Raw genomic sequence first — 49,553 nt, 5'->3', positions numbered from 1 at the left:
TCCACCACCAGATGACGGGCCAACAACGCACCCAAACCACCCGTACCACCCGTGATCAACACCGTGCCACCGCCGTCCAGCGGCCTCGGCATCGTCAGTGCCACCTTGCCGGTGTGGCGTGCCTGGCTGAGGAAGCGGAAGGCGTCGGGTGCCCTGCGGACGTCCCAGGTGCGCACCGGCAGCGGACGCAGCACCCCCTTCTCGAACAGCGCGATCAGGTCGTTCCACATCTCGTTGATGCGGTCGGGCCCCGCCTCGATCAGGTCGAACGCCCGGTAGGAGACTCCGGTGTACTCGGCGGCCACCTCTTCCGGAATCCGGATGTCGGTCTTGCCCATCTCCAGGAACCGGCCGCCGTTCGGCAGCAGCCGCAGGCCCGCGTCCACGAACTCCCGCGCCAGCGAGTCGAGCACCACGTCCATGCCGCGCCCGCCGGTCTCTTCGAGGAAGCGCTTCTCGAAGTCCAGCGTCCGGGACGACGCGATGTGCGCGTCGTCCAGACCCAGGGAGCGCAGGGTGTCCCACTTGCCCTCGCTCGCGGTACCGAAGACCTCGGCCCCGAGGTGCCGTGCCAGTTGGAGCGTGGCCATGCCCACGCCACCTGCGGCGGAGTGCACCAGCACCGACTGGCCCGTCTTCAGGCCGGCCAGGTCCACCATGGCGTAGTAGGCCGTCAGGAACACGATCGGGGTGGAGGCCGCCTGCTCGAACGTCCAGCTCTCCGGGACCCGGGCGACGACGCGCCGGTCGGTGATGGCGAACGGGCCGAACGACCCGCTGAAGATGCCCATCACCTGGTCACCGGGGACGAGGTCCGTCACCGCGGAGCCGACCTCGGTCACCACACCGGCACCCTCGCCACCGAGCGGCCCGGCCTCCCCTGGGTACATCCCCAGGGCGTTGAGCACGTCGCGGAAGTTCAGGCCCGCGGCGCGCAGCGCCACCCTGATCTCGGTCGCGCCGAGTTCCTCCGTGGCGTCGGGGCTGGGCAGCAGCGCCAGGTTCTCCAGGGTCCCCTTGGCGTGCATGTCCAGTCGCCAGTCCCGCACCCCGGCGGGCGGCAGCAGCGCGGTGCCCGCGGAGACCCGGGCCATGCGCTGGCCGAGCACCGTGCCCTCGCGGACCACGGCCTGCGGCTCGTCGGTGGCGAGCACCGCGGGCAGGACCGTCTTGGACGCCTCGTCCTCGTCGAGGTCGACCAGGACGAAGCAGTTCGGGTTCTCCGACTGCGCGGACCGCACCATGCCCCACAGCGGGGCGTGGATCAGGTCCGGGGTCTCGTCGCGGTCCTCGGGTGCCATGGCGCCCGAGGTCACGAAGACCAGCCGGGAGGAGTCGAACCTGCGGTCGCCGAGCCAGCCCTGGATCATGCCGAGCGTGTGGTGCGTCACCGCGTGGATGGCGTCCACGGGCTCCAAGCCCCGCTTGGCCTTGGACTTGGTCTTGCCCTTTGCCTTGCTCTTGGCCTTGCTCTTGGGCTTGCCCTGCGCCGCCTCGTCGTCGAGGCCGGGTGCGTAGGAGACCAGCACGGCCTCCGGGGCGGCGGCGCCGTCGTCGATCGCGGCCCCCAGGGCGTCGAGATCGGCGTAGGCGGTCACCTGGGCTCCGGCGATCGCACCGGCAGCCAGTCCGTAGGGGTCGGTGCCGACCACGGCCCAGGTGGCCGTGGCCGCGTCCGCCGGGGCGACAGCCGGCACGGGGGTCCAGTCCAGCGTGAACAGCGAGTCGCGGAACGCCGATGTCCTGGCCGTGTCGATGTGGTCCACGGATACCGGGCGCAGTACGAGGGACTCGATCGATGCCACGGGGCGGCCGGTTCCGTCGGCCACCGCGAGGGAGATGGAGTCCGGCCCCAACTGGGTGAGGCGCACCCGCAGCGTGGAAGCGCCACCTGCGTGGAGCGACACCCCGCTCCAGGAGAACGGGAGCCGGGAGAGCCCGACGTCCTCCAGGGCGACGAAGGTCACCGCCTGCACGGCGGCGTCCAGCAGCGCCGGGTGGAGGCCGAAGTCGGCCGCCAGTGACGCGTGCTCCTCGCCGAGGCTGACCTCGACGTAGACGTCGTCGCCGGCGCGCCAGGCGGCCCGCAGGCCCTGGAACACCGGGCCGTAGGCGAAGCCGGAAGCGGCGAAGCGCTCGTAGAAGTCGCTGATGTCCAGCGCTTCCGCGTCCGCCGGGGGCCATACGCCCAGGTCGAACGTCGGCTCAGGGCCGGCAGGGGCCAGCGCACCGGCCGCGTGCTGCGTCCACGGCTCGCCCGAGGAGGCGTCGGCCGGGCGGGAGTAGAGGCCGATCGAGCGGTGGCCCGTCTCGTCCGCGTCATCCACCCACAGCTGCACCTGGACCTGTTCGTTCTCGGGCAGGACCATCGGGGTGGCCAGGGTGACTTCCTCGACCCGACCGCAACCGACCTGGTCGGCTGCGCGGATGGCCAGTTCGAGGAATCCGGTCCCCGGGAACAGGGCCGCGCCCGCGATCGCGTGGTCGGCGAGCCAGGGCTGGCTCTGCACCGACAGCCTGCTGGTGAACAGGAAGCCGTCGCTGCCCGCGAGTTCGACTCCGGCGCCCAGCAGCGGATGGTTGGGCGAGCTGAGTCCGACGGAGGCGACGTCCCCGGTCATGGGGCCGCCGGCCTTCGGCCAGTAGCGCTGCCGCTGGAAGGCGTAGGTGGGCAGCTCGACCCGCCGTACGTCGTGTCCGGCGAACGCCGTCGACCAGTTCACGGTGGTGCCGTGGACGTGGAGTTCGGCCAGCGCCGTGGTCAGCGACTGGGTCTCGGGGCGGTTCTTGCGCAGTGCGGGGACGAGGGTGCGTGCGGCTGCGGACTCGTCGGCCGTCAGGCAGTCCTGCGCCATGGCGGTGAGCACACCGTCGGGGCCCACCTCCAGGAACGAGGTCACCCCGAGCTTCTCCAGGGCCCGCACCCCGTCGGCGAACCGTACGGCCGCGCGGACGTGGCGCACCCAGTACTCCGGCGAGCACACCTGCTCGGCGCCCGCCGGCGCACCCGTGAGGTTGGAGACCAGGGAGATGGCCGGCGCCTGGAGGGTGAGCCCTTCGACGACCTTGCGGAAGTCGCCGAGCATCGCGTCCATACGGGGCGAGTGGAAGGCGTGGCTGACCCGCAGGCGACGGGTCTTGCGGCCCTGTTCGGCCCAGTCCTCGGCGATCTCCGCTGCGGCGGCCTCGTCACCGGCGATGACCACGGCGGTCGGGCCGTTGGCGGCGGCGAGGCTCACCTCGGCCTCCCGACCGATCAGTGACGGAGCGATCTCCTCCTCGGACGCCTGGATGGCGATCATCGCGCCACCCTCGGGCAGGGCCTGCATCAGTCGGCCGCGCGCCGCGATCAACGTGCACGCGTCCTCCAGCGAGAACACCCCGGCCACATGGGCCGCGGCGACCTCGCCCACCGAGTGACCGATCAGCACATCCGGGGTGACACCCCAGTGCTCCAACAACCGGAACAACGCCACCTCAACCGCGAACAACGCAGGCTGCGTAAACGCCGTCCGGTCCAGCAGTTCGGCGTCGGCGCTGTTCTCGTCGGCGAACATCACGTCCCGCAGCGGACGGTCGAGCAGCACGTCGAGATACGCGCACACCTCGTCCAGCGCCCGGGCGAACACCGGGAACGTCTCGTACAACTCCCGTCCCATGCCCAGGCGTTGCGCGCCCTGACCCGAGAACAGGAAGGCCGTCTTGCCGGCCGTGCCCACCGATCCCTGGACGACTGAGGGGGTCGTGGTGCCCGAGGCGATGGCGTCGAGGCCGCTGAGCAGCGCGTCCCGGTCGCCGTTCAGGAGGACGGCGCGGTGGTCGAAGACCGACCGGGAGGCCGCGAGCGAGTAGCCCACGTCGTTCAGGTCGAGCGCGGGGTGGTCCACCAGATGGTCACGCAGGTTGCGTGCCTGGGCGCGCAGCGCCTCGGCGCCCTTGCCGGTGACCGTCCAGGGGAGCGTCCGCGCACCGGCCGTGAGGTCGTCCGTGACGACCCGCGCCGCCTCCGGCTCCTCGGGCTCCGGGGCCTGCTCGATGATGGTGTGGGCGTTGGTACCGCTGATGCCGAACGAGGAGATGCCCGCCCGGCGCGGTTCGCCGTCCTCCGGCCACGCGGTCGCCTCGTTCAGCAGCGACACCGCGCCGCTGGTCCAGTCGATGTGCGGCGATGGCACCTCCGCGTGCAGCGTCTTCGGCAGCACGCCCTCGCGCATGGCCATCACCATCTTGATGATTCCCGCGACACCGGCCGCGGCCTGCGTGTGCCCGATGTTCGACTTGATCGAGCCCAGCCACAGCGGCTGGCCCTCGGGCCGTCCCTGGCCGTACGTGGCCAGCAGTGCCTGCGCCTCGATCGGGTCACCCAGCCGGGTGCCGGTGCCGTGTGCCTCGACCGCGTGCACCTGGTGGGCGGCGAGGTCGGCGCTGGCCCGCGCCTGCCGGATCACCCGCTGCTGCGACGGCCCGTTCGGCGCCGTCAGGCCATTGCTTGCGCCGTCCTGGTTGACGGCGGAGCCGCGCACGATCGCCATGACCGGGTGGCCGTTCTTCCGCGCGTCCGACAGCCGCTCAAGGAGCAGCACGCCGACGCCCTCGCCCCAGCCCGTACCGTCGGCCGATGCCGCGAACGCCTTGCAGCGCCCGTCCGACGACAGCCCCTTCTGGCGGCTGAAGTCCACGAACGAGCCCGGGGTGGACATGATCGTGACACCGCCGGCCAGCGCCATGGAGCACTCACCCTGGCGCAGCGACTGCACGGCCATGTGCAGTGCCACCAGGGACGAGGAGCATGCCGTGTCCACCGTGACGGCCGGTCCTTCGAGGCCGAAGGTGTAGGAGACGCGGCCCGATACGACACTGCCCGCGTTACCGGTTCCGAGGTAGCCGTCGGGGCCGCCCGGGGCGGTCAGCAGCAGGCCGATGTAGTCCTGGCCGTTGCTTCCCGCGAAGACACCGGTCCGGCTCCCCTTGAGCGACACGGGGTCGATGCCCGCCCGCTCGATCGCCTCCCAGGAGGTCTCAAGGAGCAGCCGCTGCTGCGGGTCGATGGTCAGCGCCTCGCGGGGGGCGATCCCGAAGAACGCCGGGTCGAATTCATCGGCGTCGTAGACGAAGGCGCCGCCGCTGGCGTCGCTGGCGCCGCCCGTACCCTCCAGGTCCGAGCCGTACAGGTCGTCCAGGTCCCAGCCACGGTTGGTCGGGTAGGCGCTGATCACGTCGCTGCCCTCGGAGACCAGTCGCCACAGGTCCTCCGGAGTGCGCACCCCGCCGGGGAAGCGGCAGCTCATCGACACGATCGCGATCGGGTCGTCGTCCACGACCGTGCCCGTCACCACCGGCGTCTCATCGGCCGGCGCGGGCGCGGTGCCCCGCCCCTCGCCCAGGCTGAACCGGGCGAGCACCGTGGGCGTCGGGTAGTCGAAGGCCATGGTGACCGGAAGGTTCACACCGGCCGCCGCGCCGAGCACGTTGCGCAGTTCCACGGCGGTCAGCGAGTCGAACCCGATGTCCCTGAAGGCCCGCTCCGGCTCCACCGCGTCGGCGCTCGGGTAACCGATCACCTCGGCGGCGTGGGTCCTGACGAGGTCGAGGACCTCCGCCTCGCGTTCGACGGCCGACAGCCCTTCGAGGCGTACGGCCAGCCCGGTGAGGGCCGCGCCCAGCTCGGCCTCCGCCTCCTCCAGGGCCCGCTGGACCTCCGGCAGTTCGTTGAGCAGCGGACGCGGCCGGGCCGAGGCGAACCCGGGGGCGTAACGCTCCCAGTCCACATCGGCGACGGTGATGTCCACCTCGTCGTGGTCGAGCGCCTGCTGAAGGGCCTCGACGGCCAGTTCGGGCACCAGCGGCGGCATGCCGCGCCGCTTCAACTGGGCCGCGGTGGCGTCGTCGACCAGACCGCCGCCGCCCCAGGCGCCCCACGCCACCGAGGTCGCGGCAAGGCCCTGGGCCCGGCGCTGCTGCGCCAGGGCGTCGAGGAAGGCGTTCGCGGCGGCGTAGCTGCCCTGACCGGCACCACCGACGGTTCCGGCGTAGGAGGAGAAGAGGATGAACGCGGACAGGTCCAGGTCCCGGGTCAGCTCGTGGAGGTTCACCACGGCGTCGACCTTGGGCCGGAAGACCCCCTGCGTCCTGGGGACGGTGAGGGTGTCGACGAGGCCGTCGTCCAGCACACCGGCCGCGTGTACCACGCCGGTCAGCGGGTACTCCGCGGGCAGCCCGTCGAGGAGCTCCCGCAGCGCGTCGCGGTCGGCGGCGTCGCAGGCGGCGACGGTGACCCGCGCGCCCAGGGCGGTCAGTTCGTCCCGCAGTTCGGCCGCGCCGGGGGCGTCCGGGCCACGGCGGCTGGTGAGCACCAGGTGCTCGGCGCCGCCACGGGCCAGCCAGCGGGCGAGACGGCCACCGAGGGCACCCGTACCACCGGTGATCAGAACGCTGCCGCGAGGCTGCCAGGTGCGGGCCGGCCGGGCGTCGCCCAAGGGCGCCCGGACCAGCCTCCGTGCGAAGACTCCGGAGGCGCGCACCGCCACCTGGTCCTCGTCGCCGGCCCGCCCGATGAGGCCGACCAGACGGTTCAGGGCCCGCTCGTCGAGCGCGTTCGGCGACTCGGGGAGGTCGACGAGACCGCCCCCGCGCTGTGCGTACTCCAGGCCGACCACTCGGCCAAGACCCCACACCAGGGACTGCTTGACGCTGCCGACCCGGTCGGAGCGGCCCACGGACACGGCACCGGTGGTGGCGAGCCACAGCGGCACGTCGATGTCGATGTCGGCGAGCGCCTGGACCAGGGCCACCGTGCCGGCGAAGCCGCGCGGAACGCCCGGGTGTTCGGCGAGCGCCTCCTCGTCGAGCGCGAGCAGGGAGAGCACTCCGTCGATCGCGAGCGTCGTGTCCTGCTCGGAGCCGTCCGTGGCGGACGGGGCGGGGGCCGCGGCCCGCAGGAGTTCGGTCAGCGAGGACCGCTGCGGCTCCGTCGCGTCCAGGTCGACCCGCACGATGCGGGCGCCGTGGCGCTCCACGTCCCGTGCGATGCGCTCCGCCAGTTCACGGGCGGCGTCGACCGGCGGGACGACGACCATCCAGGTACCGGCGATCGGGGCGCCCTGCTCCTGCCCGGAGCCGGACGACGGCTGGTCGATGAGGGGCTTCCAGTTGATCCGGTAGCGCCAGTTGTCGACCGTGGACCGGTCACGCCTGCCGCGCCGGTACGACGACAGGGCGGGCAGCACCGCGCTCAGCGGGGCCTCCCCGTCAAGCTCCAGCGTCTGCGCGAGCCCTTCGAGGTCCTCGCGCTCGACGGCCTCCCAGAACCGGGCGTCCACCGAGTCGGCCTCGGAGGCGGGGCCGTTGCCGAACCCACCGTCCTCGCCCGGCTGCGGCCAGAACCGCTGCCGCTGGAAGGCGTACGTCGGCAGGTCGACCTGTCGGCCACCGTGTCCGGCGAACACCTTCCGCCAGTCGACATCGGCGCCGTTGACATGCAGCTCGGCGATCGAGGTCAGGAACCGCTCGGCCCCGCCCTCGTCGCGCCGCAGCGTGCCGACGACCACGGCCTGCGCCTCGGCGGCCTCCACCGTCTGCTGGACGGGAAGCGTCAGCACCGGGTGCGGGCTCACCTCGATGAACACACCGTGCCCGGTGTCGAGCAGGGTGCGGGTGGTGGCCTCAAGCTCGACCGTCTGGCGCAGGTTCCGGTACCAGTACTCCGCGTCCAGACCAGCCGTGTCCACCAGCTCACCGAACACCGTTGAGTAGAACGGCACTTCAGCGGTACGCGGCTTCAGGTCCGCCAGGACCTTCAGCAGCTCCTCGCGGATCTCCTCCACGTGGGCGGAGTGCGAGGCGTAGTCCACGGGCACTCGGCGGACCCGGATCTCCTCACCCTCCAGTTGGGTGACCATCTCATCCAACGCACCGGGATCACCGGCCACCACGACCGAACCGGGGCCATTGACCGCAGCAACGGATATCGCACCGTCCCAGGCGGCGATGCGCTCCTTGACCTGGTCGACCGGCAGCCCGACCGACACCATCCCGCCACGACCCGCGAGACCAGCGGCGATGGCCTGCGACCGCAGCGCCACCACCTTCGCGGCATCCTCCAGCGACAACGCACCCGCCACACAAGCAGCCGCAATCTCACCCTGGCTGTGACCCATCACCGCATCCGGCTCCACACCCACCGAACGCCACAACTTCGCCAACGACACCATCACCGCAAACAACACCGGCTGCACCACATCCACCCGGTCAAAACCGGGAGCACCCTCAGCACCACGCAACACATCCGTCAGCGACCAGTCCACATGCGCCGACAGAGCCGACTCACACTCACCCACCGCCTCAGCGAACACCGGCGAGGAATCCAACAACCCCACCGCCATACCCACCCACTGCGCACCCTGACCCGGGAACACAAACACCGAACGGCCCGGTGCTTCGATGGCGTTCGCGCGGACCGCACCCGGCGCCTTCGCGCCCTCGGCCATCGCCGCCAGTCGTTCGAGGAGTTCCTCTCGGCCGGCCCCGGTCACCGCGCCCCGGTACTGGAACGCGGACCTGGTCGTCGCCAGGGAGAGCGCCACATCGGCGGCGCTCAGCTCGGGGCGCTCGGCCACGAACTCCCGCAGCCTGTCGGCCTGGTCGCGCAGCGCGTCGCCGCTCTTGCCGGACACGACCCACGCCACCGGACCCTCGACGGCCCCGGTCCCGGCACCGGCGGGCTCGGCAACCTCGGCCTGCGGAGCCTCCTCCGCCTCGGGAGCCTGCTCCAGGATGGTGTGCACATTGGTGCCGCTCATACCGAACGCCGACACACCCGCGCGCCGCGGATGCCCCGTCTCCGGCCACGGCCTGGCCTCGGCCAACAGCTCGACGTCACCAGCCGTCCAGTCCACCATCGGCGAAGGCTCGTCGATGTGCAGCGTCTTCGGCAGGACGCCGTGGCGCATCGCCATCACCATCTTGATGACGCCGCCGACACCGGCTGCGGCCTGCGAATGGCCGATGTTGGACTTGATGGCACCCAGCCACAGCGGCTGGCCCTCGGGGCGCTCCTGGCCGTACGTGGCCAGCAGCGCCTGCGCCTCGATCGGGTCACCCAACGAGGTGCCCGTACCGTGCGCCTCCACCGCGTCGACCTCGGCGGCCGACAGACGGGCGTTCGCCAGCGCCTGCCGGATGACCCGCTGCTGCGAGGGGCCGGTGGGGGCCGTGAGGCCGTTGGAGGCGCCGTCCTGGTTCACCGCGCTGCCCCGGACCACGGCCAGCACGGGGTGGCCGTTGCGCCGGGCGTCCGAGAGCCGTTCGAGGACGAGCATGCCGACGCCCTCGGCCCAGCTAGCACCGTCCGCGGCAGCCGCGAACGGCTTGCTGCGGCCGTCGGAGGCGAGTGCTCGCTGGCGGCTGAACTCGATCAGCGACATCGGTGTGGACATCACCGTCACGCCGCCGGCGAGCGCCAGGTCGCACTCGCCCTGGCGCAGCGCCTGCCATGCGAGGTGCAGGGCGACCAGCGACGACGAGCACGCCGTGTCCACCGTCACCGCGGGTCCTTCCAGGCCCAGGGTGTAGGAGATCCGGCCGGAGAGCACGCTGGGCGAGACGCCGGTGCCGATGTAGCCCTCGACGTTGTCCTGCGATCCGGCGAGGACGCCGCCGTAGTCCTGGTAGGTCACACCCGCGTAGACGCCGGTCTGGCTGCCCTTCGCGGAGACCGGGTCGATGCCGGCCCGCTCCAGCGCCTCCCACGAGGTTTCAAGGAGCAGCCGGTGCTGCGGGTCCATGGCGAGCGCCTCACGCGGCGAGATCCCGAAGAACGCCGGGTCGAACCCGCTGGCGCCGTGCAGGAAGCCACCTTCCTGCGTGTAGCACTTGCCCGGCTCGTCCGGGTCCGGGTCGTAGAGGTTCTCCACGTCCCAGCCGCGGTCGGTCGGGAAGGGCGAGATGCCGTCCCGGCCTTCGGCGACCAGGTTCCACAGGTCCTCCGGGGTGGCCACCTCGCCGGGATAGCGGCAGCTCATCCCCACGATCACGATCGGGTCGTCGTTGCCCGCCACCGCGACCGGCACCGGCCGCACCACTCCGGTCAACACGCCGAGGACCTCGGCACGGGCGAACTTGGCGAGTTCGGCGGGGGTCGGGTAGTCGAACACGGCCGTCGCCGGGAGCCGCAGGCCGATGGCCTTGCTCACCCGGTTGCGGAACTCGACGGCGGTCAGCGAGCTGAAGCCGAGGTCCTTGAATGCCTGCGAGCCCTGTACCGCGTCGGACGAGGCGTGTCCGAGCACGGCCGCGACATGCGTACGGATCACATCGAGCAGCACCCGGTCCTGCTCGGGCTCAGAGAGCCCGGCCAGCCGTTCCCGCAGCGCGGCGAGCGGCCCGGAGTCCGGTCCGCCCCGCTTGGCGGAGCGTCGCGCGGTCTTGCGGCGGCGCGAAGGCTTGGCGGAGGAGGTGTCCACCACAGTTTCCTCCACAGAGGTCTCGGCAGGGGGTATGACGGCTGCCTCGGGTGAGGCAGCGGTGGGCTCGGGCAGAGTCGCCTCGGCCATCTCGGCCGGTTCCGCCGCTGGGGCGGGCTCCGGCTGCTCCGGGGCGACCTGGCGCAGGGTCAGCGTGTCGGCGACGACCACGGCTTCCCCGGTTCCGTCGACGGCGGTCAGGGAGAGGGTTTCCGGACCCGTACGGGTGAGCCTGACGCGCAGCTCGGAGGCGCCGGACGCGTACAGCGATATCCCGGCGAGGCTGAACAGCATGCGTCCGCGCCCCACCCCGTCCAGCACACCGAGGCCGAGCGGCTGCAACGCCGCGTCCAGGAGGGCGGGGTGCAGCCCGAACCGCTCCGCGTCCGCGATGGACTCCTCGGCGAGGCTGACCTGGGCGAACACCTCGTCGCCGCGCTGCCACACCGCGCGGAGGCCGCGGAACGAGGGGCCGTAGACGAGGCCGTCGCCGGCGAGCAGCTCGTACAGGCCGTCCACCTCGACGCGCTCGGCGCCGGGCGGGGGCCAGGCGGCGAAGCCCGCCACCTCGGCGGTCGTGGCGTCGTCCCACTCCGGGGCGAGCACACCACTGGCGTGGCAGATCCACTCGTCCGCGTCCGCGTCCTCATCCGCGTCCTCGCCCACGGGCTCGGCCACGCGTGAGTAGATCTCCAGCGAACGGGTTTCGGTCTCGTCCTCCTCGCCGAGTACGAGCTGGATCTGGACGCCGCCCCCTCGGGGGAGAGCCAGCGGCGCCTGGATGACGAGCTCTTCCACACGGCCGAGGCCGACCTCGTCACCGGCGCGAATGGCCAGTTCGACGAGGGCCGTGGTCGCCAGTACCGCGTCGCCGCGCAGGACGTGGTCCGCCAGCCAGGGCTGGGTGTGCAGCGAGAGCGTTCCGGTGAACAACAGGCCGTCGGCGCCCGCGAGGGGGACGGCTCCGCCGAGCAGCGGGTGGTCGGCGGGGTCGAGGCCGAAGGCGGCGGCGTCGCCCGTCGAGGTACCGGCCTCCAGCCAGTAGCGCTGGTGCTGGAACGCGTAGGGGGGTAGGTCCACGCGGCGGGCGCCGCGGCCGGCGAAGAAGGCCCGCCAGTCGACGGTTACGCCGTGGACGTGGATCTCGGCGAGGGCCGCGACGAGTGCTTGTGCCTCGGGTCGGTCCTTGCGCAGCACCGGCGCCAGCAGGGGGGCCGGTGTGCCATCGGCCGCGATGTCGTCGGCCGGTTGGGTCAGGCAGTCCTGGGCCATGGCCGACAGCACGCCGTCGGGGCCCACCTCGATGTACGCGGTGACGCCCTGCGCTTCGAGGGCCCGCACTCCGTTGTAGAAGCGGACGGTCTCCCGTACGTGCCGCACCCAGTACTCCGGCGAGCACACCTCGTCGGCGCCGGTCTGCTCACCCGTGACGTTCGAGATGAACGCGACGGACGGGCTGTGGTAGGCGAGTGTCCGCGCAACCGCACGGAAGTCGTCCAGCATGGCGTCCATGCGCGGGGAGTGGAAGGCGTGGCTGACCCGCAGTCGGCGGGTCTTACGACCTCGCTCCGACCACTGTGCAGCGATCTCCTCTGCGGCGGCCTCGTCACCCGCGATGACCACGGCCGTCGGGCCGTTGACCGCCGCGATGCTCACCTCGGCCGCGCGGCCGGCGAGCGCCGCCGCGATCTCCTCCTCGGACGCCTCGATGGCCACCATTGCCCCACCATCGGGCAGGGCCTGCATCAGTCGGCCACGGGCGGCGACCAGCGTGCACGCGTCCTCCAGCGAGAACACTCCCGCCACGTGCGCGGCAGCGATCTCACCGACGGAGTGGCCGATCAGCACGTCCGGGGTGATCCCCCAGTGCTCCAGCAGCCGGAACAGCGCCACCTCGACGGCGAACAACGCGGGCTGCGTGAACGCCGTCCGGTCCAGAAGATCGGCGTCCGCGCCGTCCTCCGCCGCGAACATCGCGTCCTTCAGCGGACGGTCAAGTACGACGTCCAGGTGTGCGCACACCTCGTCCAGCGCGCGGGCGAACACCGGGAACGTCTCGTACAACTCCCGGCCCATACCCAGGCGTTGCGCACCCTGGCCGGTGAAGAGGAAGGCGGTCTTGCTGCCGCCTGTGGCCTGTCCCTGGACGATGCCGGGGGTGTCGTCGCCCGCGGCGATGGTCTCCAGGCCACGCAGCAACGTCTCGTGTTCGGTGCTCAGCAGCACCGCGCGGTGCTCGAACACCGATCGCGTGGCGACCAGCGATTCGGCAATGTCCAGAACGCCGTGCTCGGCCCCGTCGATCAGGTGGGCCCGCAGCCGCTCGGCCTGGGCGCGCAGGGCTTCCGGGCTCCGGGCGGAGAGCGTCCAGGGGGCCAGGCCGTGGTCGTCGGCGGGGGTCGGGGCGGGCTGCGCCTCGTCCTCGGCCGGCGGGGCCTGCTCGATGATGGTGTGCGCGTTGGTGCCGCTCACGCCGAAGGCGGAGACGCCGGCCCGCCGCGGCTGCCCGGTCTCGGGCCACTCGACGGCCTCCGTCAGCAGCCGCACCTCACCCGCCGACCAGTCCACCTGGCTCGACGGCTCATCCACGTGCAGCGTCTTCGGCAGGACGCCGTGCCGCATCGCCAGCACCATCTTGATGACTCCGGCGACACCGGCGGCGGCCTGCGTGTGACCGAGGTTCGACTTGAGCGAACCCAGCCACAGCGGCAGGTCCTCCGGGCGCTCCTGGCCGTACGTGGCCAGCAGCGCCTGCGCCTCGATCGGGTCACCCAGGGTGGTACCCGTACCGTGTGCCTCGACCACCTGGATGTCGGCGGCCGAAACTCCGGCGTTGGCGAGGGCCTGCCGGATCACCCGCTGCTGGGACGGGCCGTTCGGCGCCGTCAGACCGTTGGACGCACCGTCCTGGTTGACGGCCGAGCCGCGCACGATCGCCAGCACCTGGTGGCCGTTGCGTCGGGCGTCGGACAGCCGCTCCACCAGGAGCATGCCGACACCCTCGGACCAGCCCGTGCCGTCCGCGGCGTCCGCGAAGGGCTTGCAGCGGCCGTCGGGGGCCAGGCCGCGCTGGCGGCTGAACTCCACGAAGGCGGCCGGGCTGGTCATCACGGTGACACCACCGGCGAGCGCCATGTCGCACTCGCCCTGGCGCAGCGCCTGCGCGGCCTGGTGCAGGGCGACCAGTGACGACGAGCACGCCGTGTCCACCGTCAGTGCGGGCCCCTCAAGGCCCAGCGTGTACGAGATGCGTCCGGAGACGACCGAGGTGGCGCTGCCGGTCAGCAACTGGCCTTCGAGCCCCTCGGGGATCTCGTGCAGTCCCGTTCCGTAGCCGGAGGTCGCGGCGCCGACGTAGACGCCGATCTGGTTGCCGCGTACGGACGCCGGGTCGATGCCGGCCCGCTCGAACGTCTCCCAGGACGTCTCCAGGAGCAGCCGCTGCTGCGGGTCCATGGCGAGCGCCTCACGCGGCGAGATCCCGAAGAAGGCGGCGTCGAACTCGCTCGCCCCGTCGAGGAACCCGCCCTCGCGGGCGTAGAACGTGCCCAGGCGCTCCGGGTCGGGGTCGTACATGCCGTCGACATCCCAGCCCCGGTCGGAGGGGAAGTCCGTGATGGCGTCCGTGCCGGCCGCGACGAGGTTCCAGAGGTCCTCGGGGCTTCCGACGCCGCCCGGGAAGCGGCAGCTCATCCCGACGATCGCGATCGGGTCGTCATCGACCGGGACCACCACCGCCGAAGGCACAGCCACCGTATCCCGCGCGCCCAACACCTCAGCACGCAGATGACCGGCCAGCACCGCAGAACTCGGGTAGTCGAAGACCAACGTGGCCGGCAGCACCAACCCCGTCTCCGCGTTCAACCGGTTACGGAACTCCACCGCAGTGAGCGAGTCGAAGCCCAGCTCCTTGAACGCCCGACCCGGCTCAACAACCTCCGCACCCGCAAAACCGAGCACCGCGGCAGCGTGAGCACGCACCAGGTCGAGCAGGGTCCGGTCGATCTCGGCCTCGGTCAGCCCTGCCAGGCGCGCCCGCAGGGCCGATCCGCCTGCGGCGTGGCTCTCCTCGGCGGCGCGGGCCTGCTCCAGGGCCGATACGACCTCGGGCAGTTCACCCAGGAGCGGGCTGGGCCGTCCGATCGTGAACGCGGGCGCGAACCGCTCCCAGTCCACATCGGCGACCGTCAGCACACCCTCATCACCCGCGATCGCCCCCTGCAACGCGGCAAGAGCCAGACCGGGCGCCATCGCGGGCAGACCACGACGGGCCAACTGGTCGCCGCCGTCGCCGGCCGCCATGCCGCCTTCGGCCCACGGCCCCCAGGCCACCGCCGTACCAGCAAGACCCCGACCCCGACGCTCCTCCACCAACGCATCCAGATAAGCGTTCGCCGCACCATAAGCAGCCTGACCACCACTACCCCACACACCCGCGATCGACGAGAACACCACAAAGGCGTCCAGCTCACGATCGCCCAGCAACGCGTCCAGGTTGACGGCGCCGGCCACCTTGCCGGAGATCACAGCGGCAGCATCGGCCACCGTCGTCTCGGCGAGCGGTCCCGCCGCGTTGGCACCGGCCGCGTGCACCACCGCAGTCAGCGGATACTCCGCGGGCACGGCATCCAGCACCGCGGCCAACTGCTCACGGTCAGCCACATCACAGGCCGCCACGGTCACCCGGGCACCCAGGGCCTGAAGTTCCGCACGCAGCTCGGGCGCACCTGGTGCCTCAAGGCCACGACGGCTGGTCAACACCAGGTGCTCGGCACCGTTGTCCACCAGCCAGCGAGCCACCTGGCCACCCAGCGCACCCGTACCGCCGGTGACCAGCACCGTGCCGCGTACCCGCCACGACGCCACGTCCGCGGCAGGCGCCGCCGACCGGGTCAGACGGCGTACGAACACACCGGAGCCGCGCACCGCAAGCTGGTCCTCGCCGGCCCCGCCGGCCAGCACACCCACCAACCGCGCGACCGCACGCTCATCCAGCGCCTCGGGCAGGTCGACCAGACCGCCCCACAGCTCCGGCAGCTCCAGAGCGGCCACCCGGCCCAGCGCCCACACCATCGCCTGCGCCGGACGGCTGAGCCGCTCGGAACGGCCCACCGACACCGCACCCCGCGTACCGCACCACAGCGAAGCCTCGATGCCCGTGTCCGCCATGGCCCGCACCAGGGTCAGCGTCAGGGCGAGACCGCCCGGGAGTTCGGGGTGCTCGGAGCAGGGCTCCTCGTCCAGGGCGAGCAGCGACAACACGCCACCCACAGCGGGTGCGTCGGCGACCGCAGCGCGCAGCCGCTCCCCCAGCGCCCCGGCGTCGAGGTCGTGCTCGTCCGCCACCAGCGGCACCACATCGGCGCCGTGCCGCCGGAGCCCGGCGACGGCCTCCGTCACCCACTCGTCCTCGGCGCGCGACGCCGGAACCACCACCAGCCACGTCCCCGACAGCGACCCACCGGCCACGTCCGAGACGGGCTTCCACGCGACGCGGTAGCGCCAGTTGTCGATCGTGGACCGGTCGCGCCTGTTGCGGTGGTACGTGGACAGCGCGGGCAGCACCGCACTCAGCGGCGCCTCGCCGTCGACGTCGAGCGCTTCGGTGAGCGCTTCGAGGTCCTCGCGCTCGACCGCTTCCCAGAACCGCGCGTCCACCGAGTCGGCGGCGCCCTGTGCATCCGGGCCACTCGGGGAGAGGGACGTCTCGGGCCAGTACCGCTCACGCTGGAAGGCGTACGTCGGCAGCTCGACCGTCCGCGCACCGCGCCCGGCGAAGACGGACTCCCACTCCACCGAGGCTCCGTGGACGTGGAGTTCGGCCAGCGCCGTCGTCAGCGCCTGGGCCTCGGGGCGGTCCTTGCGCAGCACCGGCACCACGGCCGAGGCCGCTGCCCCGTCCTGCGTCAGGCAGTCCCGCGCCATCGCGGACAGCACGCCGTCGGGGCCGACCTCCAGGAACCTGGTGACGCCCTGGGCGCTGAGCGCCCGCATGCCGTCGGCGAACCGGACGGCCTCCCGGACATGGCGCACCCAGTACTCCGGCGCGCACACCTCGTCGGGGCCCGCCGCCTCGCCCGTCACATTCGAGACCAGGGCGATGGCCGGTGCCTGGAAGGACAGACCGGTGACGACGTCACGGAAGTCGTCCAGCATGGCGTCCATGCGCGGGGAGTGGAAGGCGTGGCTGACCCGCAGCCGGCTGGTCTTACGACCCCGCTCCGACCACTGCCCGGCGATCTCCTCTGCGGCGGCCTCGTCACCAGCGATGACCACGGCGGTCGGACCGTTGACGGCCGCGATGCTCACCTCGGCCTCCCGACCAGCGAGCGACGCCGCGATCTCCTCCTCCGACGCCTGGATGGCGACCATCGCGCCACCCTCCGGCAGGGCCTGCATCAACCGGCCGCGGGCGGCGACCAGCGTGCACGCGTCCTCCAGCGAGAACACCCCCGCCACCTGCGCGGCAGCGATCTCACCAATGGAGTGGCCGATCAGCACATCCGGGGTGACACCCCAGTGCTCCAGCAGCCGGTAGAGCGCCACCTCGATGGCGAACAACGCGGGCTGCGTAAACGCCGTCTGATTCAGCAGCTCGGCGTCCGCGCCACCCTCCGCCGCGAACATCACGTCCTTCAACGGACGGTCAAGCACGACGTCCAGATGCGCGCACACCTCGTCCAGCGCGCGGGCGAACACCGGGTAGGCGTCGTACAACTCCCGTCCCATGCCCAGACGTTGCGCGCCCTGACCCGAGAACAGGAACGCCGTCCTGCCACCCGTTGCGGCCTGCCCCTGGACGACTCCCGAGGCGATGCCGCCCTCCGCGACGGCCCGCAGGCCACGCAGCAGGGTCTCCCGGTCCTCGCCGACCAGCACGGCACGGTGCTCGAACACCGACCTGGCCGCCAGCGTGTGGCCGACGTCCAGCGCCTCGATGTCCTCGCGAGCCGCCACGTACCCGTACAGCCGCTCGGCCTGCGCCCGCAGCGCCTCCCGGCTCTTCCCTGCGACCAGCCACGGCACCACGTCCGTCGACACCGGTGCCCCGGGCCCGGCCGCTTCCGCGGCCGCGGCCTCCGCCAGCTCGGGGGCCTGCTCGATGATGGTGTGGGCGTTGGTCCCGCTCAGCCCGAACGAGGAGATGCCCGCCCGGCGCGGCTGCCCGGTCTCGGGCCACTCGGCCGCCTCCGTCAGCAGCCGCACCTCACCCGCCGACCAATCCACCTGGCTCGACGGCTCATCCACGTGCAGCGTCTGCGGCAGCACTCCGTGCCGCATCGCCAGCACCATCTTGATGACACCGGCCACGCCCGCGGCGGCCTGGGTGTGACCGATGTTGGACTTGATGGCGCCCAGCAGCAGCGGGCGGCCCTCGGGGCGTTCCTGGCCGTACGTGGCCAGCAGCGCCTGTGCCTCGATCGGGTCACCCAGCGTCGTACCGGTGCCGTGCGCCTCGACCGCGTCGACCTCAGCGGCGGACAGTCCGGCGCTGGCCAGCGCCTGGCGGATCACCCGCTGCTGCGACGGACCGTTCGGCGCCGTCAGACCATTCGACGCACCGTCCTGGTTGATCGCACTGCCACGGACCACTGCCAGCACCGGGTGGCCGTTCCTGCGCGCGTCCGACAGCCGCTCCACGAGCAGCATGCCGACACCCTCGGACCAGCCCGTGCCGTCCGCGCCCTCCGCGAACGGCTTGCAGCGGCCGTCGGGGGCCAGGCCGCGCTGGCGGCTGAACTCCACGAAGGCGCCGGGCGTCGACATGACCGACACACCACCGGCGAGCGCCAGATCGCACTCGCCCTGACGCAGCGCCTGCGCGGCCAGGTGCAGCGCGACCAGCGACGACGAACACGCCGTGTCCACCGTCACCGCCGGCCCCTCAAGACCGAAGGTGTAAGAGATACGGCCCGACACCACGCTGGCCGCACTGCCCGTACCCACATGGCCGCCGAAGTCCTCGACGGCGTCGAGCATGATCGCGGAGTAGTCCTGGCCGTTGGTGCCGACGAACACACCGGTACGGCTGCCACGCAGCGCGGCCGGTTTGACGCCCCCGTGTTCGAACGCCTCCCAGGACGTCTCCAGGAGCAGCCGCTGCTGCGGGTCCATGGCCAGCGCCTCACGCGGCGAGATCCCGAAGAAGGTGGGGTCGAACTGGGGCGCCCCGTAGAGGAACCCGCCCTCGCGGGCGTAGAACGTGCCCTGGTGCTCCGGGTCCGGGTGGTACAGGCCCTCGACGTCCCAGCCCCGGTCGCCGGGGAAGTCGGCGATGCCGTCGCCGCCATCGGCCAGGAGTCGCCACAGGTCCTGCGGGTTCTCCACGCCGCCGGGGAAGCGGCAGCTCATCGCCACGATCGCGATGGGGTCGTCGTCATCCGGCCGCCCGCGGTGCGAGACCGCCGAAGTGGCGGCCTCGGTGAGCGCTCCGCCCAGTTCCTGCCGGAGCTGGTCCGCGAGCACCTCGGCGGTCGGGTAGTCGAAGATGAGGGTGGCGGGCAGGCTCAGACCGGTGGCCAGGTCGAGCCGGTTGCGCAGCTCGATGGCGGTGAGGGAGTCGAAGCCGAGGTCCCGGAAGGCGCGGCCCGGCTCGATCGAGTCCGCCGAGGAGTGGCCGAGTGCCGAGGCCGCATGGGTGCGGACGAGGTCGAGCAGGAGGAGGCGCTGTTCCTCGTCCGACTGTCCGGCCAGTTGTCCGCGCAGGTCCTGACCCGGTCCCACCTGGCCGGTGGTGCCGGCCGCGGCGGTCAGGAGCTCACGTGCCTCGGGGATGTCGCTGACGAGGGTGCTGGGGCCGGCGCTCAGCATGGCGGCCATGCCGGCCCAGTCGATGTCGGCCACGACCAGCGCCGCCTCGTCGTGGCCGGCGGCCCAGCCCAGCGCGGCCCGGGCCCGCGAGGGAGTCATGGGGGGCAGTGGCCCGCCGCGCGCCCGCTCCCCGGCTCGGCCGCTGGCGGCCATACCGCTCTCGGCCCACGGGCCCCAGGCGACCGCGGTGGCGGCCAGGCCCTGGGCCCGGCGCTGCTGTGCCAGTGCGTCGAGGTAGGCGTTGGCCGCCGCGTAGGCGGCCTGGCCGGCGCCGCCGATGGCACCGGCGAACGAGGAGAACAGCACGAACGCGTCGAGCGGGAGCTCTGCGGTCAGCTCGTGCAGATGGTGCGCGCCCTCGGCCTTCGCGGCCAGGGTCCCGGCGAGTTGGCCGACGGTCAGGCCGTCGAGCACGCCGTCGTCCAGGATGCCCGCCGCGTGCACGACGGCGGTCAGCGGATACCGCTCCGGTACGGCGGCCAGTACCTCGGCCAGGGCGTCCCGGTCTGCGGCGTCACAGGCCACCACGGTCACTGCGGCGCCGAGTGCCTCAAGTTCCGCGGTGAGTTCGGAAACGCCGTCGGCCGACGGGCCTCGACGGCTGGTCAGCAGCAGGTGTTCGGCGCCCTGGCGCGCGGCCCAGCGCGCCACCTGGGCGCCCAGGGCGCCGGTGCCGCCGGTGATCAGCACCGAGCCCTGGGGGCGCCACGCGCGCTCCGCCGACCCGTTGCCGGTCGTGACGCGAGTCAGGCGCCGGGCGTACGCTCCGGAGCCGCGCACCGCCACCTGGTCCTCGCCGCCTTCGGCGGACAGCACCCAGGCCAGTCGCGCGGCGGCGCGCTCGTCCACGGTCTCGGGCAGGTCGACCAGACCGCCCCAGAGCCGGGGGTGCTCCAGGGCTGCCACCCGGCCGAGGCCCCAGCTCTCCGCCTGCACGGCGCTGGTGAGCTGGTCGGAACGGCCCACCGACACGGCACCCCGGGTGGCACACCAGAGCCGGGCGCGGATGTCAGCCTCGGCCAGGGCGCGTACCAGCGTCAGGTTCAGCGCGAGGCCGCGCGAGACCACGGGGTGCTCGGTGCAGGGTCGCTCGTCCGCCCCCAGCAGGGACAGCACACCGCCGAGCCCGGACGGCTCGGCGGCTATGTCACGCAGTCGCCCGGCCAGCGCACCGGGGGCGAGATCGGCCTCGTCCGCCACCAGACGAACGACATCGGCGCCGTGCCGCTGGAGTGCGGCGGACACCGAGTCCGCGAACGCGTCGGCGACACCGGACGCGGGAACGGTCATGAGCCAGGTACCCGACAGCGTGGCCGCGGGGGTCTCCGAGACCGGCTTCCACGAGATCCGGTAGCGCCAGCCGTCGACGGTGGCCTGGTCGCGCTGCTGACGGCGGTACGAAGACAGCGCGGGCAGCAACTCACCCAGCGAGCCGCTGCCGTCGACGTCCAGCGCCTTGGCCAGGGTTTCCAGGTCCTCGCGCTCCACCGCGTCCCAGAACCGCGCATCCACCGAATCCGCGGCGGCGGGGGCGCCCGAGGCTCCGCCCGTACCCTCCAGCCAGAAGCGCTGACGCTGGAAGGCGTACGTCGGCAGCTCGACCGTCCGCGCACCGCGCCCGGCGAAGACCTGCTCCCAGTCGACCGTCACGCCGTGCACATGGGCCTCGGCCAGCGCGGCCGTCAGGGCCTGGGCGTCGGGGCGTCCCTTGCGCAGGACCGGTACCACGGCCGGGGCCGAAGCCGCCTCGCCCGTCAGGCAGTCCCGCGCCATCGCCGAGAGCACGCCGTCGGGGCCCACCTCGATGTACGCGGTGACGCCCTGGGCCTGGAGGGAGCGCACGCCGTCGGCGAAACGCACGGCCGCGCGCACATGCCGCACCCAGTACTCGGGGGAACAGACGTCGTCGGCCCCGACCGGCTCTCCGGTGACGTTGGAGACCAGGGCCAGGGTGGGAGTCTGGAAGGTCAGGTCCCGCGCGACGCGGCGGAAGTCGTCCAGCATGGCGTCCATGCGCGGGGAGTGGAAGGCGTGGCTGACCCGCAGCCGGCTGGTCTTACGGCCCTGCTCCGACCACTGGCCGGCGATCTCCAGCACCGCGGCCTCATCACCGGCGATGACCACGGCGGTCGGGCCGTTGACGGCCGCGATGCTCACCTCGGCCTCACGACCAGCGAGCGACCCGGCGATCTCCTCCTCGGACGCCTGGATGGCAACCATCGCGCCACCCTCGGGCAGGGCCTGCATCAACCGGCCACGGGCGGCGACCAGCGTGCACGCGTCCTCCAGCGAGAACACCCCCGCCACCTGCGCCGCAGCAATCTCACCAATGGAGTGACCGATGACTACGTCCGGGGTGACACCCCAGTGCTCCAACAACCGGAACAACGCCACCTCAACCGCGAACAACGCGGGCTGCGTAAACGCCGTCCGGTCCAGCAGCTCGGCGTCCGCACTGCCCTCCGCCGCGAACACCACGTCCTTCAGCGGACGGTCAAGCACGACGTCCAGGTGCGCACACACCTCGTCCAGCGCACGGGCGAACACCGGGAACGCCTCGTACAACTCCCGCCCCATACCCAGGCGTTGAGCACCCTGGCCCGAGAACAGGAACGCCGTCTTGACGGCCGTCCCGGCCACGCCCTGGAGCACACCGGGAGCGGCTTCTCCCGATGCGACGGCCTCAAGTCCGGCGAGGAGTTCCGCACGGCTCGCGCCCGACACCACCGCACGGTGCTCGAACATCGACCGCGTCGCCACCAGCGAGTGGCCGACGTCCAGGGCACTGGAGTCGACCTGCTCCAGCAGGAACGCCCTGAGCCGCACCGCCTGCGCCCGCAGCGCGTCCGCGCCACGCGCCGACAGCACCCACGTCGCCACGCCACTGTCGACGCCGGCAGCCGGACTCTCCTCGGCCTCATCCTTCTCGACCGGCGGAGCCTGCTCGATGATGGTGTGCGCGTTGGTGCCACTCACACCGAAGGCGGAGACGCCGGCCCGGCGCGGATGCCCGGTCTCCGGCCACTCAGCCGCCTCCGTCAGCAGCCGCACCTCACCCGCCGACCAGTCCACCTGGCTCGACGGCTCATCCACGTGCAGGGTCTGCGGCAACACACCATGCCGCATCGCCATCACCATCTTGATGATTCCCGCGACACCCGCCGCCGCCTGCGTGTGGCCAAGGTTCGACTTGAGCGAACCCAGCCACAACGGCCGGCCCTCGGGACGCTCCCGGCCGTACGTGGCCAACAGCGCCTGCGCCTCGATCGGGTCACCCAACGACGTACCGGTCCCGTGGCCCTCGACCACGTCCACATCGGCGGCCGACAGCCGGGCACTCGCCAGCGCGTCGCGGATGACCCGCTGCTGGGACGGGCCGTTGGGCGCCGTCAGACCATTCGACGCACCGTCCTGGTTGACGGCGGAGCCGCGCACCACCGCCAGGATCGGGTGGCCCTTCTTCCGCGCGTCCGACAGCCGCTCCACCAGGAGCATGCCCACACCCTCGGACCAGCCCGTACCGTCCGCGGCATCCGCGTACGGCTTGCAGCGGCCGTCGGGGGCCAGCCCGCGCTGCCGGCTGAACTCCACGAAAGCGCCGGGCGTCGCCATCACCGTGGCACCACCGGCAAGAGCAAGGTCACACTCACCCTGACGCAGCGCCTGCACCGCCAGATGCAGCGCCACCAGCGACGACGAACACGCCGTATCCACCGTCACCGCCGGCCCCTCAAGACCCAACGTGTACGAGATACGGCCCGATACGACCGAAGTCGCCGTACCGGTCAGCAGGTGGCCTTCAACCTCCTCGGGGAAACCGTCGATGTCCGCCCCGTAACCCGAGGTGGCGGCTCCCACGAACACACCGCCGCGCCGGCCCTTCACCGACCCCGGAGCGATGCCCGCCCGCTCGAAGACCTCCCACGAGGTCTCCAGGAGCAGTCGCTGCTGCGGGTCCATGGCGAGCGCCTCACGCGGCGAGATCCCGAAGAAGCCCGCGTCGAACTCGCCCGCGTCGTGCAGGAAGCCACCCTCGCGGGAGTAGAACGTCCCCGAACTCTCAGGATCGGGGTCGTACATCCCGTCCACGTCCCATCCGCGATTGGACGGGAAATCGGAAATGGCATCACCGCCGCCGGCCACCAACTGCCACAAATCCTCGGGGCTTCCCACTCCCCCCGGGAATCGGCAGCTCATCGCCACGATCGCGATAGGCTCCTGCTCTCCTGCCTCCAGCTCGCGCAGGCGTTGGCGCGCTTGGTGCAGATCAGCCGTTACCCGTTTGAGGTAGTCCCGAAGCCTATCTTCGTTCACCATGAAACCCTTGCCTGTTACGAGTCAAAGAAGACTGAAGAATGAAAGGAGGCCAGAGAACTGCACCTCGGCGCTTACGTTTTAGCTGAGCTCGTTCTCGATGAAATCGAAGAGATCATCGTCGGATGCTCCGTCAAGCCGCTCCGTGATGCTCTCAGCGTCCTTCGCTCCGCCTTCGTCGCCATTCAGCCTGGCGAGGAGTACTTGGAGTCGGGTCGCGATGGCCATTCGCTCGGCATTGTCCGGCTCAGCCGTGGAAAGTGATGCCTCAAGTTTTTCCAGATCCGCGATCAGCGGAGTGGCGGATACCCCTTCGTCGGGCAGGACACCCGCCCTTACCTGCTCTGCCAGAGCCTTTGCGTTGGGGTAGTCGAAGACCAGTGTGGTGGGCAGCCGCAGCCCGGTGTCCGAGTTCAGCCGGTTTCGGAACTCGACCGCCGTGAGCGAGTCGAAACCCAACTCCTTGAAGGCTCGGTCAGATTCCACGCCTTCCATACCGGAGAATCCGAGAACCGCCGCCGCGTGACCGCGCACCAGGTCGAGTACGGCGCGCTGCCGCTCACCCGGGGCCAGCGCGAGGAGCCTTTCCCTCAGACGCGATCCGCCTTCGGCGTGGCTCTCCTCGGCTGCATGGGCCTGTTCCAGGGCCGATGCGACCTCGGGCAGTTCACCCAGGAGCGGGCTGGGCCGCCCGATCGTGAACGCGGGCGCGAACCGCTCCCAGTCCACATCGGCGACCGTCAGCACACCGTCATCACCCGCAATCGCCCCCTGCAACGCGGCAAGAGCCAGACCGGGCGCCATCGCGGGCAGACCACGACGGGCCAACTGATCGCCGCCGTCGCCGGCCGCCATGCCGCCTTCGGCCCACGGCCCCCAGGCCACCGCCGTACCAGCAAGACCCCGACCCCGACGCTCCTCCACCAACGCATCCAAATAAGCGTTCGCCGCACCATAAGCAGCCTGACCACCACTACCCCACACACCCGCGATCGACGAAAACACCACAAAGGCGTCCAGCTCACGATCGCCCAGCAACGCGTCCAGGTTGACGGCACCGGCCACCTTGCCGGAGATCACACCAGCAGCATCGGCCAGCCCCATCCCCGCAAGCTCCGCCGCCTGCTCCACACCCGCCGCATGGAAAACAGCCCGCAGCGGAAACTCCGCCGGAACCGCCTCCAGCACCGTCGCCAACTGCTCACGATCGGCCACGTCGCACGCCGCCACCGTCACCCCGGCACCCAGCGCTTCGAGTTCCGCACGCAGCGCCTCAGCGCCCGGCGCCGCAAGGCCCCGACGGCTGGTCAACACCACATGCTCCGCACCCTGCCCGACAGCCCAACGAGCGACCCGGCCACCCAGCGCACCCGTACCACCAGTCACCAGCACCGTGCCACGTGCCTGCCACGACGCCACGTCCGCGGCAGGCGCCGCCGACCGAGCCAGACGACGTACGAACACACCAGAGCCACGCACCGCAACCTGGTCCTCGGCAGCCTCACCGGCCCCGCCGGCCAGCACACCCACCAACCGCGCTACCGCACGCTCATCCAGCACCTCAGGCAGGTCAACCAGACCACCCCACAGCTCTGAGTGCTCCAACCCCACCACCCGACCCAAGCCCCACACCTGCGACTGCGCGGCACTCACCAGCCGATCCGAACGGCCCACCGACACCGCACCCCGCGACACACACCACAACAGACCCTCGGCATCCACCTCGGCCAACGCCTGCACCAACGTCAACGTCGAAGCAAAACCAGCCGACAACTCCGGATACCCCGGGCACGACCCCTCATCCAGAGCAAGCAGCGACAACACGCCACCCACCTCAGGCACAGCCGCGAGAACTTCACGCAGCCGCCCACTCAGCACCCCGGACTCAAGATCCCCCTCACCCACCACCAGCGACACCACATCGGCGCCGTGCCGCTCAAGCCCCGAAGCAACCCCCGCCACCAATTCGTCCTCGGCACGGGACTCGGGAACCACCACCAGCCACGTCCCCGACAACGACCCACCGGCCACATCCGAGACGGGCTTCCACGACACCCGATAACGCCAACCATCGATCGTGGATTGTTGGCGGTTGCTCCGGTGATATGCGGACAGCGCGGGCATCACCGTACTCAGCGGTGCGTTGCCATCGACGTCGAGTGCCCGGGCGAGTGCTTCGAGATCCTCGCGCTCGACCGCTTCCCAGAATCGCGCGTCCACCGAGTCCGCGGCCGTCGAACCGGAATTCCGGCCGCTGCCGGACGCGGATGCCTCAGGCCAGAACCGTTCACGCTGAAACGCGTATGTGGGCAGCTCCACCTTGCCGGCACCGTGTCCGGCGAATATCGATTCCCAGCCCACCGTGGCACCGTGTGCATGCAGTTCGGCAAGCGCCGTCATCAAAGCCCCTGCTTCGGGTCGTTCTTTACGCAGCACCGGGACCAGAATCGCCGCCGAGGTGCCCTCGGCGTTTTCCGCAAGGCAGTCCTGTGCCATGGCGGTGAGCACACCGTCTGGACCAACTTCCAAGAACCTTGTCACGCCCAACGCCTTAAGCGAACGAACCCCATCAGCGAACCGAACTGCCTCACGTACATGTCGGACCCAGTAATCCGGAGAAGACGTCTCCCCCTCCGAGACCAACCCGCCAGTGACATTGGACACCAGCGTCATGGTCGGCGGTTCAAGAGAGACCTCACGGACCACTCGGCCGAACTCGTCCAACATACTGTCCATGAGGTAAGAGTGAAACGCATGTGAGACCCGCAAACACCTAGTCTTTCGTCCCTTCGCCGTCCAGGTGTCCGCCACCTCCTGGACCGCCTGCGTGTGCCCGGCGATCACCACGGCGGTTGGTCCGTTGACCGCCGCGATGCTCACCTCGGCCTCACGACCAGCGAGCGATCCGACGATCTCCTCCTCCGACGCCTGGATCGCGACCATCGCGCCACCCTCGGGCAGCGCCTGCATCAGCCGACCGCGGGCGGCGACCAACGTGCACGCGTCCTCAAGCGAGAACACCCCCGCCACATGCGCCGCAGCAATCTCACCAATGGAGTGACCCATCACCACATCGGGGGTGACACCCCAGTGCTCCAACAACCGGAACAACGCCACCTCAACCGCGAACAGCGCAGGCTGCGTAAACGCCGTCTGATTCAGCAGCTCGGCATCCGCACCACCCTCCGCCGCGAACATCACGTCCTTCAGCGGACGCTCCAGCAGCACATCAAGCCGGGCACACACCGCATCCAAAGCACGGGCGAACACCGGGAACGCCCCGTACAACTCCCGCCCCATACCGAGGCGTTGCGCACCCTGACCCGAGAACAGGAACGCCGTCTTGCCGCCCGACACCGCCTGCCCCTGGACCACCCCGGAAGCGATTCCGCTCCCGGCCACGGCCTCAAGACCACGCAGCAGGGCTTCCCGGTCCTGGCCTACCAGCACGGCACGGTGCTCGAACACCGACCTGGTCGCCAGCGAGTACCCCACATCCAGCACGCCGAGGTCGCCCCGGGCCGCCACATGCGCGGCGAGCCGCCCGGCCTGTGCCCGCAGCGCCTCCTGGCTCTTGGCCGAGACCAGCCACGGCACCACTGCCGAGGACCCGACGGTCGCGGAGGCGGCAACCGGAGTGGAAGGGGAGGCCACAGCGTCCGCAGCCGCGGGCTGCCCGGCCTCCGGCGCCTGCTCGATGATGGTGTGGGCGTTGGTCCCACTGAGCCCGAACGAGGAGATGCCCACCCGGCGCGGACGGCCGGTCTCCGGCCATGCGGTGGCCTCGGTCAGCGGACGCACCTCACCCGCCGACCAATCCACCTCCCGCGACGGCTCATCCAGGTGGAGGATCTTCGGCAACACACCCTCGCGCATCGCCATCACCATCTTGATGATTCCCGCGACACCGGCCGCCGCCTGGGTGTGCCCGATGTTCGACTTGATGGCCCCCAGCCACAGCGGCTGGCCCTCGGAGCGCTCCTGGCCGTACGTGGCCAGCAGCGCCTGCGCCTCGATCGGGTCACCCAGCGTCGTACCCGTACCGTGCGCCTCCACCGCGTCCACCTCGGCCGCTGACAGACGGGCACTCGCCAGCGCCTGCCGGATCACCCGCTGCTGCGACGGACCGTTCGGCGCCGTCAGACCATTCGACGCACCGTCCTGGTTGATCGCACTGCCGCGGACCACCGCCAGCGCCGGGTGGCCGTTCTTCCGCGCATCCGACAGCCGCTCCACGAGCAGCAGGCCCACACCCTCGGACCAGCCCGTGCCATCCGCGGCGTCCGCGAACGGCTTGCAGCGGCCATCGGGAGCCAACCCACGCTGCCGGCTGAACTCCACAAAGCCACTGGGTGTCGACATGACCGACACACCACCGGCAAGCGCCAGGTCGCACTCGCCCTGGCGCAGCGCCTGCACCGCCATGTGGAGCGCCACCAGTGACGACGAACACGCCGTGTCCACCGTCACCGCCGGCCCCTCAAGACCGAAGGTGTAAGAGATACGGCCCGACACCACGCTGGCCGCACTGCCCGTGCCCAAGTGGCCTTCGAGGTCGCCCTGGGAGTCCACCCACAATCCGGCGTAGTCCTGGCCGTTCGTCCCGACGAACACACCCGCCCGAGTGCCCTTCAGCGACTCGGGAGCGATGCCGGCGCGCTCGAACGCCTCCCACGAGCTCTCCAGGAGCAGCCGCTGCTGCGGGTCCATGGCCAGCGCCTCGCGCGGCGAGATCCCGAAGAACCTGGCGTCGAATTGCGGGGCGCCGTAGAGGAAGCCGCCCTCGCGGGCGTAGGACGTGCCGAGCCGCTCGGGGTCGGGGTCGTACAGCCCGTCGAGGTCCCAACCGCGGTCGGTGGGGAATGCGGAGATGGCGTCGGCGCCTTCGGCCACCAGCCGCCACAGGTCCTCCGGTGTGTGGACGTCGCCGGGGAAGTGGCAGCTCATCGCCACGATCGCGATGGGGTCCTGGTCCACGGCCACCGCGTTCGGCTGGGCGGTGTCGAGGGCCGATGGGGCCGTGCCGAACGCCTCGGCGTCCAGGTAGTCGGCCAGTTCGGCGGCGGTCGGGTAGTCGAAGACGAGCGTCGCCGGGAGGCGCAGGCCGGTCGCGAGGTCCAGCCGGTTGCGCAGTTCGACCGCCGTGAGGGAGTCGAACCCGAGGTCGCGGAAGGCACGGCCGGGCTCGATCGAGTCCGCCGAGGTGTGGCCGAGCACCGAGGCCGCTTGGCCGCGGACCAGGTCCAGCACGGCCTCGTTGCGTTCGGCCGCCGCCAGTCCGGCGAGCTTCCCGGCGAAGGTGGCCGCCTCCGTACCGGCGCCGCCGTCGTCCGTGACCAGGTGCTTGTGCGCCTCGGGGATGTCGCTGACGAGAGTGCCGCCTTGCGCGGCGGCCAACGACGGGGCCAGGCGCTCCCAGTCGACGTCCGCGACGACGAGCGACGCCTCTTCTTGGCCGGCGGCCCAGCTCAGCGCGTCCACCGCCAGCGCCGGGGCCATCGCGGACACCGCGCCACCACGTACCCGATCCCCGGCGCGGCCGGTCGCGGCCATACCGGATTCGGCCCACGGTCCCCAGGCCACCGCTGTACCGGGAAGACCGGCGCCACGGCGCTCCACGGCCAGCGCGTCCAGATACGCGTTCGCCGCCGCGTACGCACCCTGCCCGGCGCCGCCCACCACACCGGCGAACGACGAGAACAGCACAAACGCGTCCAGTTCCAGGTCGGCCGTCAGCTCGTGCAGCAGCCGCGCGCCCTCAACCTTCGCCCCCAGCACTCCGGCGAGCTGATCGACAGTCAGACCGTCCAGGACGCCGTCATCCAGCACACCGGCCGCGTGCACCACACCGCGCAGCGGGAAGCGCTCGGGAATCCCCGCCAGCACCTCGACCAGCGCATCCCGATCGGAGGCGTCACAGGCCACCACCGACACGGCAGCACCGAGCTCTTCCAGCTCCGCCCTCAGCTCGGAGACACCCTCAGCCGCGAGCCCTCGACGACTGGTCAGCACCACATGCTCGGCGCCCGCACGCACCGCCCAGCGCGCCACATGTGCGCCCAGCGCACCCGTACCACCGGTGATCAGCACCGAGCCGCTCGGCCGCCATGCCTCGCCGCCCGTCGACGCCGTACGCACCAGCCGTCGGCCGAACACGCCGGAGCCCCGGATCGCTGTCTCGTCCTCGCCACCCTCCGCGGACAGCACCCCGACCAGCCGCGACACGGCACGCTCGTCCAACGCCTCAGGCAGATCGACGAGCCCACCCCAGAGCTGCGGATGCTCCAGCGCCGCCACCCGGCCAAGGCCCCACACCTGCGCCTGCACGGCGCTCGCGAGCCGGTCGGAACGACCCACCGACACCGCACCCCGCGAGGCACACCACAGCCGAAGGCCCACGTCCAACCCTGCCGCGGCCTGCACCAGCCGCAGCGTCAGCGCGAGCCCGGCAGCGACCACCGGCTGCCCGGCCGTCGGCTCCTCGTCCAACGCGAGCAACGACAACACCCGCGCGTCGGACTCGTCGCCGAGCGCACCGCGCAGCACCTCGGCGAGCCCATCGCGGTCCGTGTCCCCGTCGACCGACACCGGTACGACGCGGGCGCCGGACTTCTCCAGCCCCTGCGTGATCGTGACGGCGAGCTCGCTGTCCGCGAGCCCGGCAGGCACCACCAGCAGCCAGGTACCCGACAGCGCCCCCGCCACCACCTCCGGGACCGGCTTCCAGGAGACCCGGTAGCGCCAGCCGTCGACCGTGGCCTGGTCACGCTGCTGACGGCGGTACGAAGACAGCGCGGGCAGCAGTTCACCCAGCGAACCGCTCCCGTCGACGTCCAGCGCCTTGGCCAGGGTCTCCAGGTCCTCGCGCTCGACCGCTTCCCAGAACCGCGCATCCACCGAGTCCGCGGCAGACCCGCTCGAAGCCTGCGCACCGTCCTCCAGCCAGAAGCGCTGACGCTGGAAGGCGTACGTCGGCAACTCCACCGTCCGCGCACCACGCCCGGCGAAGACCTGCTCCCAGTCGACCTCAACACCGTGCACATGGAGTTCGGCCAGCGCCGCCGTCAGCGCCTGAACCTCCGGGCGGCCCTTGCGCAGCACGGGTGCCACGACCGGAGCCGAACCGGCTTCCACCCGCAGGCAGTCGCGCGCCATGGCGGACAGCACACCGTCGGGGCCAACCTCGACGAACCGGGTCACGCCCAGCTTCTCCAGCGCCCGCACCCCGTCCGCGAACCGGACCGCCTGCCGCACATGCCGCACCCAGTACTCCGGCAAGCACACCTCGTCGCTGCTCGCCGCCTCGCCCGTCACGTTCGACACCAGCACGATCGACGGTGCCTGGAACGACAGCCCCTCGACGACCTTGCGGAAGTCACCCAGCATCGCGTCCATACGGGGCGAGTGGAAGGCGTGGCTGACCCGCAGCCGGCTGGTCTTACGACCCTGCTCCGACCACTGGCCGGCGATCTCCAGTACAGCGGCCTCGTCGCCGGCGATCACCACGGCGGTCGGGCCGTTGACGGCCGCGATGCTCACCTCGGCCTCACGACCAGCGAGCGACCCGGCGATCTCCTCCTCGGACGCCTGGACGGCGACCATCGCGCCACCCTCGGGCAGGGCCTGCATCAACCGGCCACGGGCGGCGACCAGCGTGCACGCGTCCTCCAGCGAGAACACCCCCGCCACCTGCGCCGCAGCAATCTCACCAATGGAGTGACCGATGACTACGTCCGGGGTGACACCCCAGTGCTCCAACAACCGGAACAACGCCACCTCAACCGCGAACAACGCGGGCTGCGTAAACGCCGTCTGATTCAACAGCTCGGCATCCGCACTGCCCTCCGCCGCGAACACCACGTCCTTCAGCGGACGGTCAAGCACGACGTCCAGGTGCGCACACACCTCATCCAGCGCCCGGGCGAACACCGGGAACGCCTCGTACAACTCCCGCCCCATACCCAGGCGTTGCGCACCCTGACCCGAGAACAGGAACGCCATCACTCCCGATGCGTTCGCGACACCCTGAACCGCTCCGGGGGCCATTTCACCGGCCGCGACGGCCTCGATGCCGCGCAACAACTCCGCACGGTCGGCGCCCACGATCACCGCACGGTGTTCATGCACCGCACGGGTCGCCACCAGCGAGTAACCCACATCCAGCACACCCAGCTCGGCCTCGTCGATCAGGTGGGCCCGCAGCCGCTCGGCCTGGGCACGCAGAGCCTCCGCACTCCTGGCGGAAAGCGCCCAGGGCACGGTGCCGTGGTCCTCGACCGGGGCCGCCGGGGCGGGCTGCGCCTCGTCCTCGACCGGCGGGGCCTGCTCGATGATGGTGTGCGCGTTGGTGCCACTCACACCGAAGGCAGAAACACCAACCCGCCGCGGCTGCCCGGTCTCCGGCCACTCAGCGGACTCCGTCAGCAGCCGCACCTCACCCGCAGACCAGTCCACCTGGCTCGACGGCTCATCCACGTGCAGGGTCTGCGGCAACACACCATGCCGCATCGCCATCACCATCTTGATGATGCCCGCGACACCCGCCGCCGCCTGCGTGTGGCCAAGGTTCGACTTGAGCGAACCCAGCCACAACGGCCGGCCCTCGGGACGCTCCCGGCCGTACGTGGCCAACAGCGCCTGCGCCTCGATCGGGTCACCCAACGACGTACCCGTACCGTGCGCCTCCACCACGTCCACATCGGCGGCCGAGACCCCGGCGTTGGCGAGGGCCTGCCGGATCACCCGCTGCTGGGACGGACCGTTCGGCGCCGTCAGACCATTCGACGCACCGTCCTGGTTGACCGCCGAACCACGCACGACCGCCAGCACCTCGTGGCCATTGCGTCGGGCGTCGGACAACCGCTCCACCAGGAGCATGCCGACACCCTCGGACCAGCCCGTACCGTCCGCGGCATCCGCGAACGGCTTGCAGCGGCCGTCGGGAGCCAACCCACGCTGCCGGCTGAACTCCACGAACGCACCCGGCGTCGCCATCACCGTGGCACCACCGGCAAGAGCAAGGTCACACTCACCCTGACGCAGCGCCTGCACCGCCAGATGCAGCGCCACCAGCGACGACGAACACGCCGTGTCCACCGTCACCGCCGGCCCCTCAAGACCCAACGTGTACGAGATACGGCCTGACACGACCGAGGTCGCGTTGCCGGTCAGGATCTGTCCTTCGAGTTCCCCGGCCGCACCGTCGTGCCCGACTCCGTAGCCCGAGGTCGCGGCGCCGACGTAGACGCCGATCTGGTTGCCGCGTACGGAGGTGGGAGCGATACCGGCCCGCTCGAAGACCTCCCACGAGGTCTCCAGGAGCAGCCGCTGCTGCGGGTCCATGGCGAGCGCCTCACGCGGCGAGATCCCGAAGAAGCCCGCGTCGAACTCGCCACCGTTGTGCAGGAAGCCACCTTCGCGCGCGTAGAACGTGCCCAGACGCTCCGGGTCGGGGTCATACATCCCGTCCACGTCCCACCCACGGTTGGACGGGAAGTCGGAGATGGCGTCACCACCAGCGGCCACGAGCCGCCACAGGTCCTCGGGGCTTCCGACGCCGCCCGGGAAGCGGCAGCTCATCCCGACGATCGCGATCGGGTCGTCATCGACCGGGACCACCACCGCCGAAGGCACAGCCACCGCCCCCTGTGCACCCAACACCTCGGCACGCAGATGACCGGCCAACACCACAGAACTCGGGTAGTCGAAGACCAACGTGGCCGGCAACACCAACCCCGTCTCCGCGTTCAACCGGTTACGGAACTCCACCGCAGTGAGCGAGTCAAAACCCAACTCCTTGAACGCCCGACCCGGCTCAACGGCCTCCGCACCCGCAAAACCGAGCGCCGCCGCGGCCTGACCACGCACCAGGTCAAGCAGAGCCCGGTCGATCTCGGCCTCGGTCAAGCCTGCCAGGCGCGCCCGCAGACCCGTCGCTGCCTCGCCTGTCTGGTCGGACGAACTCGCGGCGTCGAGTGCCCTCCGCACCTCGGGCAGGTCGGCGAGCAACGGGCTCGGCCGCTCCAGAGTGAACAAGGGGGCGAACCGCTCCCAGTCCACATCGGCGACCGTCACCACACCCTCATCACCCGCGATCGCCCCCTGCAACGCGGCAAGGGCCAGCGTCGGAGGTATGACCGCCAGGCCACGGCGGACAAGCTCCCCTTCCATCCCCTCCGAAGTGGCCATGCCGCCTTCGGCCCACGGCCCCCAGGCCACCGCCGTACCAGCAACACCCCGACCCCGACGCTCCTCCACCAACGCATCCAGATAAGCGTTCGCCGCACTATAAGCAGCCTGACCACCACTGCCCCACACACCCGCGATCGACGAGAACACCACAAAGGCGTCCAGCTCACGATCACCCAACAGCGCATCCAGGTTGACAGCGCCGGCCACCTTGCCGGAGATCACACCAGCAGCATCGGCCAGCCCCATCCCCACAAGCTCCGCCGCCTGCTCCACACCCGCCGCATGGAAAACAGCCCGCAGCGGAAACTCCTCCGGAACCGCCTCCAGCACACCGGCCAGCGCCTCCCGGTCAGACACATCGCACGCCGCCACCGTCACCCCGGCACCCAGCGCTTCGAGTTCCGCACGCAGCGCCTCAGCGCCCGGCGCCGCAAGGCCCCGACGGCTGGTCAACACCACATGCTCCGCACCCTGCCCAACAGCCCAACGAGCCACCCGACCACCCAACGCACCCGTACCACCCGTCACCAACACCGTGCCACGTGCCTGCCACGACGCCACCTCGACTACAGGCGCCGCCGACCGAGCCAGACGACGTACGAACACACCAGAGCCACGCACCGCAACCTGGTCCTCGGCAGCCTCACCGGCCCCGCCAGACAGCACACCCACCAACCGCGCAACCGCACGCTCATCCAACACCTCAGGCAGATCAACCAGACCACCCCACAACCCCGAGTGCTCCAACCCCACCACCCGACCCAGACCCCACACCTGCGACTGCACAGCACTCGCAAGCCGATCCGAACGACCCACCGACACCGCACCCCGCGACACACACCACAACAAACCCTCGGCATCCACCTCGACCAACGCCTGCACCAACACCAACGTCGAAGCAAAACCAGCCGACAACCCCGGATACCCCGAGCACGACCCCTCATCCAAAGCAAGCAGCGACAACACACCACCCACCTCAGGCACAGCCGCGAGAACTTCACGCAACCGCCCACTCAACACCCCGGACTCAAGATCCCCCTCACCCACCACCAGCGACACCACATCGGCACCGTGCCACTCAAGCCCCGAAACAACCCCCGCCACCAATTCGTCCTCGGCACGGGACTCGGGAACCACCACCAGCCACGTCCCCGACAACGACCCACCGGCCACATCCGAGACGGGCTTCCACGACACCCGATAACGCCAACTGTCAATGGTCGACTGGTCACGGCTGCTGCGCCGGTACGCCGAAAGCGCGGGCAGCACCGCGCCCAGCGTCGCCTCGTCGTCGAAGTCGAGCGTCTTGGCGAGCGATGCGAGGTCCTCGCGCTCCACGGCCTGCCAGAACCACGCGTCCACCTCGTCCCGGATGCCGGCGTCAACACCGGATGAACCGTCGGCGGACTTCTCGATCCAGTAGCGCTGCCGCTGGAACGGGTAGGTCGGCAGGTCGACCCGGCGAGCTTCGAGACCGTCGAACGCCGGCCCCCAGTCGACAACGGAGCCGTGAACATGCAGCCGAGCCAGCGCCGTGGTCAGCGCGACGGCCTCCGAGCGGTCCTTGCGCAGCACCGGCACGACCACGGGTGCCGAGCCGGGCTCGGCCCGTTCTGCCAGGCAATCCTGCGCCATCGCCGAGAGCACACCGTCGGGACCCACCTCCAGGAAGGTGGTCACACCCTGTGCGTCGAGCGTCCGCACACCGTCCGCGAACCGCACCGCCTCCCGGACGTGGCGCACCCAGTACTCCGGCGAGCACACCTCCGCGTCCGCCAGCTTGCCGGTGACATTGGAGACGAGATCGATGTTGGGCGAGGCGAACGACAGCCCCTCGACAACCTTGCGGAAGTCGTCCAGCATCGCGTCCATGCGCGGCGAGTGGAACGCGTGGCTAACCCGCAGCCGGCTGGTCTTACGGCCCTGCTCCGACCACTGTGCCGCGATCTCCTCTACGGCAGCCTCGTCACCGGCGATGACCACGGCGGTCGGACCGTTCACGGCCGCGATGCTCACCTCAGCCTCACGACCGGCGAGCGATCCGGCGATCTCCTCCTCGGACGCCTGGATGGCCACCATCGCGCCACCGGCCGGCAGGGCCTGCATCAACCGGCCACGCGCCGCGATCAGCGTGCACGCGTCCTGAAGCGAGAACACCCCCGCCACATGCGCGGCAGCAATCTCACCAACCGAATGCCCGATCAGCACATCCGGGGTGACACCCCAGTGCTCCAACAACCGGAACAACGCCACCTCAACCGCGAACAACGCAGGCTGCGTAAACGCCGTCTGATTCAGCAGCTCGGCATCCGCGCCACCCTCCGCCGCGAACATCACGTCCTTCAGCGGACGCTCCAGCAGCACATCAAGCCGGGCACACGCCTCGTCCAGCGCACGGGCGAACACCGGGTATGCCTCGTACAACTCCCGCCCCATACCCAGGCGTTGCGCACCCTGACCCGAGAACAGGAACGCGAGGGTGTCCTCGATCCGTGCCACACCCTGGACGACCTGAGCCGCGTTCTCGCCGTTGGCCAGAGCCTCCAGACCGCGGAGGAGGCCATCGCGATCCTCGGCGACCACGGCCGCGCGGTGCTCGAAGACCGAACGGGTCGTGGCCAGGGAAAAGGCCATATCGGCCGGCGACAACTCCGGATGCGCACTCATGTGGGCGTGGAGCTGGCCCGCCTGGGCGCTCAGCCCCTCCGTGCTCCTGGCGGACACCAGCCACGGCAGGACAGCAGGCTGCTTCGCCGCGTCGGTCTGGGGGGCGGTTGCCTCCTGTTGTTCATCGACGTTGGCCTCCGGGGCCTGCTCGATGATGGTGTGGGCGTTGGTCCCGCTCAGCCCGAACGAGGAGATGCCCGCCCGGCGCGGCTGCCCGGTCTCGGGCCACTCGGTGGCTTCCGTCAGCAGCCGTACCTCACCCGCCGACCAGTCCACCTGACTCGACGGCTCATCCACATGCAGGATCTTCGGCAGGACGCCGTGCCGCATGGCCATCACCATCTTGATGATTCCCGCGACACCGGCGGCGGCCTGGGTGTGTCCGATGTTCGACTTGATGGCCCCCAGCCACAGCGGCTGCTCCTCGGCCCGCCCCTGCCCATAGGTGGCCAGCAGCGCCTGTGCCTCGATCGGGTCACCCAACGTGGTACCCGTACCGTGCGCCTCCACCGCGTCTACCTCGGTGGCCGACAGTCCCGCGCTGGCCAGGGCCTGGCGGATGACCCGCTGCTGCGACGGACCGTTGGGCGCCGTCAGACCATTGGACGCACCGTCCTGGTTGACCGCCGAACCACGCACGATCGCCAGCACCGGGTGGCCGTTCTTCCGCGCGTCCGACAGCCGCTCCACCAGGAGCAGGCCCACACCCTCGGACCAACCCGTACCGTCCGCACCCTCCGCGAACGGCTTGCACCGGCCATCGACCGCCAGCCCACGCTGCCGGCTGAACTCGATGAACGAACCTGGCGACGACATGATCGATACGCCACCGGCCAGGGCCAGTTCACACTCGCCCTGGCGCAGTGCCTGCACTGCGAGATGCAGCGCGACCAGCGACGAGGAACACGCCGTGTCCACCGTCACCGCCGGCCCCTCAAGGCCGAAGGTGTAGGAGATGCGGCCAGACACCACGCTGGCCGCACTACCCGTCAGATAGCCCTCAAGTTCGCCTCCCACCTCATAGAGATGGGTCGCGTAGTCCAGGCCGCTCGTGCCGACGAAGACCCCGACCGGCCTGCTGCGCAGGGAGACGGGGTCGATGCCGGTCCGCTCGAACGCCTCCCACGCGGCTTCCAGCAGCAGCCGCTGCTGTGGATCGGTCGCCAGCGCCTCACGCGGAGACATCCCGAAGAACTGCGGGTCGAACTCGTCGGCGTCGTAGAGGAAGCCGCCCTCACGGGTGTAGCTCGTCCCCGAGTTGTCCGGGTCGGGGTGGTACAGCGTCTCGTTCTCCCAACCGCGATCGGTCGGGAACTCGGAGATGGCATCGACGCCATCCACGACGAGTTGCCAAAGCTGCTCGGGGGTGCGCACGCCCCCGGGGAAACGACAGCTCATACCGACGATGGCAATGGGCTCTTTCGAGGCCGCGACCAGACGCTGGTTCTGTAGCTTGAGGCGGTCGTTTTCCCGCAGAGAGGCGCGCAGCGCTTCGACAACTTTTTCGGAGGACGTAGCCATCAGTAGCTCCACACTTCCAACAACATCAAAGGTCAGCGCCGCCCAGAGCCCTCTGGACGAGGTCATCGACATCCATCGTGTCGACCGCGCTACTCAGTTCTTCTTCTTGCGGCGCCGAATCAGAACCGCTCTCCGATATCTGAGCGAGTTCGAGCAGGGCGTCCATGAGTCCGGCTTCACGGAAACGCGCGAGCGGGAGGGAAACCAACGCCTCGCGTATCCGGTCCTCTTCCGAGTCGTTCTGCTCAGCCCCACCACCTTGCGGGAACATGCCCGCTTCCAGGTGCTCGGCCAGGGCGATGAGGTTCGGGTAGTCGAATGCCAACGTGGTCGGCAGCTCCAGGCCGGTGATCGCACCCAGCCGGTTGCGTAGCTGAACGGCCGTCAGCGAGTCGAATCCCAGCTCTGTGAACGACCGATCATTCTCGATGGCGTCCGGGGCCGTGTGCGCCAGGACCGCGGCGACGTGCTGGCGCACGAGCTTGCGTAGCTGGCGCTGACGCTTCGCCGAAGGCAGCGCCTCCAGGCTGGTGCGCAGCTCGGCCACCGCCGACTCGGTCGCCGCCGGGTCGGAAGGCGTCAGTGATGCCGTCGGCCGCTGCGTCTCGATCAGCTCGCTCAGCAACGCTGTCGTACGGTCCGCTCCCAGCTCGCCCGCGAGCCGCTCCCAGGCGGCATCGGCCACGAGGAGGAAGGGTTCATCCAGGTCCAGCGCACGCTGAAGCGCGGAGATGGCCAGATCCGGGTTCATCGGGGCCATACCGCCCCGCCTCATCTGCTCTTCGAGCTCCCCGTCAACCGCCATACCGCTGCCGGCCCAGGCGCCCCAGGCAATGGAAGTCGCGGGAAGACCATCCGCACGCCGCTGCAACGCCAACGCGTCCAAATACGCATTGCCCGCCGCGTAACTCCCCTGCCCCGGACCACCCAACGTGCCCGCCGCCGAAGAGAACAACACGAACGCCGACAGATCCAACCCGGCGGTCAGCTCGTGCAGGTTCCGTGTCGCGTCCACCTTCGGACGCAGCACGCCGGCCGCCCGCTCCACCGTCAGGGCATCCACCACACCGTCGTCCAACACGCCCGCCGTATGCACCACGGCAGTCAGCGGCAACTCACTCGGAATACCGTCCAGCACCGCCGCCAGAGCCTCCCGGTCGGCCGCGTCACACGCTGCCACCGTCACCCGGGCGCCCAGACCCTCAAGCTCCGCCTTCAAACCGGCGGCACCCTCGGCCTCCAACCCACGACGGCTGGTCAACACCAGATGCTCAGCACCCGTACGCGCCAACCAACGCGCCACATGTGCACCCAACGCACCCGTACCACCGGTCACCAACACCGAACCCGAGCTCTGCCAGGACCCACGGCCCGCCGCGTCCTCGGCCACCGAGGCCCGCACCAGCCGTCGGCCGAACACGCCGGAGCCCCGGATCGCCGTCTCGTCCTCGCCACCCTCCGCGGACAGCACCCCGACCAGCCGCGACATGGCACGCTCATCCAACGCCTCAGGCAGATCGACGAGCCCACCCCAGAGCTGCGGATGCTCCAGGCCCGCAACCCGGCCAAGGCCCCACACCTGCGCCTGCACGGCGCTCGCAAGCCGGTCAGAACGACCCACCGACACCGCACCCCGCGTACCGCACCACAGCCGGGCGCGCACGCCCAGCCCCGCCACGGTCTGCACCAGCCACAGCGTCAGCGCAAGTCCGGCAGCGACCACCGGCTGCCCGGCCGTCGGCTCCTCGTCCAACGCGAGCAACGACAACACCCGGACATCGGATTCGCCGTCAACCGCGGCCAGCAGTGCCCGGGCGAGCCCATCGCGGTCCGTTCCTGCGTCCACTGCCACCGGTACGACACGGGCACCGGACTTCTCCAGCCCTTGGGAAATCGTCTCCGTCAGCTCGTCGTCCGCAAGCCCGGTGGGCACCACCAGCAGCCAGGTGCCCGACAGCGTCCCCGCCGCCACCTCCGGAACCGGCTTCCAGGAGATCCGGTAGCGCCAGCCGTCGACCGTGGTCCGCTCGCGCTGCTGACGGCGGTACGAGGACAGCGCGGGCAGCAGTTCACCCAGCGAGCCGCTCCCGTCGACGTCCAGCGCCTTGGCCAGGGTTTCCAGGTCCTCGCGCTCCACCGCGTCCCAGAACCGCGCATCCACCGAGTCCGCGGCGGCGGGGGCGGGGGCGCCCGAGACTTCGCCCGTACCCTCCAGCCAGAAGCGCTGACGCTGGAAGGCGTACGTCGGCAGCTCCACCGTCCGCGCACCACGCCCGGCGAAAACCTGCTCCCAACCCACCTCGACACCTTGCACATGGAGTTCGGCCAGCGCCGCCATCAGCGCCTGAACCTCCGGGCGATCCTTGCGCAGCACGGGTGCCGCGACCGAGACCGATGCCCCGCCCGCGATCAGGCAGTCCTGCGCCATCGCGGTGAGCACACCGTCCGGGCCCACCTCCAGGAACGAGGTCACCCCGAGCTTCTCCAGGGCCCGCACCCCGTCCGCGAACCGCACCGCCTGCCGTACGTGGCGCACCCAGTACTCCGCCGAGCACACCTCGTCCGCGCCCGCTGGCTCACCGGTCACATTGGAGACCAGTGCGATCGACGGTGGGGCGAACGACAGCCCCTCGACGACCTTCCGGAAGTCGTCCAGCATGGCGTCCATGCGCGGCGAGTGGAAGGCGTGGCTGACCCGCAGCCGCTTGGTCTTGCGACCCTGCTCCGACCACTGGCCGGCGATCTCAAGGACGGCGGCCTCATCGCCGGCGATCACCACGGCGGTCGGGCCGTTGACGGCCGCGATGCTCACCTCGGCCGCGCGACCAACGAGCGATCCGGCGAGCTCCTCTTCCGACGCCTGGACGGCCACCATCGCGCCGCCCTCGGGCAGCGCCTGCATGAGCCGGCCACGCGCCGCGATCAACGTGCACGCGTCCTCCAGCGAGAACACCCCGGCCACATGAGCCGCAGCGACCTCGCCCACCGAATGACCGATGAGTACGTCCGGGGTGACACCCCAATGCTCCAACAGCCGGAACAACGCCACCTCGACCGCGAACAACGCAGGCTGCGTGAACCCGGTCCGGTCCAACAGCTCGGCGTCCGCACTGCTCTCCGCCGCGAACATGACGTCCTTCAGCGGACGGTCAAGTACGACATCCAGATGCGCGCACGCCTCGTCCAGCGCGCGGGCGAACACCGGGAACGCCTCGTACAACTCCCGTCCCATGCCCAGGCGTTGCGCACCCTGACCCGAGAACAGGAACGCCCGCAGACCGGACGCGTTCGCGACACCCTGAACCAGCCCCGGGGCAACCTCTCCGGATGCGACTGCCTCGACGCCGCGCAGCAACTCCGCCCGGTCGGCACCCACGATCACCGCACGGTGTTCATGCACCGCACGGGTCGCCACCAGCGAGTAACCCACATCCAGCACGCCCAACTCGGCACGCTCGACCAGATACGACCGCAGCCGATCGGCCTGGGCGCGCAGGGCTTCCGGGCTCCGGGCGGAGAGCGTCCAGGGGGCCGGGCCGTGGTCGTCGGCGGGGGCCGGGGCGGGCTGCGCCTCGTCCTCGGCCGCCGGGGCCTGCTCGATGATGGTGTGCGCATTGGTGCCGCTCACGCCGAAGGCGGAGACACCGGCCCGGCGCGGATGCCCCGTCTCGGGCCAATCGGCCGCCTCCGTCAGCAGCCGCACCTCCCCCGCCGACCAGTCCACCTCCCGCGACGGCTCATCCACATGCAGCGTCTTCGGCAACACACCATGCCGCATCGCCATCACCATCTTGATGACACCAGCAAGTCCGGACGCGGCCTGGGTGTGACCGATGTTCGACTTCAACGCACCCAGCAACAACGGCTGGCCCTCGGGACGCTCCCGACCGTACGTGGCCAGCAACGCCTGCGCCTCGATCGGGTCACCCAACGTCGTACCCGTACCGTGCGCCTCCACCGCATCAACCTCGGCCGCCGACAGGCCAGCACTCGCCAGCGCCTGCCGAATCACCCGCTGCTGCGACGGACCATTCGGCGCCGTCAGACCATTGCTGGCACCGTCCTGGTTGACCGCCGAACCACGCACGACCGCCAGGACCGGGTGACCGTTCTTCCGCGCATCCGACAGCCGCTCCACAAGCAGCATGCCGACACCCTCGGACCAACCCGTACCATCCGCCGCGTCCGCGAACGGCTTGCACCTGCCATCGGGGGCCAACCCGCGCTGACGGCTGAACTCCACGAACGCACCCGGCGTGGCCATCACCGCGACGCCACCGGCGAGCGCCAAATCGCACTCGCCCTGACGCAGCGCCTGCGCGGCCAGATGCAGCGCGACCAGCGACGACGAACACGCCGTGTCCACCGTCACCGCGGGCCCCTCAAGACCCAATGTGTACGAGATGCGACCTGATGCCACGCTCCCAGCGCTTCCGCTGCCGAGAGACCCCTCGAAGCCCTCGGGAACCTCCGACAGCCGGGTGCCGTAGTCGTTGTACATCACGCCCACGAACACACCGGACCGGCTGCCCCGCTGGGTCGTGGGGTCGATACCGGCCCGCTCGAACGCCTCCCACGCGGTCTCAAGCAACAGCCGCTGCTGCGGGTCGGTCGCCAGCGCCTCACGCGGGCTCATGTCGAAGAAGGCGGGGTCGAATTGGTGCGCGTCGTAGAGGAAGCCACCGTTCTGGGCGTAGTACGTGCCCTTTCGGTCGGGGTCCGGGTCGTACAGGCGCTCAAGGTCCCACCCGCGGTCGGCCGGGAACTCGGACATCGCATCCGTGCCCGCCATGACCAACTGCCACAGCTCTTCGGGGGTCCGCACCCCGCCCGGGAAGCGGCAGCTCATGCCCACGATCACGATGGGGTCGCTGTCCACCGGCGCGCCCGGCACGGCCACCGCCGCGCTCGCCGACGAGGCAGCGCCGTCTCCGCCCAGGATTTCGTCACGGATGTGGCCGACGAGTGCCATCGGGGTCGGATAGTCGAAGACCAGCGCGGCGGGCAGCCGCAGACCGGTCTCCGCGGTGAGCCGATTCCTGAGATCGACCCCCATCAGCGAGTCGAAGCCGAGTTCCTTGAACGGCCGTCGTGTGTTGACGGCCTCGGCGGTGGCGTGCCCGAGGGCGCCTGCGGTCTGGACGCGGACCAGCTCCAGCAACATCTGGTCCTGCGCCGTCTGCGGCAGACCCGCGAGGCGCCGGCGCAGTTCACCGGGAAGGCTCTCGTCCTGCTCCGATCGTGCGACACGGCGCACTGTCGCGGTGGGTACGACGCTACGGAAGAGGGCGGGGAGTTCGGCGCCCTGCGCACGCAGCGCCGGGATGTCCAGCCGCACCGGAACCGGCACGATCTCATCCGAGACCAGGGCCGCGTCGAACAGCTCAAGCCCCTCGTCCGTGGCCAGCGGCACCAGGCCGGAACGCGACACTCGGCGCAGGTCCTTCTCGCCGAGGTGTCCGGTCATGCCGCTGGCCTCGGCCCACAGACCCCACGCCATCGACACACCCGGCAACCCCCGAGCCCGCCGCCACGACGCCAGACCATCCAGGAACACATTCGCCGCCGCGTAACTCCCCTGCCCCGGACCACCCAACGTGCCCGCCGCCGAAGAGAACAACACGAACGCCGACAGATCCAACCCGGCAGTCAACTCATGCAGGTTCCACGCCGCATCCACCTTCGCCCGCAACACCGACTCAACCCGCTCACGCGTCAACGACGTCAACAACCCGTCATCCAACACACCCGCCGCATGCACCACACCACTCAACCCAAAACCCTCAGGCAACCCCGACAACACCCCAGCCAACGCCCGCCGATCCGCAGCATCACACGCCGCAATCACCACCTCAGCACCCACACCCTCCAACTCCGCCCGCAACCCCACCGCACCCTCAGCCCCCTCACCACGACGAGAAAGCAACACCAACTTCCGCACCCCATGCCGTGCCACCAGATGCCGAGCCACCACACCACCCAACACACCCGTACCACCCGTCACCAACACCGCACCAGAGCCAAACACCCCCGACTCCGGAACCTCACCCAAAGACACCACCCGACCCAAACGCGGCACCCGCACCACACCCGACCGCACCACCACCTGCTCCTCACCCAAACCCAACACCCCAGGAAGCAGACCCTCCACACCCTCCAAATCATCGGTGTCCACCAGCAACAGGCGCCCGGGATTCTCCGACTGCGCCGACCGCACCAAACCCCACACCGCAGCCCCACCCAAATCCACCACACCATCGCCATCGCCCGCATCCACAGCCCTCTGGGTCACCACCACCAACCGCTCACCCACAACACCCTCATCCCCCACCCACGCCTGCACCCGCCCCAACACCTCAAGGACCTGCCCATACACCTCACCCACCACATCCGAACCATCAGAAACAACCCGCACCACCTCAGTCCCCGACGCCTCACCCGCCACCGCAACCCCAGGCGCATCCACCCACTCCACCCGGAACAACGCATCCCGCACCACCCCACCCACACCACTCAACTGACCCGCATCCACCGGCCGCAACACCAACGACTCAACCGACGCCACCCCACGCCCCGACTCATCCCCCACCCACACCGACACCGCATCCGAACCCTCACCCACCAACGCCAACCGCACCCGCAACGACGTCGCACCCACCGCCTCCAAAACAAACCCACGCCACGAGAACGGCAACAAACTCCCCGACCCACCTACGAAGCCCTCACTCACACCCAACGCATGCAACGCCGCATCAAACAACGCCGGATGCAAACCAAACCGCCCCGCACGCTCCCGCTCACCCTCCGGAAGCTCAACCTCCGCAAACACCTCACCACCACGCCGCCACGCACACCTCAACCCCTGAAAAACCGGCCCATACTCCAACCCATTCTCCGCCGCCCGCACATACTCACCCGACACATCAACCAACTCAGCCCCCACCGGCGGCCACACACCAAAATCAAAGGAAGCCGTGTCGGCACCTGCCACCGGTGCGAGCACACCACGGGCATGGCACGTCCAGGGCGCGCCCTCGCCCGCTGTCTCCTCCCGCGAGAACACGCTCACCTCGCGGAAGCCGGAAGCGTCCGCCTCCTCCACCTCAACCTGAAGCTGCACCCCGCCCTTCTCGGGCATGATCAGCGGCGCTTCCAGGACCAGTTCCTCAACCCGACCACAACCAACCTGGTCCCCGGCCTGCCCCACCAGCTCGACAAAGGCCGTCCCCGGCAACAACACAACCCCATGCACCGCGTGATCCGCCAACCACTCATGCGTGGCCAACGACAACCGCCCATTCAGCAACACCCCACCACCACTCGCCAACGACACCACCGCACCCAACAACGGATGCCCCAACGAACCCAACCCCACCGAACCCACATCACCCACACCCGCAGGAACATCAAGCCAAAACCGCTCCCGCTGGAAGGCATACGTCGGCAACTCAACCCGCCGACCGCCTCGGTTCTCCAGCACGGTGGCCCAGTCCACCTCGGCGCCGTTCACGAATACCTCGGCGGCGGAGGTCAGGAACCGCTCCAGGCCACCCTCGTCCCGCCGCAGGGTCCCGGTGACCACGGCCTGCGCTTCGACTGCCTCGACGGTCTGCTGTACGGGAACGGTGAGTACGGGATGCGGGCTGACCTCGATGAACACACCGTGCCCGCTCCCGAGCAGGGTGCGGGTGGTGGACTCAAGCTCCACGGTCTGGCGCAGGTTCCGATACCAGTACCCGGCGTCCAGACCTGCCGTGTCCATCAGCTCACCGGACACGGTCGAATAGAACGGCACGTCGGAAGTACGGGGCTTCAGGTCCGCCAGGACCTTCAGCAACTCCTCGCGGATCGACTCCACATGCGCCGAGTGCGAGGCGTAGTCGATTTGTACCCGACGAACCCGCACCTCCTCACCCTCAAGCTCCGCGAACATCTCATCCAACGCGCCAAGATCACCAGCCACCACAACCGAACCAGGACCATTAACCGCAGCAACCGAAATCGCACCATCCCAAGCAGCGATGCGCTCCCGCACCTGGTCGACCGCAAGCCCGACCGACACCATGCCACCCCGGCCAGCAAGCCCAGCAGCGATGGCCTGCGACCGCAACGCCACCACCTTCGCCGCGTCCTCCAGCGACAACGCACCCGCCACACAAGCAGCCGCGATCTCACCCTGGCTGTGACCCATGACCGCGTCCGGCTCGACACCCACCGAACGCCACAACTTCGCCAGCGACACCATCACCGCGAACAACACCGGCTGCACCACATCCTCCCGGCCATAACCGGGAGCGCCCTCAGCACCACGCAGGACATCCGTCAGCGACCAGTCGACGTGAGCCGACAGAGCCGACTCACACTCACCGATCGCCTCAGCGAACACCGGCGAGGAGTCCAACAAACCCACCGCCATACCCACCCACTGCGCACCCTGACCCGGGAACACAAACACCGAACGACCGGGAGGCGCGCTCTCGCCCACCACCACGCCCGGAAGGGCAGACTTCTCCGTGACGGCGCCCAGGCCTGACAGCAGCTCGTCCCGGTCCCGGCCCACCAGTACCGCACGGTGCTCCAGCACCGACCGAGTCATGACCAGCGACCGCGCCACATCGGCGGCGTCCAGCTCCGGACGCTCGGCCACGAACTCCCGCAGCCGGCCGGCCTGCGCCCGCAGCCCCTCCTGGCTACGACCCGACACCAGCCACGCCACCGGACCGTCGACGACCTCGGCCGCGGCGTCGTCGGCCGCCTCGGCCTCCGGCGCCTGCTCCAGGATGACGTGCGCGTTCGTCCCGCTCACACCGAAGGACGACACACCGGCACGGCGCCGCTCGCCCGTCTCCGGCCACGGGGTCGACTCGGTCAGCAGCGATACCGCCCCCGCCGACCAGTCCACATGCTCCGACGGCTCTTCCACATGCAGCGTCCGCGGCAACACACCGTGCCGCAACGCCATCACCATCTTGATGACGCCACCCACGCCCGCGGCAGCCTGTGTGTGGCCCACGTTCGACTTGAACGAGCCCAGCCACAACGGCCGGTCCTCCGCCCGCTCCTGGCCGTAGGTGGCCAGCAGCGCCTGGGCCTCGATCGGGTCACCCAGCGGTGTTCCGGTGCCGTGTGCCTCCACCGCATCCACATCGGCCGCGGACAGGCCGGCGTTGCGCAGCGCGTCGCGGATCACCCGCTGCTGCGAGGGGCCGTGGGGTGCGGTCAGCCGGCTGCTCGCCCCGTCCTGGTTCACGGCGGCGCCCCGTACCACGGCCAGCACCTGGTGCCCGTTGCGCTGGGCGTCGGACAGCCGCTCCAGCAGCAGCACACCGGCGCCCTCGGACCATCCGGTGCCGTCGGCTGTGTTCGAGAACGACTTGCAGCGTCCGTCCACGGCGAGTCCGCGCAACCGGCTGAACTCGATGAACACCCCTGGTGTCGCCATCATGGCCACGCCACCGGCGAGCGCGAGCGAGCAGTCGCCCTTGCGGAGCGCCTGGACGGCCAGTTGGAGCGCCACGAGCGACGAGGAGCACGCGGTGTCCACGGTCATGGCGGGGCCTTCGAAGCCGAAGGTGTAGGAGATGCGGCCGGAGGCGACGCTTCCAGCACTGCCGTTGCCGAGGTGGCCTTCGAGGCCCTCCGGTATGGCCTGGATGCGGGAGCCGTAGTCGTTGTACATCACGCCGACGAACACGCCGGTTCGGCTGCCCCGCGCGGACGCCGGGTCGATGCCCGCCCGCTCAAGCGCCTCCCACGAGGTCTCCAGGAGCAACCGTTGCTGCGGGTCGGTCGCCAGCGCCTCACGCGGGCTCATACCGAAGAAGGAGGCGTCGAAGCCGTTCGCGTCGTGCAGGAACCCGCCCTCACGCGTGTAGCTCTTGCCCGGCTTCTCCGGGTCGGGGTCGTACAGGTCCTCGTCCCACCCCCGGTCGACGGGGAAGGTGGAGACCGCGTCGGTGCCGGAGGAGACCAGCTCCCACAGGTCTTCGGGTGACTCCACGCCGCCGGGATACCGGCACCCCATGCCGACGATCGCGATGGGCTCCCGGTCCCTGTCCTTGAGTTCCTTCAGCTCTTGACGAGTTTCGTGCAGACTGGCCGTCGCGCGCTTGAGGTAGTCGCGCAGCTTGGTCTCGCTCACCGTGTCTTGTCACTCCTTTGAGCACCCCGGACAGGGGTGGAAAGCCTTCGGCCAGTAACTTCCGGGGACGGGGGCATCGGCGTCACGAGAGTTCCTCGTCGAGGAAGTCGAAGATCTCGTCGTCGGTCGCCGACTCGAACGTGTCGGCGACGACCCCACCGTTCGCCGTCTCCGTCTGCTGCCCCGCGGTCAGCTTGGCCAGGACCTGCTGCAAGCGTGAGGTGAGACGTGCCGTGGCGGCTTCGTCCGCCACCACCTCGGCGATGGAGCTCTCCAGCTTCTTCAGCTCCGACAGAACCGGCAGCACCAGCGATGCGTCCGACTCCTCCGCGACAAGCTCCTGTGCCAGGTAGCCGGCCAGCGCCCGGGAGGTCGTGTAGTCGAACAGCAGGGTGGCGGGGAGCCGCAGGCCGGTCACCGTGCCGAGCTGGTTGCGCAGTCCGACCGCGGTCAGCGAGTCGAAGCCGAGTTCCAGGAAGCCACGGTCAGGGGCGATCATGCGCGGGCTGTCGTGGCCCAGCGCCATGGCCGCGTGCTCCGTGACCAGTTCGAGGAGCGCCTGCTGCCGGGCGGCGGGGTTCATCGAGCCGATACGGCTACGCAGGCCGGCGGGGTCGGCACCGGAGCCGCCCGTGGACGCCTTCGCGGCGCCGCGTCGAGCCGTGGTCCGGATGATGCTCCGCAGCAGCGCCGGGATCGGCCCGTCCTGAGCTCGCCACGCCGCGGCGTTGAGCCGTGCCGGGACCAGAGTGGCCGCGTCGATGCCGCAAGCGGTGTCGAACAGGGCCAGGCCCTCCTCGGAGGACATCGGGGTCACGCCTTCACGGGCGAGGCGCCGCATGTGGGCCTCGTCCAGCTTGCCGGTCATGCCGCTGCGCTCCTCCCACAGGCCCCAGGCGAGCGACTGGGCGGGAAGGCCCTCGGCCCTGCGCCGGTGGGCGAACGCGTCCAGGAAGGCGTTGGCGGCTGCGTAGTTGGCCTGGCCGGTGCCGCCGAGGGTTCCGGAGAGCGAGGAGAACAGCACGAACGCGGACAGGTCGAGACCGGCGGTCAGCTCGTGCAGGTTGAGCACCGCGTCCACCTTGGGCCGCAGCACGCGGTCGACCCGCTCGGGGGTGAGGGCTTCGACGACGCCGTCGTCCAGCACTCCGGCGGTGTGCACCACGGCGGTGAGCGGGTGTTCGTCCGGCAGGGAGGCCAGGAGTGCGGCGAGGGAGTCGCGGTCGGCGGTGTCACAGGCGGCGACCACTGCATGGGCGCCGAGGTCCGTGAGCTCCGTCCGCAGTTCGGCCGCGCCGGGGGCGGGGGGGGGGCCGGGGGGGGCGGGGGGGGCCGGCTGTGGAGTGCCCGGGGGGCCCGGTCAACCTTCCCCCCCCCGGGGGGGCGTACCGCTTTGGGGGACAGCTGCGCCCACCGCGGGCGGGGGCGGGACCGGGGCGGGAGCCGCC

Annotated in this window: 3 protein-coding genes and 1 pseudogene; all 4 read right to left on the bottom strand. The window is 70.5% G+C overall.

From position 1 onward, the window contains the following. On the bottom strand, nt 1-23,588 hold a 23,588-nt coding region (locus tag AAHZ94_RS00860), incomplete at its 3' end, for a type I polyketide synthase (protein ID WP_349989857.1). A 78-nt stretch (nt 23,589-23,666) separates the two neighbouring features. Then, a complete protein-coding gene (locus AAHZ94_RS00855) occupies nt 23,667-37,964 on the bottom strand; it encodes a type I polyketide synthase (RefSeq protein WP_349989859.1) in 14,298 nt (4,765 codons plus the stop codon). A gap of 25 nt (nt 37,965-37,989) precedes the next feature. Next, a complete protein-coding gene (locus tag AAHZ94_RS00850) occupies nt 37,990-48,105 on the bottom strand; it encodes a type I polyketide synthase (RefSeq protein WP_349989856.1) in 10,116 nt (3,371 codons plus the stop codon). Between the two features lie 82 nt (nt 48,106-48,187). Beyond that, nucleotides 48,188-49,408: pseudogene (locus AAHZ94_RS36305) on the bottom strand (type I polyketide synthase); the annotation flags it as partial. Nucleotides 49,409-49,553 lie beyond the last annotated feature (145 nt).

Origin of the sequence: Streptomyces sp. HSW2009 (assembly GCF_040240285.1) — a bacterium.
In the GTDB taxonomy this organism is placed as follows: Bacteria; Actinomycetota; Actinomycetes; order Streptomycetales; family Streptomycetaceae; genus Streptomyces.
This window is presented reverse-complemented; position numbering and strand designations above follow the sequence as displayed.

Bases quoted from the DNA above. Each gene is read 5' to 3' on its own strand.
- AAHZ94_RS00855 (WP_349989859.1), bottom strand. From the start codon at position 37,964: ATGGCTACGTCCTCCGAAAAAGTTGTCGAAGCGCTGCGCGCCTCTCTG.